Here is a 54,443-nt window from a genome sequence, read left to right as displayed (position 1 = left end):
GGCGACAAGATTGAATCCAAGAGGGCTGCGGCGAAGGCAAAAGTCTCGACCGTGCCCGGCTATCTCGGCGTCATCGAGGACGCCACGCACGCGGTCAAGATCGCCGACGAGATCGGCTATCCCGTGATGATCAAGGCCTCCGCCGGCGGCGGCGGCAAGGGCATGCGCATCGCGCATTCGACCTCCGAGGTCGCAGAGGGATTCAACCTCGCCAAGGCCGAGGCCAAGGCCTCGTTCGGCGACGACCGCGTCTTCATCGAGAAGTTCATCGTCGACCCCCGCCACATCGAGATCCAGCTGCTGGGCGACAAGCACGGCAACGTGATCTATCTCGGCGAGCGCGAATGCTCGATCCAGCGCCGCAACCAGAAGGTCATCGAGGAAGCGCCGTCGCCGCTGCTCGACGAAGCCACCCGCCGCAAGATGGGCGAGCAGGCCGTCGCACTCGCCAAGGCCGTGAATTACGACTCCGCCGGCACCGTTGAATTCGTCGCGGGGCAGGACAAGAGCTTCTACTTCCTGGAGATGAACACGCGCCTCCAGGTCGAGCATCCCGTCACCGAGCTCGTCACCGGCGTCGACCTCGTCGAGCAGATGCTCCGCGTCGCCGCCGGCGAGAAGCTCGCGATCACGCAGAAGGACGTCACGCTGACGGGCTGGGCCGTGGAATCGCGTCTCTATGCCGAGGACCCGTTCCGCAACTTCCTGCCCTCGATCGGTCGCCTGGTGAAATACCGTCCGCCGGCGGAAGCGAGCCAGGATGGCATCACGGTGCGCAACGACACCGGCGTGCAGGAGGGCGGCGAGATCTCGATCCATTACGACCCGATGATCGCCAAGCTCGTCACCCACGCGCCGTCGCGCGCGGCCGCGATCGAGGCGCAGGCCACCGCACTGGACTCGTTCTACGTGGACGGTATCCGCCACAACATTCCGTTCCTGTCGGCGCTGATGCATCATCCGCGCTGGCGTGAAGGCCGGCTCTCCACGGGCTTCATCGCGGAGGAATTCCCCAAGGGGTTTGCCGTTCGTGTGCCGGAAGGCGAGGTCGCACGGCGGCTTGCCGCGGTCGGCGCCGCCATCGATCACGTGCTCGGCGAGCGCAAGCGGCAGATCTCGGGTCAGATGGGCGGCCGCATCGTGCAGCGCGAGCGTCGCCGTGCGGTTTGGCTCGACCGTCAGGAGATCCTGCTGGAGATCGCGCGCGAGGGCGAGGCGGTCGCGGTGCGTTTCCTCGATGCCGACGGCAAGGCCGGCACTGCGCACCTGTTGCAATCGCCGTGGAAGCCGGGCGATCCGGTCTGGCAGGGCACCATCGACGGGCACATCGTGGCGGTTCAGGTGCGCCCGATCGCGAACGGCATTCGCCTCGCGCATCAGGGTGTCGAGGTGCCGGTCTATGTCTGGACCGAAGCGGAAGCAGCCTCGGCGCGGCTGATGCCGGTGACCACGGCTGCCGACACCGGCAAGAAGCTGCTTTGTCCAATGCCCGGCCTCGTAGTCTCGATCGCGGTGACCGAAGGGCAGGAGGTCAAGGCGGGCGAGACGCTCGCGGTGGTCGAAGCCATGAAGATGCAGAACGTGCTGCGCGCCGAGCAGGACGGCACCGTAAAGAAGATCCACGCCACCGCCGGCGCGACGCTCGCGGTGGATGCGCTGATTTTGGAGTTTGCGTAAGGGGCCTCAATGTCGTCCTGGCGAAAGCCAGGACCCATTACCCCAGGGAGTAGTTGTTGACGGCGATGGTGGCCGTCATTCTCTGTCGCCACCTCCAATTGTGGTAATGGTCCTGGCTTTCGCCAGGACGACGGCGGGACGCAATTCGAACTAACCGAGACATCACCATGGCCTTTCGTTCCCGCCGCGAAAAACTGCGATCGATCCTGTCGGGCGGGACTTGCGTCCATCCCGGCTCGGTCTACGACGCCATCTCGATCCGCATCGCCGAGGATCTCGGTTTCCCGCTCGGCATGTTCGGCGGCTCGGTGGCTTCGCTCGCGGTGCTCGGCGACCCCGACATCACGCTGATCACGCTCACCGAGCTTGCCGAGCAGATGCGGCGGATGTCGCGTGCGGCAGCACTTCCGGTGCTGGTCGATGCCGATCACGGCTATGGCAATGCGCTCAACGTGCGCCGCACGGTGCAGGAGCTGGAGACGGCGGGCGCCGCCGGCCTTACCATTGAGGACACGCTGCTGCCGGCTGGCTTCGGCGCAGCGAAGACGCAGCTGATCTCGCTGGAGGAGGGCGTCGGCAAGATGAAGGCGGCACTCGACGGCCGCGGCGACCCCTCGCTCGTCATCATGGGCCGCACCGGTGCGGCCTCGATCACCTCGATCGAGGATGCGATCCGCCGCGCCAGGGCCTATGAGGATGCCGGTGTCGATGCACTGTTCTTCACCGGCATCAAGTCGCGCGCCGAGCTCGAGGCGATCACATCCGCCACGCGCCTGCCGATCGTGCTCGGCGGCGCGCCGGAGGAGTTGAACGTGCTCGATGATCTCGCTGGCTGGCGCGTTCGCATCGCGCTTCAGGGCCATGCGCCGATCGCGGCCGCAACGCAGGCCGTCTACGAGACGCAGAAGGCGCTGCGCGACGGCACTGCGCCGAAGAATCTCAAAGGCCTTCCGTCATCGGACTTGATCAGCCGCGTCACGCGGGAGGCCGACGTCAAGGCGCGCAGCGCCGATGTCCTCGGACTGAAACAATGAGCCGGGCGATCCTCCAGGTGATGATCCGCGGGCGCGTGCAGGGCGTCGGCTATCGGGCCTGGCTCGAGCATCAGGCGACGACGTGCGGTCTCGAGGGCTGGGTCCGCAACCGCCGCGACGGCAGCGTCGAAGCGCTGTTCGCAGGGCCGCCAAAGCACGTCGCCGACATGGTTGCGCTGTGCCGCCACGGGCCGCCGTCCTCGCGCGTCGACAGCGTCACCAGCGAGACGGCCGACGTCGATGAGCTGAACTTGCGCCGGGCAGGCGAGGCGTTTTCGGTGTTGCCGACGGTGTAGCTAAAGAATCACCGCGGCAGCTTGGCGATCGCTTCGCTCAATTCGTGGATCTCGTAGGGCTTGCGCAGGATCGGGAAGTCGCCGCGCACGCCTGCGGCGACTTCGCTGTAGCCGGTGGCGAGCAGGATCGGCAGGCCGGGGCGGATCTGGCGGAGGTGATGGGCGAGGCTGAGCCCGTCCATCTTGCCCGGCATGACGATATCCGAGAACACGAAGTCGACGCCGTTCTTCTCGATCTCGCTCAAGGCGGCTTCGGCGTCCGCGACCCGGCGCACGTGATAGCCGAGCTGCTCCAGAAGACCGATGCTGACGGCGGCGACGTCCGGATTGTCCTCGACCAGCAGCACAGTGCCGCTGCCTTGAAACGCCGGTTCTGCCGCCGCATCGCGCGACGGTGCGTCTTCGCCGCGCGGCAGGAGGATGGTGAAGGTCGTGCCTTTGCCGAGCGCGCTCGCGACCCGGACCGTGCCGCCGGCCTGATGGGCGAAGCCGTGCACCTGGGAGAGACCGAGGCCGGTGCCTTTTCCGATCGGCTTGGTCGTGAAGAACGGCTCGAAGATCTTGTCGAGAACGTCGGAGGGAATGCCGAGGCCGGTATCGGTGACGTCGATCGCGATGAATTCGCCCACGAGGGGGTCCTCGTCGAGCACGAGATTGCGCGCTGCGATCGTCACCGTGCCTCCGTCGGGCATCGCGTCGCGGGCATTGATGACGAGGTTGAGCAGCGCGGTCTCGAGCTCGGAGACGTCGGTCCTGATCGGCCAGACGTCGCTGCTGACGTCGAAAGCCAGGCGCACGGAGCTGCCGACGCCGGCGTCGAGCACCTCGCGGATCGCCGCGATGCGGTCGGCGAAGTCGATCGCCTGCGGATTGACGCTCTGCCGCCGTGCGAAGGTGAGGAGCTGGTTGGTCAGCGCCGCGCCGCGCCTGGCGGCGGTCTCGATCGCCGAGATCGCGCGCTGAAGCTTGGCTTCGTCGTCGGCCCCTCGTTTCAGCATGTGGAGGCTGCCGCTGATGATCATCAGGAGGTTGTTGAAGTCGTGGGCGACCCCGCCGGTGAGCTGGCCGAGCGCATCGAATTTCTGGGATTCGGCGAGCTGCTTCTGCATCGCCTCGAGCTTGATCTGGGTATTGCGGCGCTCGGTGATGTCGCGCGTGATCTTGGCGAAGCCGACCAGCTTGCCGTCCTCGTAGATCGGATCGATCACGACGCTCGCCCAGAAGAAGGTGCCGTCCTTGCGGACGCGCCAGCCTTCCTCCTCGTAACGGCCCTTGTCCCGCGCGATCCCGAGCGCACGGGCGGGCTTACCGTTGGCGCGGTCGGTCTCGGTGTAGAAACGGGAAAAGTGCTGGCCGAGGATCTCCCCGGGCGAATAGCCCTTGATGCGCTCGCCGCCGATGTTCCAGCTGGTGATGATCCCGGTGGGGTCGAGCATGTAGAGCGCGTAGTCCGCGACCCCTTCAACCAACAGGCGGAAACTGCGTTCACTCTCGAACAAGTCTCTCTGCTGACTGAACTTCTCGACCATTCCCGGACCCTGCCTTAACGGGGGCAAACGCCGCAGGTGGCGGATTGTTCCCCGAGCTTGGAACCTTTTTAGGCAATATTGCGAGCCCGTATGCAGGGCGCAAGCCAGGGGATGCTCTTGACAGCCGATCCTATTCGTCAGATATTTCTGTTATGACAGAAATAACCGGAAGAAAGAAACTCCCAGCCGCCGTCGAGCGCTTCATCCTGCATTGGGGCGACATGGGGGACCAATGGGGCGTCAATCGCTCGGTGAGCCAGATCCACGGGCTGCTCTATCTGGCCGAGGCGCCGATGACGGCCGAGGACATCGCCGACACCCTCGGTATGGCCCGCTCCAACGTCTCCAACTCGCTCAAGGAACTGCTCGCCTGGAACTTGATCCGGCGCGTCCCGATTCTCGGTGATCGCCGTGACCATTACGAGGCCGAGACCGACATCTGGGAAGTCGCTGCCAGGATCGCGGCGCGGCGCAAGGAGCGGGAGCTTGATCCGGCGATCACAGCGCTCAGGGCCTGCGTGTCCGATGCCGCCGACGATCCGACCATCAATCCGGTCGCGAGCAAACGGCTGAAGGAGATGCTCGCCTTCACCGAGCTCGCCGACCACTGGTTCATGCAAATGCTGAAGGTGCCGCGGCCGCGGCTGGTCGCCTTGATGCGGCTTGGCGAGAAGATCGCCAATCTGCTGCCGCTGGGGAAGGCCAAATAGGTTTGAGGAGGGTGCGATGACGTCGGCAAGATTATCAGGCTCCAACGCATCGACCTTCGCTCACACGAAACTGCTCGACGATCGCCGCTTCCGCGCGCTGCTGTCGGACGAGGATTGGGGCCGGCTGCCGCTGGCGACCTGGCGACGCTTTTCGAAACGTGTCGCCGACGGCGACAGCATCGTCTATGTCGGCGTGGTCGATGAGATCGGCTTCAGCGGCATCGGCTGGTGGTTCGCCCAAGCCGCGCGCCTGATCGGCGGTCCGTTGCCGACCGGCCGCGACACCGGCGTCCCCATCGTCGTCACGGTGACCGAAGACGCCGGGGGCGGCGGCCAGACTTGGACCCGCATCTGCGCGCGCAAGCGCGGCTTTCCGCAAGTGATCCATTCCGCCAAACGCTTTGCCGGTCCGACCGGGCTCGAGGAATATGTCGGCTTCGGCGTTTCGATGGCGCTCCGCATCGCAGTCGAGGACCAGGCGCTGACGTTTCGCAGCGCCGGTTATGGGCTCCAGTTTGGACGTCTGTGGATTCCGCTGCCGCGATGGCTGACGCCGGGCGAACTCACGGTGACGCACAGCGATCTCGGCGAGGGCGCCTTCCGCTTCACCCTCGATGTCGTTCATCCGCGTTACGGCGCGCTGATCCACCAGTCCGCCATGTTTAGGGAGGCCGTGTCATGACACAGCTCATGTGGACGCTCATCGCCATCCAGATCGTGATGGGCGTGTTCGACACCTTCTATCACCACGAATTCACCGAACGGCTGGCCTGGCGTCCGTCACAGCGTTTTGAGCTGAAGCTGCACGGCATCCGCAACATGCTTTATGCGCTGCTGTTCCTCGTGCTCGGCTGGCTCGAAGTCTATGGCGTGCTGGCGCTGCTGGTCGTCGCGGTGCTGGTTGCCGAGATCGTCATCACGCTGATGGATTTCGTCGAGGAGGATCTCAGCCGAAAACTGCCGCCGAGCGAGCGGATCAATCACACGCTGCTCGCGATCAATTACGGCGCCATCCTGGTGCTGCTGCTGCCGGTGCTGATCGACTGGGCCATGCAGCCCGTCGGCGTGACGGTCGTGTATCAGGGCCTGCTCAGCATTGCCGCGATGGCCTGTGCGGTTGGTGCGGCGCTCTGCGGGCTCAGGGATTTCGCGGCGATGCGCCGGCTCGGCCGCATGCGAAGCGTTCCCGCGCATGGGCTCGTCGAAAAGCTCTCCGGCCGCAAGACCGTGCTGATATCAGGCGCCACCGGCTTCATCGGCAGCCGCCTCGCAGCGAGCCTCAGCGGAGCAGGGCATCAGGTGATTGCGCTGATCCGCAATCCCGCGAAGGCCGATATGCTGCCGCCGCCGGTCACGCTGATCACCAGCCTCGATCAGCTCGCCTCGGACACGCCTATCGATGCCATCGTCAATCTCGCCGGCGAGCCGATCGGCAACGGCCTGTGGACCGAGGCGAAGCGCGCGAAGATCCTCGGGTCGCGCATCGACATGACAGGCGAGATCGTAAGATTGATCGCGCGGCTGGAGCGCAAGCCCGAGGTGCTCGTCAGCGGCTCTGCGATCGGCTGGTATGGCCTGTGGGCCGACCAGGTGCTGACGGAATCGGCGAAGTCGCACGCCTGCTTCAGCCACGAGCTGTGCGCGGCCTGGGAGGCGGCGGCGCGACCGGCGGAGGAGCTCGGCGTCCGCGTGGTCAATTTGCGCATCGGCCTCGTGCTCGGCACCGAAGGCGGCTTCGTCACGCGCATGCTGACGCCGTTCGAGTTCGGGCTCGGCGGTCCCATCGGCACCGGGCGGCAGTGGATGTCCTGGATCGAGCGCGACGATCTGATCCGGCTGATCGCCTATGTGATGGCGACGCCTGATCTGACGGGTCCCGTCAATGCCACCGCGCCGATCCCCGTCACCAACGCAAAGTTCAGCGAGGAGCTAGGCCGCCGTCTGCATCGGACCGCCGTGTTTCGCATTCCCGGCGGGCTGCTGCGCCGGATCGGCGGCGGCTTCGCCGACGAACTCCTGCTCGGCGGCCAGCGCGTGCTGCCGAACAAGGCGTTAAGCCGCGGTTTTGTGTTTCGCCACGAGACGCTGCGAAGCGCGTTCGAGGCGATCTTGTAAGGCCGTGCGGCGTCAGACCGCCGCCACGCTCCGAAACGTCGCCGCCACCGCGCGCAATGCCGCCAGCTTGGCGGGATCGCTGACCTTCGAATGCAACATCACCTTCGAGCTGCCGAGTTTCGGCAGCTTGTGCGTCGGCCCAATGTCGACCAGCCCGGGAGGCGCGATCCGTCGCGCCAGCGGCGCGATTGCAAGTCCGGCGAGCGCGGCTGCCACCACGGCAGTGACGCCGCCGCCGACGAAGCGCTCACGCCATTTGAGGCCGGCCTTGTCGAGCGCGCGCACGGCGATGGCGCGAACGCCGCAGGGTGGGGCGAGCGTCGCGAGCGGCAACTGTTCGCCCTTCGGCACGGCAAAGCGTCGTGATGCGAACCAGCCGAACTCGTCCTCGGCCAGCGTCTCGCCGCCGCGGCGGCTGCCTTCCTGGCGCACGATCACCGCATCCAGTTGGCCCGAATCATAGGCCTCCTGCATCTCGCGCGAGAAACCGATGGCGACGGCGAGCGTGAAGTTCGACGACATCGCATGCAGGCGTTCGAGCAGGGGTACCAGTTCGGGGCCTGCGGCGTGATCGGAGATGCCAAGCGAGAGCGACTGCGCGACTGACGCCTCGCCCGACAGCGCGAGGTCATGTGCCGCGATCAGGGCGCGGGCGCGCTCGAGGAAAGTCGCGCCGTCTGCCGTGAGCCGGACTGCGCGCGGCGAGCGCTCGACGAGGCGCTTGCCGAGCAGCGTCTCCAGCCGTTGCAGCTTCAGACTGACCGCTGCCTGCGTCGTGCCGAGCGCTTCGGCGGTCCGCGTAAAGCTCTGGAGGTCGGCGACCAGCAGGAAGGCTTGGACCGTGGCGATGTCGAGCGTTGCTGTCATTATGATATCTTATCACTGGTATCAACAGAGATAAGATACCAAAATGTGGAGGGCGGGTCTAGCTTCTCCCCAACCCCGCGCAACACTTGCGCGACATCCGAGGAGAACGACCATGCCGCTGATCACCGTGTCCTACACCACCTCCCGCCAGTCGCCTTCGCTGAAAGCCGACATCGCGAGCGCCGTGTCCGAGCTTACCGCAAAAATCCTGCACAAGGATCCGGAGGTCACCGCCATCATCGTGAAGTCAGTGGAGGCGGGCGACTGGTTCGCCGGCGGCAAGTCGCTCGCGGAGCAAAAGCTGGCGAGCTACTGGATCGACATCCACGTCAGCGAAGGCACCAACACCAAGGACGAGAAGGCCACCTACCTCGCCGCGATGTTCCAGCGCATGGCCGGGATCCTGGGCCCGCTGCATCACGAGACCTATCTGCATGTCGACGAGGTCAAGGGCGACGCCTATGGCTTTGGCGGCATGACCCAGGAACGGCGCTACATCGCCGGCAAGCTCGAGGTTTCGCCGGAGAAGGCATGAGGAGCGAGGCCGCGGGTGAACAACCGCACCCGCGGCCTGAACCGGTTGGGCCTCCTGATCGTCAGCTCGCTATGCGAAACTGAACTTCGTCCTTGTTCAGGAAACAGGTCTTGTCGAACAGCTTCAGGTCGAGCGGGTTTGGCAGCCTGACATCGTCCAGGTCAGGGCAGGGCTTGAGCGAGGGATCATAGGAGCGGTCGATCTGCGAGATAAAGACGACGATCAATCCCTTGTCGCGCGCGAATGATTTCAACGCGCGCACCTGAACGGTGAGGTCGGGGTTTTCCCGCCGCTGGTCGAGCAGTTGCAGATAGTCGATCACCACGACCGTGCCGCGCGGTGCTGCGGCCATCTGCTTGACGACGTAGTCGGCACTGATGGCGTCGGAGCAGTCGACCTCGAAGAGTTTGTCGAATTGCGCGAGGTCCACGCGGATCGCCCGAAAGCGATCGAAGACGTCTTTCTCGGTGTACTCGAGCGAGAAGAACGCCGCGCGGTGGCCCGACCGCATCGCCTCCACGGCAAGCTCGAGGCTCATCAGCGTCTTGCCCTGGCCGGGGCGCGCGCCGACCAGCACCAGGTCGCCCGGTCGGAATTGCGGGAAGAGCCTGTTGGCCGGCGTCGCTGCGGCCGCTTTCGCCGCGAGCATGCTCCAGGCGGAAAAGCCTTCCGTCGCGGCGATGCGGTCGAGCGCATCGTGCAGCGGGATGCCTTCCTCGCGGGACAGGCGCTTCGCTCTTCGCTTCAGATGATAGATGGGTGCAGACAGTCTCATCGCAAAAACCTCCCATTGCGAGCTGAAACGCAACCCCTCCTAATGCCTGGCGCTCGAACAGTCGGTCCGATGATCAATTCGCCCGGCATGAATGTACTTTCCCGGCGGAGGGGGGAGGCGTGGGCGACACCGAAATCGAGCGTAGCTGATTCCGGGTTTGCGGAGAATGAGGGAGACCGGAAGTTAGGCCGCTGCTTCGGGCATCAGCACCCGGGTCGGCCCGAACAGCTCCTCGAAGGCTTGCCGGAGCGCGACGTCGACATCGGCCATCGTCGCGAGCTGGCCGAGATCGACCAGCGAGGTGACGCCGTAGCGGGGATCGGCGACGCCGCAGGGCACGATGCCGGCGAAATGCGACAGCTCTGGCTCGACATTGATGGCGATGCCGTGGAACGAGACCCAGCGCTTCAGCCGGACGCCGATCGCCGCGATCTTGTCCTCGTGCTCGGGTCCCTTGTCGGGCCGCTTGACCCAGACGCCGACCCGGTCCTCGCGCCGTTCGCCACGGATGTTGAAGGCAGCGAGTGTCCGCAGAATCAGCTCCTCCAGGCTCGCGACATAGGCCCGGACATCCGGCCGGCGGCGCTTGAGGTCGAGCATGACATAGGCCACGCGCTGGCCGGGCCCGTGATAGGTGAGCTGGCCGCCGCGCCCGGTGGCAAAGGTCGGGAATCGGGCATCGAGCAGGTCGGATTCCTTGCCGGAGGTACCGGACGTGTAGAGCGGGGGGTGCTCCAGCAGCCAGACCAGCTCCGGGGCTTCACCGGCGGCGATCGCCGCGACGCGCGCCTCCATTTCGGTCACGGCCTCCGGATAGGGCACGGGCGCGTCCGAAATCCGCCACTCCACGGGCTCGCCGGAGGAGGCGGAAAACGACGTCAAATCGAGCTCTTGGCGGGGGTTTTGGGGTGAATTAACCATTGGCTAACCATAACCGGGTGATGATCGCAGGCGCAAATACCAAGTCCCTAGTCCTAGTCCCAAGTTGCGGTGGTGCTGCAGTGCCTACTCTCGACAAAGTCACCGTGGATCTCATGGTCGTCCTCGGGACGACCACCATGCCGATCCATCAGGTATTACGTCTTTCCCGCGGCGCCATCATCGAGCTGGACGCAACCGAGGCCGACGAGGTCAAGGTTTTGGCCAATAATTTGCCGGTCGCCTCCGGCGTCGTGCTGGTCGACCGCAACCGGATCGCGGTCGAGGTCAAGCAGATGCTGCCACGCATCCCGGGCACGCGGTAGCGGCCTGGGCACGCGGTAGCGGCCCGGGCACGTGTAGCGGCCTAGGCAGGCGGAAAAGGCCGATCCCGGCGCGAAGAGCCGGAACTTTCCTGCCAAGCTTGTGGAATTCAGGGCTTTTGGAGGCTTGTACCCCTCTGATGGATTTGTTAGATCGGCGCCGTTGATCCGGTTGGCCTTCAAGCCTCAAGCCGGCATCCCCAAAAGCGCTCGTGGCGGAATTGGTAGACGCGCTGCCTTGAGGTGGCAGTGAGTAAAATCGTGGGGGTTCGAGTCCCTCCGAGCGCACCAAGCAAACAGACACGCGAAGGATCTTTTCGCGGTCCGCAGTGCCCTCAGTGTTCGCACTGCGAACCCTGGAATTGGGCCTCCACCAGTCTCCGATGTTCGATCTCGCGGCCGAGGGTTCACTCCGTCGGCGTGATCGGCCGCCGCCGCAATCACCGCGGCAAGGTCAGCAGGAGCCAGGCGCCAGTGGCCACATAGGCGATGCCGGCAGCCCGCGCGATCCAGCGTCCCACCGGTGTGACTTTCTCCAAAAGTACAAGCAGCGACAGAAGCGCGATCCAGAGCACGTTCATCACACCACCCACGAACAACAGCGCCATCAAAACCCAGCAGCAGCCGACACAATAGCCTCCGTGCCGAAAGCCCAGCAGGACGCAGCCTCGCACGTCGCTGCGAAAGCCGCCGTGGCGCATCAGGAATAGAAACGGCGACTGACATTGGGCAAGACAGACGTCTTTCAGCCGTGTCCATTGATAGACGCCCGCCGCGATCAGCACGATGGCGCCGAGCAGGTTGCTCGCGATCGCCATCCGGGAATTCAGCAGGGCGGCCCGCTCGATCGCCCATTGGAGCAAAGTGGCTGCCAGCGAAAAGCCGCACCAGGCGAAAAGATAACCGGCAGCAAACCAGCCGGTCGCGGCGAATGGCTTGCCTTGCGCTTTGCCCTGTCGGCCTACGCGGGCGTACATCAGGATCATCGGCGCGGCAGAGGGAGCCATCATTCCAACCATCATCACCGCCCACATCAGGAACACATAGGCGAACTCGATCGTTCGCCACGGCTCGTTGGCCGGCAGCATGATTCCGGTCCCGGCTGGGATCATGCGGAACTCGGTCATGTCCATGCCGCCCATGTCCATGTCGTTGGCAAGCCAGAGCACATAGCTCCATGCCAGCGCGACAATGAGGACGATCGCACCGCCGACGATGCAGCGATCGCGCCGCAGCACGGCTTCCAGGGGGCTGTCCGTCATTTGCGATCGATGTTGTACGATCGATGTTGCCAGCGCCGATACAGCCGGTATCGGGAGTTTACATCACGCCTGGTTCGACCAGCGGATCGGTGCATACAGGCCGTTCCTGCCGGAATTATCCCAGCGCATGCCATGATCGCTAAAGGTATTGCCGGCGGCGCCGACGGCCATCACCATGGCGTCGGGGCTGACCGGATGACCGATGTTCACCCACATCTCGCCGCTCGGATGCATGGTCGGTAGCGGATCGACGGACATGTGCAGGATGCCGGGTATTTCCGCGGAGCGCGTCTTGCCGTCGATCCGGAACGTGATCGGGACCTTGCGCACCCCAAGGTTCTTGCTGATCAGCGGCGCGAACGCGGCCATGGGACCGCCGGCACCGCCGGTGAAGATTGCAGCCAGGGCCTCGGTCTGGTCATCGTTGGCGCGCTGATCGATATAGACGGCCACCGACCAGTCTCCGTCTGCCATGACCCCAGGTGCGTGGAGGATGACGAGCACATTGAGCTCATCGAGCGCGATATCGCCGTAGCGGCCGGTCTCGATGTGGAAGATCAGCGGTACGTTGCAGAAGCCCTCGGTCGGTCGCGCGGTCAACGGGGGCGCCGCCGACACCAGGCAGGGACACACGATGCTGCAACTGCAATTCTCGAAATAGTCACCGGAAAGGTGCCATGGGACATCCGCCATTGCTGTCTCCCGCTTGGCCGAACCCGATAGATGCTTTCGAATGAGCTACGTAGAGTTGAAAATTACGCTTGGTTGGGAAGCTGCGCAAGCCGATTCCACCGACGCCGGGCTTCTCTTGATTGGTCTGCGTCGGCAAGCACTTCCTCCGGCGCGGATGACCGTGGAACGATGGCCGTCGGAATCGCATTGCACTCGGTGAGGTCGCTGCGGAAATGCCGGCTCCGGCGCATGGCCATGTTCCTGATGGTGGAGAACGATGAAAGACAGCGCGTCGGAAGTGACCGACATCAGCGACGCCGTTCACTTGTGCATCGACATGCAGAACATCTTCGCTCCTGGCAGTCTCTGGGAGACGCCATGGATGGCGCGAGTGTTGCCGACGATCGCCTCGATCGTTTCGCGCCATCAGGCCAGAACGATCTTCACGCGATTCATCACGCCGGAGAACCCGGAGGATCGGCCCGGACAGTGGCAGAGCTATTTTCGTCGCTGGCGACAGGCGACCCGCAAGCAGCTTCCGCCGTCCGGTCTTGAACTCGTGCCGGCCCTGAGCCGCTTCGTTCCGCCGGCTGCCATCATCGACAAGCCGGCCTATTCCGCGTTCAGCAATCCCGGCCTCGCCGGCCTGCTGATCGACAAGAACGTCGGCACGGTCGTCATCACCGGGGCGGAGACGGACGTCTGCGTGCTCTCGACGGTCCTGAGCGCTGTCGATCTCGGCTTTCGGGTCGTCATCATCGAGGATGCGCTGTGCAGCTCGTCCGACGTCGGCCATGATGCGCTCATGACGATGTACCGCACCCGCTTTCACGGCCAGGTCGATCTGATGACCGCCGAGGAATTGGCGCAGTTCTGGCGCGAGTAGGGGACGATCCGCTCAATTGAAATTGTCGCCGAGCATGTTGTGGAAGGCGGTGGCGACGGCGGCAATGCCGCTGGCGCCGTGCATCAGCGCGATCTCGCCCTGCTGCTCGTGGCGAATGGCGTGGGCCATCACACGCAGGCGCAGATCGCCGCCGCTATGCCACATCTGGTCAGCCATCTTGACGGCGCCGGCGTGATGCCTGCTCATCGTCTCGACGAACAGCGTGTCGAATTGATCCGCCGGCGCGGCTTTGACCTGTCGCATCTCGGCCTGTGTCAGGAAGCCCGGCATGGCGGCACGTTCGTCCGAGCTGCAATCGGGCATCTCGGTGTCGAACCAGCTCAACCACCACGTCTCGAAAATCCGGTTCTCGCCGGTCTGGCTTGCGACCATCAGCATCGCCAGCTTTCGCAGATGCGGGTCCTGCGCGCGCTCCGTTGCGGTCCGGGCCAGCTCGATGCCCTGGGCATGATGCGCGGTCATATGACGGATGTAACTCTGGTCCGCGTCCCTGTCGCGGCCCATCCATGGCGGCTCGTACCCATGGCTGCCGAACAACGCGGTCGCGCCGAGCAGCGCGATCAGAGCCAGCGCGCCGGTGATCCAGGCATTGGTGAAGCGAATATCGCGCGCGGGTGCCGCGCCTCGCCTCCAGCGCAACCGGGCGAACAGGGGATACATCACTGCCGAGGAGGCGTGAACGAGCAGGCCGATCCAGTAGGGCTGCTGCAGCGTGAACAGCGGCTGCCAGAACGGAAACAGCGGCACCAGCACGAACCATTCCATGCTCGACGAGAACACGGCCCAGGGCAGTGCGAGCAGCAGGATCGTGAGCGGCCGCAACTCGGCGGTCCAGCGCCCGAGCACGCCGAAGAACACCACCGCCCAGGAGAAGTCCGCCCATTGATGGAAGGCGATCCCGGCAAGGACCGCGCTCCACGACGGCTCTGCGCTGATCGCCCAATCGCGCGCGGGAATGGCGGCGACGGTCATCCAGTCGACGGCGGCATCGCGTCCGAGGCGCGCGGCGGAGAGCTGGCTGACGATGGTCGAGAAGGTGCTGCTGATCAGGCCGAGTTCGGCAGCGGCGATCCAGCGCGAGCGTCGCCGTGAGGCGCCTTCATCACCGGTGCGAATCGAATTGGAAATGGCTGACGGCGCGGCGGCGTTCACGTCAGCTGATTGAGTTTCTTCAACGGATTGAGCTCGCTCGGCTTGCTCTGTTCGTCCCGGCCGCGCTCCGCCTGCTCCTTGCCTTCCTCATGGAGATCCTGATCGCCGACGATCTCGCCGACGGCCTGTTTCGCCTTGCCAGCGATCCGCTGACCGAGGCCCTTGGTCTTGCTCATGGTCTGCCTCCACGCTCGCGCCGCTACCCCGGCGCTTGAAGGGGGATGAGCGCCGGGGCCGCGGTTTCGTCTATTCAGCCTCCGGCAGGGGGGACGTCGGAAGCGTTGAATGAGACTCGCTGCCGCGCGGATGGTTCCTCGGCGGTCATCTTGGCTCGAGTTCGATGATCACGCCTTCATTGCCGCGGAGCAGGATTGAGGCGCCCGGCAACGGCTCGGACGGCAGGTCGAGATGCGTCGACATCAGCAGGCGGCCGCGACCTTGCCAATGCCACTTCCGCGGCTCGGCGGCGATGTTGAGCACGACCAGAATTTCCTTGCCGCCGTCCGTCCGCCTGTAGGCAAGAACGTCGTTCTGCGAGCGTAGCGGCTCGTAGCCGCCGTGGCGCAGGCAGGCATGCTCACGCCGCAGCGTCATCAGCGCGCGAAACAGCGCCAGGATCGAACGCGCGTCGCGCTGCTGCGCGGCCACGTTGGCCGCGCCTTCGGGAGGCTCCAGCGGCAGCCATGGATCGCCCGTTGTAAAGCCGCCGTTGCTGCTGTCATCCCATCGCATCGGCGCGCGTTCGGGATCGCGACAAAGGCCGTACCCCGGCACGAGCTTCTCGAAGGGATCGTGGACGCGGTCGGGCGGAATGGGAACGCGCTTGCGGCCGATCTCGTCGCCCATGAAGAAGAACGGCGTTCCCCGCAACGTCATCAGCAGCATCGCCAGCACCCGCATCTGCGGCTCGCCAATCTTGCTCGCGATCCGCTGCTTGTCATGGCCACCGATCACCCAGACCGGCCAAGCATGATCCGGGATAGCGTTGAAATACGCGTCGATCGTCGCTTGCAGGGACAGCGCGTCCCATTGCGAGTCGAGCAGTGCGAAATTGAGCGGCAGATGCAGGCGCGGCCGGTCGTTGCCGTAGAAGTGGCCGATGCGGTCGGTCTTGCCCTGGACTTCGCCGCACAACATCCGCCCGGGATAACCGTCGATCACTTCGCGGATGAATTCGATGCAATCCATCGTCTCCGGCCGGTCGTCGGTAAAGACGGGCGTCTGGCGCTGCGGCGGCGGCTTGCCTTCCGCTTGCGGGTTATGCGGATTGTCGCGCAGCAGCGCGTCCTTGATCAGCACCGCGCTGGCGTCGACGCGGAAGCCGTCGACGCCGCGATCGAGCCAGAAGCGCATGACATCGGCGATCGCAGCGCGCAGCTGCGGGTTTCTCCAGTTCAGATCGGGCTGCTCGACCAAGAAGGAATGGTAGTAATATTGCCGCCGCGCCTCGCACCATTCCCAGCCGCTGCCGCCAAACCGGCTCAGCCAGTTGTTGGGCGGGCCGCCATTCTCGGCCGCGTCGGCCCAGAAGTACCAATCGGCCTTCGCGCTGTTCCGTGAACTGCTGCTCTCGACGAACCATGCGTGGTCGTTCGCGGTATGATTGGGCACGAGATCGAGGATCACGCGGATCCCCGCCGTGTGCAGGGCCTTGAGCAGGCGGTCGAACGCGTCGAGGTTGCCGAACGCAGGGTCAATGGAGCAGTAGTCGGAGATGTCGTAGCCGAGGTCGCGGAACGGGCTCTTGTGGATCGGCGTCAGCCACACCGCGTCGACGCCGAGCCATTTCGGATAGTCGATCCGCGAGGTCAGGCCGGCGAGGTCGCCCTTGCCGTCGCCGTCCGAGTCCTGGAACGAGATCAGTGCGATTTCGTAGATGACGGCGGATTCCCACCACGCACCTTCGTTACGGGACGCCTCGCTCATTGCCTTGCATCACCTCGTCTTGCATCACCTCGTCGTGTGGCCTTCAGGTACGTCCCGCCGTAGCGTTCGCTGCGATCTGCTTGGCCGCGGTTCGGGCGCTCTCGATGCCCTTGGGATAGCCGCTACGGTTCGGATACAGCTTGCGCCGTGCGTCGCGCGGCGGCCGCTGCGGCTTGGTATCCTGCGCGGCGCGGTAGTCGAGCATCGCGATGCCGCCGACCATCAGCAGCGCCAGCGCGATATTGCCCTTTTTGGGATTGTCCGCGGTCAGCCCCGAGAGCAGCGCGGCGGCATCGAGGCCGTCGCCGCCGACGCGGGCCCACAGGCCGGCGTTCTTCTCGACCGAGAGCGTCATGATCCCGGCCAGAATCTCGCGCACGCCGAAGGTGCGAACCAACGTCTCATGGCCTTCCATGCCCAGCGTCTCCGTGACGCGCCGCGGGGCGAAGAATTCCACGACGCCGAGACCGATGCTGAACCAGCCGAGCGCACGGGCGAGCTGGTCTTCGGGCCGCTTCAGGCTCGGGCCGCCCTCGACGATTTTCGGGTCGCCCTTGGTGCGAACGATGTTGGAAAAATGAAACATGGACTTACTCCTCATGGCTTCAGCACGACCTTGACGCAGGAGTCGCGCTTGTCGCGAAACACCTGATACATCTCGGGGCCTTGGCTGAGCGGGACGGTGTGGGTGATGACGAAGGACGGATCGATCTCGCCTTCCTCGATGCGGCGGAGCAGGTCGTCGGTCCAGCGGTTGACGTGGGTCTGGCCGGTGCGCATCTGCAGGCCCTTGTTCATGAAGGCGCCCATCGGAAGCATGTCGGAGAATCCGCTGTACACGCCGGGCACCGAGATGATGCCGCCGGGACGGCAAACATAGATCATCTCGCGCAGCACATGCGGCCGGTCGCTCTCCACCATCACCATCTGCTTGGCGCGATCGAGCAGCGTGTCGGGCAGGGAGGCCATCACATGCGACTCCATGCCGACGCAATCGATACATTTCTCGGGGCCTCTGCCGTCGGTGAGCTCCTCGAGCCGCTCCAGGACGCTTTCGTTTTCGAAATTAATGGTGGTGGCGCCGCCGGCTTCGGCCATGCTGAGCCGTTCGGGAAGGCAGTCGATCGCGATCACCTGGTTGGCGCCGAGCAGGATGGCGCTGCGGATCGCCATCTGCCCCACGGGCCCGCAGCCCCAGATCGCGACCGTATCGGTCGGCTCGATGTCGCATTGCGCGGCGGCCTGCCAGCCGGTCGGGAAGATGTCGCTGAGAAACAGCAGCTTCTCGTCGGGAATGCCGTCGGGCACCTTGATGTGGGTGGCATCGGCGAACGGCACCCGTAGATATTCGGCCTGGCCGCCGGGATAGCCGCCGGTCAGATGGGTGTAGCCGAACAGGCCGGCCGTCGTGTGTCCGAACGCCTTGTCTGCCAGATGTCGTTTGCGATTGGTGGTTTCGCACACTGAGAAATTGCCGCGCTTGCACTGGTCGCATTCGCCGCAAATGATCGTGAAGGGCACGACGACGCGGTCGCCCTTCTTCAGCTTGCGGTCGACGCCGGAGCCGACCTCGACCACTTCGCCCATGGTCTCGTGGCCCATGATGTCGCCGGGCAGCATGCCCGGAATGTAGTTGTGAAAGAGGTGGAGGTCCGAGCCGCAGATGGCGCAGCTCGTGACCTTGATGATCGCGTCGCGCGGATCCTGAATCTCCGGATCGGTGACGGTATCGCAGCGTATGTCTTCCTTGCCGTGCCAGACCAGCGCCTTCATCTCTGTTCTCCCGCGAGCTACGAGGCATCCAAGTCGAACAACGAACGATGGTTGCTATCGCACGGTGCAAAATCTTTGCGCCGCACCAGCCTGTGTCCCGATAGGAACGAGCGGCCATTGCGGTGATTGGAGCGTCATCAATCCCACTCAAGGACAAGCGAAGGATACGCTCATGGCCGCCAATCAACTCGCCGTCGTCACCGGCGCCTCCACCGGCATCGGCCTGGAACTCGCCAGATGTTGTGCCCAAGGAGGCTTCAACCTTGTCATCGCGGCGGACGAGCCCGAGATCGAGAGGGTGGCCGTCGATCTCCGCAGGCTCGGCACCAGCGTCGAGGCGGTGCAGGCTGATCTCGCCACCACCCAAGGCGTCGACAAGCTCTGCGCCGCGGTCGGCGACCGGCCGATGGACGCGCTGCTGGCCAATGCCGGTGTCGGCCTCGGCAAGGCCTTCCTCGATCAGGATTTTGCCAGGATCAAGCACCTCGTCGATACCAACATCACCGGCACGCTGTATCTGATCCATCGCGCCGGCAACGAGATGCTTCGCCGCAATTCGGGCCGTATCCTGATCACGGGCTCGATCGCCGGATTCACGCCGGGCAGTTTTCAGGCGGTCTACAACGCCAGCAAGGCGTTTCTCGATTCATTCTCGTTTGCACTGCGCGAGGAGCTGCGCGACAGCGGCGTCACCGTCACTTGCCTGATGCCGGGCGCCACGGAAACCGAGTTCTTCCGCCGCGCCGACATGATGGACACCAAGGTCGGCACGGAGCCGAAGGACAGTGCCTACGACGTCGCGAAGGCCGGCTTCGACGCCATGTTGCGCGGCGAGTCCGACATCGTGACCGGAATGAAGAACAAGCTTCAGACCACAATCGCCAACGTCACGCCGAACGAGATGTTGGCAAAACAGCATCGCAAGATGGCGGAGCCGGGCACGGCGAAGTCGTAGAACGATGCTCCCGCAATCTCTGCTGGGCGGTGCGGTCGTTCCCGCGGACCAACAAAGGAGCACGCCGATTCACATAGCCTAATGCGCAAAGCTCCCCGAGCCTTCAAATTGGTTGGGCTGGAAAAAAGGGGGCTGCGATGCCGATGGATCGCGTCGAACAGGCGTTTGTCGCAACGGCGATCACGGGCTTTCTGGTGATGATGGCGGCGATCGTCTGGATGATGATGGGCTGACGGCCGGGAGGGCTGCTGATTGCGGATCGCATTGCCCTATGCTGCGGTGCTCCTGTGCCTGGCGGTGACCGCCTGGCTCGCTTTCGCGCATCTATTCTGATCGCTATCAGGCTCAACCGTGCGGATCGGCGATTAGCGCGGCCAGCCTCTGAGCCATCGCCGGCAGATCGATCGGTTTCTCCAGGATCGGCACGTCGTGGAATTCCGGACTGATCGTGACCTTGTCGTAGCCGGTCGTGAACAGGAACGGTATGTTCCGTGCCTTAAGTTCGCGTGCGACAGGAAAGATCATCTCGCTTCGGATGTTCACGTCGAGCACGGCGGCATCCAGGATGCCGCCATCTCGCAGGATCCTGAGCGCGTCGTCGAGATCACCGGCCGGCCCCGCGACCTCTGCACCGAGCGCCTGACATGCCTTGCCAATGTCATCGGCGAGAAAATATTCGTCCTCGACAATGAAGATGCGCCGCCCGCTGAGCGGCGACTGTGGACCTGACGATCCAGGCGAAATCGCCATGGTGCCTCGTGCCTTCCTTTGCGGTCGGTAGGAACATAGGGCGGTGACCCGCCTTGGTACAAACGAATACAACCGATAGTGGGTTCCATGAGCAACCGCGACATCATCGTCATAGGTGGCTCGGCCGGCGCGACCGCGCCGCTGAAGCAGATCCTCGGCCGCCTTCCGCCCGATCTGCCCGCGGCGGTGTTCATCGTGCTGCACATCCCGGCGCAAGGGATCGGCATTCTCTCAACGGTCGCCAGCAGTGCCGGCCCGCTGCCGGTCCGGCAGGCCGAAAACGGCATGAAGATCGAGCCCGGCCGGGTTTATCTGGCCGCACCGGACCATCATCTGCTGCTGTCCGAGGATCGCGTGTTCCTCGGGCGCGGTCCGCGCGAGAACATGGTCCGGCCGGCCATCGACGCCTTGTTCCGCTCGGCCGCCATCAATTACGGCCCGCGCGTGATCGGTGTGCTCCTTAGCGGCCTGTTGTCCGACGGTTCGGCCGGTCTCAACGCCATCAAGCATTGCGGCGGAATTTCGGTGGTACAGGACCCCTCGGACGCCATTGCCGATGAAATGCCAAGAAGCGCCCTTGAGGCGACCATCATCGATCTTTGCGTCCCCGGCGCCGGAATGGGCGATGTGCTGTCCGATCTCGCCAGGGAGGCTGCCGGCGCCGCGCTGCCGATCCCACCGGAGATCCGGCTCGAGGTCGAGATCGCGGCCGGCGAACGGATCGGCAGTGACAAGCTGCTCTCGGTGGCTGATCCGGTTGCGCTGACCTGTCCGGCCTGCGGGGGCGTGCTGTCCGAGATGAAGGACTCGCACCCGATGCGCTTCCGCTGTCAGGTCGGTCACGCCTTCGCCGCCGACATCCTCGCAAAAGAGCAGGAGGGGCAAGTGGATGAAGCCCTGCGGGTCGCACTGCGCATTATCGAGGAGCGGGCTGAGCTGGTGCAGCGAATGGCCGCCGACGGCCGGCGCAACGGCCGGCCTGCGGTTGCCGAGATGTACCAGGCGCGGGCTGCCGAATATCGCGAATATGCCGACATGATCCGGCGCGTCGTGCTAAAGTCCCTCGATCCTCCGGCTCGCAAGCGGGAGGCTTGAGGGTCGCCATGACCATTTCCCTCGCCGATTGGACCGAGCAGCTCGACACCGAGCGCCGCCACCTGATCAAGGCCGATCGGGATATCGAGGAGGGTTGCCAGCGCATCCGCGATCAGGAGGAGCGGATCCGTGAACTCAGTGCCGGTGGCCACGACGCCGGCCAGGCGGAGCAGCTGGTCGAGGTGCTGAAGCAGACCCTGACGGAATGGCTCCGCCACCGCATCCTGATCGAGCAGCGGATTAGCTATCTCCGGCAGCAAGTCGGTCCGGAGTGATCCAGGGGGCGTTGGCAGGCCGCCTGGCTCCATGCCGGGCGCGTACATCTCTGGTCGGCAATTGACACCGATGTTCGCCGTATGGAACGCAGCGCGACGTTTCCGCCTTCCACCTGTTGGGATAACATCATTTCTGATATTGCCGCGAGCGGGCGTCCCGCTTCACGCCAATGAATGAGAGCTACCGAGACCATGCATGAAATCGGCGACCAATCGGTCGAAACAGAGCGCCAGACCAGGTCCCCGCTGGTCATCGGGGTGGGCGCCGCGCCGACAGCACTGGATAGCGTCGAGCGGTTCTTTTCCAAGCTGACCGTGGGCGCCGATCAGGCCGTCGTGCTGGCGCTGCAACATCACGAGGCGCTCGACGAGCCGCGGCTGCGCCGGATCGTGCAAAACTCCAACGGCGGCAAGATCGCCGACATCAGCGACGGGCAAACCATCGAGGGCGGCACGATCTATCTGTGCCCGCCGGCGCAGATCACGACGATCCAGGGCGGTCGCTTCGCCGTCCGCGCGGCCGAGCAGGCGCCCGGCGAGCGGGCAACAATCGACAGCTTCCTGGTCTCGCTGGCGGAAGAACGCGCCGAGCAATCGATCGGCGTGATCCTGTCCGGCATCGGTGGCCACGGCACGCTGGGCACCGCGACGCTGAAGGATCATGGTGGTCTCGCTATCGCCGAAAAGGGCGCGAGCGACGAGGCTGAGCATCTCGAGGACTCCAACACGCCGGCGGCGATCGCCGATTATGTGCTCTCTCCGGAAGAGATCGCCGAGCACATCCAGGTCTATGCCCGTCATCTGCGGCGGCTGGAAGAGAAGCAGGGGTTCGACGAGGTGCTGGCCGCTGCCGCGACCTCGCTGTCGCGCATCGCCGACATCCTGCGCAGCAAGACCGGCAATGATTTCCACGGCTACAAGCAAAACACCTTCCTGCGTCGCGTGCAGCGGCGGATGCAGGTGGTTCAGATCGCCGAGATTTCCGCCTATGTCGATTTCCTGCGCAACGACGACGATGAGGCCCAGCACCTTTTCAACGACCTCTTGATCGGCGTCACCGAATTCTTCCGCGATAAGCGCGAATTCGAGGTGCTGGAGAGCCAGATCGTCCCGAAGATGTTCGAAGGCAAGAGCGCGGGCCAGCAGGTTCGCGTCTGGGTGCTCGGCTGCGCCACCGGAGAGGAGGCCTATTCGATCGGTATCCTCCTGCGCGAGCACATGGCCAAAATGGACTCCGTGCCGCAGGTTCAGATCTTCGCGACCGACATCGACGGACGGGCGCTGGCGGCCGCGCGCGTCGGCCGCTATCGCACCAAGATCGAGACGGACATGACCAGCGAGCGCCTGGCGCGCTGGTTCGTGCGCGAGGGCGATACCTATTGCGTGGTCAAGGAGCTGCGCGAGATGTGCATCTTCTCGCAGCACAACGTGACCAAGGACGCACCGTTCTCGAAGCTCGATCTCGTCTCCTGCCGCAATCTGCTGATCTACCTCAATGCCGAATTGCAGAACCGGGTGATCCCGCTCTTCCACTTCGCGCTTCTGCCGGATCGTTACCTGTTCCTCGGCAATTCCGAGAACGTGACGCGGCATCCAAAACTGTTTGCGCCGATCGATCGCCGCGCCCGCATCTTCAAGAAGCTCGAGACCGGAACGCGGCTGCCGCCGGAATTTCCGATCACGACCGTCGCGGGCAGGGCGCCCGCCGAGGTGCCGCCGTTGCGCTCGTTCCGCCCCGACGTCGGGCTGGAGCGCCGCGCGCAACGGGTCGCGGAGCGCTACGCGCCCGCTTATGTCATCACTGACGGCAACTTTCAGGTCCTGCACTTCTCCGGGCGCACCGGCCGCTACATCGAGCCGACGGCAGGCGCCGCCACGCTCGATCTGCTTCAACTCGTCCACCGCGATCTCCGCCTGGACCTGCGTACGGTGCTCAGCCGCGCAGCGGAGACCAACGAGCCCGCCCATACCGAGCAGGTGCAGCTCGGCGCCAACGGCCATCGTGTTCTCGTCGACATCATGGTTGAGCCGATCCAGGATGGCGGCAGCGACCACCGCAATTTCGTCGTTCTGTTCAAGGATGGGCCGGTGCGCAACACCGATGCCGGCGAGAGCAGGCCCAGCGCGCTGGTGCAGACCGAGCATGTCGAACGTATCGAAGGCGAGCTGCGGGCGACGCGGGAGCGCCTTCAGGCAACCATCGAAGAGCTCGAAAGCACCAACGAGGAGCTGAAGTCCTCCAACGAGGAATACCAGTCGCTCAATGAAGAGCTTCAGTCGGCAAACGAGGAGCTCGAAACTTCACGCGAGGAATTGCAGTCAGTCAATGAGGAACTGACCACCGTGAACGGCGAGCTGGCCCACCGCGTCCAGGAATTGACGCGCGCCACCAGCGACCTCGAGAATTTCCTGGAGAGCACCCAAATCGCGACCGTGTTCCTCGATAACGATTTGCGCGTGATGAACTTCACGCCGGCGATCACGCAGGTTCTGCATCTCGTCGAGACCGACACGGGCCGCCCCATCGCGCACATCAAGGCGCGCATCCCGATCGAGGAGCTCTATGACGACATTCGCGGCGTGCTGCGGACGCTTGCCATCGCCGAGCGCGAGCTCAGGGATCCAGACAGTGGCACGCGCTATATCGTCCGCATCCTGCCCTATCGCAGCATCGACAATTTTATCGCCGGGGTCGTGATCACGTTCGTCGATGTCACCGCGATTACCCGCGCCGAGGAGCGGCAGCGCCTGCTGCTGGCCGAGCTCCAGCATCGGGTCCGCAACACGCTGGGCGTGGTGCGCTCGATCGCCCGTCGCACGGCCGATAGCAGTTCGACGGTCGAGGAGTTTGCTTCCCATCTCGATGGCCGGCTCAACGCATTCGCCCGAACCCAGGCGCTGGTGACCCGCGATCCCGAGGGCGGCGTAGACCTCGAATACCTCGCCGTCGAGGAACTGCTGGCCTATAATGCCAGGGAAGGAGAGCAGGTACGTGTCAGCGGCCCTACCGTGCGTTTTCAGTCGAAGGCCGCGGAAACCTTTGCCCTTGCCATTCACGAGCTCGCAACCAACGCGCTGAAATACGGCGCCCTGAGCCGGCCGACAGGTCGCATCGAGATTTCCTGGCGCCTTGAGCAGGGCACCAACCCGGCGGAGCTGGTGTTCGAGTGGCGGGAGCGCGGTGGGCCGCCGGTTGCGCCGCCGCCGCATAAAGGATTTGGGACCGAGCTTCTTGAGCGCACACTCGCGTTCGAGTTCAAGGGGCAGACCACGATGGCGTTCAATCCCAGGGGATTGGAATGCACGATCGCCATTCCTCTCAGCAAGCGGGCGTTCCATACACCGGCGGTGGCCAACTGATGCCCTTGTCGACGATAGATCGCAGCCAGGTGGACCCGGTCATTCGCCGGCTGAACGCGCTGAGAACCTTGTCGACGGAGGCCCGCACCTCGCTCGAATACGCAATGCTCGAGGGAATCCAGCGCGCAGGGGCGGGCGAGGATCTGATCTCGGAGGGCGATCCGGTCGACAGCATCCGCCTCGTGCTGTCGGGCTGGCTCTGCCGCTACAAGACGCTGGAGGACGGCCGGCGGCAGATCGTCAATTTTCTTTTTCCCGGCGAGAGTTGCGATGCGCACGCCTTCCTGCTGCCCGTGATGGATCATTCCATCGCGGCGATGACGCCGGTCGTCTACACCGAAATCAAGCGCGCCCGGTTCGAGAGTCTGGTGGCTACCGACCGCTCGCTGGCAGAAGCTTTCTTGTGCGAGACTCTCGTCAACAGCGCCATCCAGCGCGAATGGGCTATCAATCTCGGTCGCCGGGTAGCCTTCGAGCGCGTGGCCCATTTGTTCTGCGAGATCATCGAGCGGCTGCGTCCCGTCGGCATGGTCGAGGGCAATTCCTGCGTGATGCCGGTGACGCAAATGGATCTTGCGGACGCCACTGGCCTGTCGGTGGTCCATCTCAACCGCACGGTTCAGGAGCTGCGTGCCTCCGGCCTGATCGTGCTGCGCGATCGCACGCTGACCATCACCGATCTCGATGCGCTCAAGGACGCGGCGCTGTTCTCGCCGAGCTATTTGCAACTCTATCGACGCGGCTAAGCGATTTCTCTGCGGTTCCGGGAGACTTGATCCAGGTTAGCGTTCGCGAATGTTTTTTGAGCGGATGGCTGGTTTTGAGTAATTGACGTAACTTACGTAAAGGCAGTTTCGTCCCGAATCTTCTATCGTCGTTCCATGAACGACGTCCTGCTTGCCCGCGCTGAGCGCGCGATCGAAGCAAGCCGCGCCCTCAGGGCGCAGCGCAGAGCGGTCGCGGATCAGCTTGATGACGCCACGCGCGAGGTGCGCCGAGTGGTGATGGAAAGCGCGATGTTGCGCTCGGAGCTCAAGGCCCTCCGCGACAACCGGGAAGAGCAGGATCTCCGACACCGCGTGCCGCCGGAATAGGAGCCGACGACACCAAACGTGCAGCACGCGCCGGGATGGGCGCCCCACTCAACGCCGCTTCGCTGCTGCTTTCGATCGCCTGTTGTAAGGCGAGCGGTTGACCGGCTTCAGCGAAATGCCTTCGCGCTGCGCCTTGCTGCGAATGGCCGCGACCGGGCGCTGCAGCATTTCGGTTCCGGCGCAGTCGAAGCGGCGTGGGCGCGCGAAGGGAATGCGCGCATCCGTCGCTGCTCGGCCGTTTTGTTTCGCACCGGCAAAATCACGCACCGTTAACTTATTGAAATGCCGGAACCTGCGGTTGCGGCCGAAGCTGCCAACACTGCCGGGCTGGGCCGCCCCAACCGGCACGAAACTCTGGCCCCGGCGCCGACCTCCCGCCGGGGCCAATTCCTCCCATTCCAATTCCTTCCATCTGAAGGGCTTTGTGAAGGTACAATGACCGCGAAACGCAACCGCAGGAAACAGACCCAATCGCTCCAGGAGCGGTTGGCAGCATTTGCCCAAACCGCTCGCGAGCGCGCGCGCAGCCTGCCGCCCGGCAAGGAGCGCGACATGCTGCTTCAGCGCGCCAAGCAGAACGAGGTGACCTCGAACCTGACGGACTGGCTGAGCGAACCGGTGTACCCGAGACGGGGAGGATGACGATGCGGAGCATCAAGCACTACCGCGCGTTCCAGATCGATCCGGACGGGCATGTGTTTGGATGCATCAACCTGGTCTGCGACAATGATGAGCAGGCCAAGCGCGAGGCCGCCTCGCTCGTGCTGGTGCACCGCATCGAACTGTGGCGGCTGGACCAGCGCATTGCGCAATTCGATGTGCCGCCGGACGTTGTTCGCCAGTAGAGCCACGAGAGGAGAGCGAGGAGGAACCGCGCGCTGCGCCCCGGGTTGGTCGGACTGTACCGACCTTGCGAGGAGCCAGCATGACGGAAGCCGACGTTCGCAAGGGGATGCCGCCCGTCAAGCTCTCGCGCGAGGCCTTCGAGCACCGCTACAGGAGCCGGTTCGTCGATCCCGCCTTTGCACCGCTCCAGCGCGAGCTCGATGCCATCGTTGGTGCTGCCTGGGATGCCTACAGCAATTCACGCAAGGCCCCGCTCACGCGAAAGGCGGGTGCAGGATTCTCCAATCCCGATTACGACATCGCCATCGACTGGCTCGATGCGCGCGCGAAGATCCTGGCGGCGCAGCGGCGCCATGACGATGCGGACGAGACGCCGCGCATCCTCATCATCAACGGCTCGGCGCGCAGCGAGCACACCTGTCCCGGCGAGATGTCCAAGACCTGGCGTCTGGTCGAGCTCGCCGAGCCGGTCTTTGCCGAGCTTGGGTTTGCCGTCGACATCCTCGACCTGTCGCGCCTGGCTTCGGAGTTCGGCAAGACGATCCATCCCTGCAAGTCCTGCGTCGGAACCGCGATGCCGCTCTGCCACTGGCCGTGCAGCTGCTATCCGAACTATTCGCTGGGGCAGACCGACGACTGGATGAACGATATCTATCCGCTGTGGGTCGCGGCCCACGGCATCCTGATCGTGGCGCCGGTAAACTGGTATCACGTGCCCGCCGGACTCAAGGCGATGATGGACCGCATGGTTTGCGCCGACGGCGGCAATCCCGATCCGACCTCGACCCACGGCAAGAAGGCTGCCGAGGCCAAGGCGCTGGAGCTGAAGGGCTGGTCTTATCCGCGCCATCTCGCGGGCCGTCATTTCGGCCTTGTCGTTCATGGCGATGCGGTCGGTGCCGAGGGCGTGCGCCGGGCCTTGTCGGATTGGTTGACCGACATGCAGCTGATCTCGGCGGGCCGCTTCGCCGAGCTCGATGGCTATGTCGGCTACATGGAGCCCTACGCCACCTCGCACCGCGACCTCGATGACGACAGGGTATTCCAGACAGAGGTGCAGAACGCCGCACGCGCGCTGGGCAATGCGGTCCGGCTGGCGCGGAGCGGAAAGCTTCGCGAGCCCGGTGCGGGCCTGTCCGATCCAAATCCCAAATGACGGCGGATGATCAGTCCTATGATTGCCTGATCGTCGGCGGCGGCCCCGCCGGGCTGATGGCCGCGATCTACCTCGCGCGATTTCGGCGCCGCGTCTGTGTCGTGGACGCAGGTGCGAGCCGGGCGGCGCTGATCCCGCGCAGTCACAATGTGCCGGGCTTCGTCCACGGCCTGTCCGGTACCGACCTGCTTGCGCGCATGTCCGCGCAACTGGGCGAGCTCGCGGTCACGCGAGTGGCCGTCGAAGTCACCGCCTTGCGGCGACACGAGCGAGGGTTTCAGGCGATCTGGAACGGCGGCGCGCATACCGCCGCCACCGTCATCCTTGCCTGCGGCATCGTCGATACCCATCCGCCATTCGACGAATGGCGCGCGGCAGTCGCGGACGGGCTGTTGCGCTACTGTCCCATCTGCGACGCCTTCGAGGCGATCGGCCGCCGCATCGGCATCGTCGGTCCGCTTCACCGTGCCGCCGGCAAGGCGCTGTTCATGCGCGGCTACTCGCGCGACGTGACGCTGCTCGCAACAGGCGAGGAGGACGGGAAGGCCGCGGCACCGGAGCTGATTGGAGCGGGCGTCGAGATCGTCGTCGCCCCCGGCCTGCGCCTGAGACGGGGAGACGACGGCGTTGAAGCCGTCTTCGCCGATGACCGGACGGCGCAATTCGAGATGGTCTACCCGGTGATGGGTGCGGAAGTGCGCTCGCATCTCGCGATGACGCTTGGGGCCGAACACACCGCAGACGGCCATCTGAAAGTCGACGACCATCAGCGCAGCTCGGTCGACGGGCTCTACGGGATCGGCGACATCGTCACCGACCTGCACCAGATCTCGGTCGCGTTCGGCCACGCCGCGCTCGCCGCCTGCACGATCCACAACAGCCTGCCGCGGCGGCTGGCATGAGGAGCGGGGTATCGGACATTGGTCACAGAATCATCCTCGAAGACCGCGGTCTATGCGGCGCTCTTCGGCAATGTCCTGGTCGCGGTCACGAAGATCGGCGCCGCTGCGTGGACGGGAAGTTCGGCCATGACGAGCGAAGCGGTGCATTCGCTCGTCGACACGACCAACGAGATCCTGCTGCTCTACGGCTACCGGCGCGCGAGCCGTTCGCCCGACGAATCCCATCCGCTCGGCTACGGGCGCGAGCTGTATTTCTGGAGCTTCATCGTTGCGCTGCTGATCTTCGCGCTGGGCGCCGGTGTCTCGCTGTATCAGGGCATTCTGCATGTCGCCGCACCCGAGCCGATCGAGAGTCCGATCGTCAGCTTCGTGGTGCTCGGGCTGTCATTCCTGTTTGAAGGCGGCTCCTGGCTGGTTGCCCTGCGGCGCTTCAGCTCCGACGGCCAGCGGTTCGGATATTATCAGGCTTTCGTTCGCAGCAAGGATCCTCCGGCATTCATGGTGCTGCTCGAGGACAGCGCGGCGCTGGTCGGCATCGCCATTGCCGCGGCGGCCACTGCGGCCGCCGTATGGCTGCGCCAGCCGGTCTGGGACGGGATCGGTTCGATCCTGATCGGGATATTGCTGGCGATCGTGTCGATCGGTCTCGCGCGCGAGAGCAAGAGCCTGCTGATCGGCGAGCCCGCCGATCCGGAGCTTGCGCGATCGATCCTCGACATCGCAAGGCGCTCGCCCGGCGTGCTCAGGGCCAACGGCCTTCTGACGGTGCAGCTGTCGCCGATCGAGGTCGTTGCGGCCCTCAGCATCGAATTTGCGGATGACAAGCGCGCCGACGACATCGAGCGATGCGTCATTTCGATCGAGACGGAGATACGCAAACGCCATCCAAGCGTGGCGGCGCTATTCATCAAGCCGCAGACCGATGCCCGCTACCGCGCGGTGCGCGCGAGGCGTTACGGCTAGCTTTGCGAGGTTCCCTGGACGTCACAATCGGCACGACGGCAGGAACGATCGCAACATCCCCTTGGTTGACGCGTGCAGGAAGCCAGCATTGGAGAAACCGGATGGCTCAATCCGAAGACATGACGCGCTGCATCGCGCTCTGCATGAGCTGCTACCAGACCTGCCTCGGCACGGCGATGAACCATTGCCTCGAGACCGGCGGCAAGCACGTCGAGCCCAAGCATTTCCGCCTGATGATGGCGTGCGCCGAAATGTGCCGGACGGCGGCGCATTTCATGCTGATCAATACGCCGCATCACCGGCATACGTGCGGCGAATGCGCCGAAATCTGCAGCGAATGCGCCGAGGATTGCGAGCGGATCGGCGGCATGGACGAGTGCGTCGCCATGTGCCGCTCCTGCGCACAATCCTGCCGAGCGATGGCGGCCTGAGGATAAGCCCATGCTGGAAGAGAAACTCACGGACGCCATCGTCGAGGAGCTGAAGCGGCAGGCGGCCAACCAGCCGCACTTGCTGAAGGTCGAACGCGCGGACGATGCGAAAGCCTCGCAGGAGCTGATCGTCAACGGCAAGATCGACTTGGCCGCGCTGGTCATGGTGATCGCCGGATCGGTCGCCGGCGGACCTTGAGTCCGGCCGGTCAACGGCGCCCTCAGCCATATTCCTCGCCGATGCCGTATTCCCGGTAGATCTCCAGCGGATCGAGGTCGGGAAACAGCCGGCATTTGGCCTGGGCGAGGTGCAGGCTCACCGCCGCCGGCTCCTTGCCGTTCGAGAGCATCTTGCGGATGTCGTCCATATGTGCGTTCGGCTGATGCTTGGTGTCGAGCTGCTCCAGCGCGACCAGCGCAGTCGCCAGCGCCTCGGTCAGAACCCAGTCGTCGTGGCCGGTAATTCCCTTCTTCGGCATCGGCAGACCCCACATGTGGTAACCCAGTCTATCGGGACTTCGGCCAAATCTCCAAGGAGCCCTTGCAGCCAACAGGCGCGCGGAAGGGACCGGCGGCCCTGCTCCAGCTTGCATTATGGCCGGGCGTGGCTAAAAGGCGGCATTGCCGGGGCAATAGTATCTTTGTTGAAACAAAATCGGCTTAGACCGGCCTGCAGTGCATTCAGGCCGGCTGTTCCGGTCTGGCCCCAGATCCCCGCATTCGCAACACGGTCCGGTTGCACCACCTTCAAGGCTTGAGCCCGCATGGTCTTTCTAAGCTTCGTCTATCGCTTCGTGACCAATTTCGCATTCATGGCGATGGTCTATTTCAGCCTGAATTTCATGGAGAAGTACCAGAACCGGGCGATCATCGCGATCCTCGTGCTGATCTATAGCGGCATGCGCGCAGCCTCGACGCTGCGGGCGTTTTACTTCTACCAGAAGATCGAGCGGCTGGAGGCCGAGACCAAGCGGCTGCAAGGCCCGATCAATGACGGCGCGGGCGGAACGAACACGCGCAGGCAGGTCGTGGTCGACGTCGCGCGGCTGCGGCGCGACGGCGAGGTCAAGTCCTATATGGACCTGTTCTTTCTGGCGTTGATCGTGTTGCTCTGCGTCGCCAACATCATGCGACAATAGGCTCTACTGCGCGCGCTTCTTCAGGCTCGCCACACGGGTCGGGCGCGGCGCGGTGCTCTTGGGCGCGGCGCTCTTGGGGGCAGTGCCGTCGGCCTCTGCGGCATGCTTCGGTGTGCCATGAACAGCATGTGCGGTGCGGGCAGCGCGCGGCTTGCCGGCTTTGCCCTTGGCCGCACGGGGCGTCTCGGCCGCCATGGCCAGGCGCGTCGCGGCGCGCCGCGACAAGGTGGTCGACAGCAGCACCTCGACCGAGCCCTCGGGGATCGCAAAGAGATCGCGGCCGGGCACGGGCAGGGTGGCCGCGACATTGGCGAGCGCCATGGTCTTGCGCGGCAGCAGCGGCTGATGCGCGGTCTGCGCGTTGAGGTCGGCCAGCGAGGGCGCCGGAAGCGTCTTGGTCTGCGCGAACACAAAGTTCGGCACGGCCGGCCAGCGCGCGATCGGTGTGGTCTCGGTCGGCGGATGCAGCAGCCATTCCACCGGCGTTGTCGGCGTCGCCGGCTGCTCGGCGGTCGCGGGCACCACGTGCACGATGCGATAGCCGCGCGCCTTGAGGTCGCGGATGATCTTCGGCAGCGCCGCCACCGTGCGGGCCTGGATATCGTGCAGCAGCAGGATGCCTTTGCCCTTGGCCTCGAGCCGCTGGATCGCGAGCTGATAGACGCGATCGGACGACACATGGCGCCAGTCGTCGGCCGGGAAATCGGCGCTCCAGACCTGGATGCCGCGCGAGATCAGAAGGTTCTCGACACCTTCGGCGCGCATCAGGCCGGGAATGCGGAAGAACGGCGCCAGCTTGGACGGATCGGTCATCGCGGCCGATGTCCACTCGATGCCGCCATTGATTTGCGCCTCGGCCTTGTCGAGCGGCATCCGGTCCATTGTGAGCGGATGGTTCATGCTGTGCGTGCCGACTGTGTGGCCCGCCGCGACCAGCTTGCGCACGCCTTCCGGATTCGCCTTGGCCTGTTCGCCGATGATGAAGAAGGTCGCCTTGATGCACTCGTCGGCGAGGATCTGCAGCACCTGGTTGGAATATTTCGGCAACGGGCCGTCGTCGAAGGTCAGGACGACTTCATGGTCCTTCAGCGGCAGCGTCTCGCGGTATTGCATGGTGCCGATGAGGGGATGCGCGTGCGGATCGACCACGAGCGTGCGGGAGGTCCCGAGCGCGTCCGGATGGCCGGGGCAGTCGGCCGCAATGGCCGCCGGCGAGCCGATGGTCAGGACACCAAGAAATCCGCCAAAGCAAAGGACGATCCACGATCGCGTCCGAGCAACAACGCTACTTCCGATCATCAACCCCGTCTGCCCTCTTGCGCGATTGCCGCCATAGTAGGTCGGAGACATCGGCAAACGGTTCAGGCGCAAGAACCCCGACCCCGAACCGTGCCGCGACAAGTCCCCTTGATACTTGCATGGCGTAGCATGAACAGACTGTTAATAGGGCCCAAATCACCCCATTTTGCGCCGGCGTGACATTCCGGCATCAATGTGCGTCGGCACTCTTCTGTGATGTGCCCGCGGGCACGACGTGAACCACCCGATAGCCGTTCTCCCTCAGATACCGCAGGAAGGCCGGCATGATCGCAGCCGTGCGCGCCTTGGGATCGTGGAAGAGGATGATCCCCTTGCCGGCGGCGGCGAGGCGCTCGGTGACGAGCTTCAATTCCTGCTCCGGCGTCATCTCGTTCCAGTCGCTGGCCCACAGGTCAGCCCCGAACACCACGATGCCGCGGGACTGCAGCAGGTCGAGCTCGGCTTGCGTGGCTTCGAAATAGGGAAACCGGAAGAACTGCGTCGAGGGTGTCGTAGTCGGTGTGCCGTGCAGCGCCATCTCGTCGGCGGCGATACCGCGATCGATCTCGCTCTTCGCCTTGTCGAGCGGGATCCGCGCCATGAACGGATGCGAGAAGGTGTGGTGGCCGATGCTGTGGCCCTCGCGGGCGATGCGCTTGACCATGTCGGGGTGTTCGGAGGCGTGCAGGCCGATCAGGAAGAAGGTCGCGCGCACGCATTCCTGCGCCAGCGCCGCCAATACCTTCGACGTCGTCGGCGGATGCGGTCCGTCGTCGAAGGTCAGCACGACCTCGTGGTCGGCGAGTGGCAACGTCTGCGGAAAGCTCTTCAGGCCCACGCGCGGCGTGGTCTTGGCGTCGACGCTCAGAATGCGCGAGGTGCCGAGCGCGTCCTTGCGCGGGCACTCGACGGCTTCAGTCGAGGCGATGCCGGTGACGGCGGCGAGGGCTGCGCCCGCCGCCATCGAGGGCCACCTCAGTCGAAGCATCTTTGTCATTGCGCTCAGAGTTGCCTTGTGGGTATTGCCTGAACCATCAGCTCAGACCACTCGTTCCAACCTGTCGAACGGCGAGGCGCGCCATGGATGAACATCTGGACGGTGCCGCGTCTGCCGCGGAATCGGTACTCGACCACGTGCCGATGCGCAATGAAGACGGCGAGATTCGTCACGAATTCGTCGCGGAAATTGCCCATGCGATCGAGGCCGGCGACAGCGCCGCGCTGCGCGCCTGCGTTGCCGAGCTCCACGAGGCCGATCTCGGCGATCTCATCGGGGCTCTCGAGCCCGACAATCGGGTCCGCCTGGTCGAACTGACGGGGCGCGATTTCGACTTCTCCGCGCTAAACGAGCTCGACGAGGGCGTGCGCGAGGAGATCCTCGAGGAACTGCCGCCGCAGACAGTCGCCGAAGGTGTGCTCGAACTCGAATCCGATGATGCGGTCGAGCTGCTGGAAACGCTCGATCAGGCCGATCAGGAGGAGATCCTCGAGAAGCTGCCGCTCAAGGAGCGCGTCGTGCTCGAGCGCAGCCTGCTTTATCCGGAAAATTCTGCCGGCCGCCGGATGCAGACCGAGTTCATCGCGGTGCCGCAGGATTTCACCGTGGGACAGGCGATCGACTACATGCGCGAGACGCCGGATCTGCCCGACCGCTTCTACGAGATCTACGTCGTCGACAAGGAGCAGCACTGGCAGGGCGCGGTCTCGCTCGACGTGCTGCTGCGTGCCCGCCGCCCGGTGGCGCTTGCCGAGCTGACCGACGAGGATCGCCGCCGCGTCTCCGTCCTGGAGGACCAGGAGGAGGTGGCGCGCATGTTCGGCAAGTACAATCTCGTCGCAGCCCCGGTGCTCGACACCCAGGACCGGCTCGTCGGCGTCATCACCGTCGACGACGTCGTCGACGTCATCGAGGAAGAGGCGGACGAGGACCTCAAGGCACTCGGCGGCGTCAACAGCGACGAAGAGCTCTCCGACACCGTGTTCACCATTGCGCGCGCGCGGTTTAACTGGCTGCTGGTCAATCTCGCCACCGCATTTCTGGCGTCCTCCGTGCTTGGCCTGTTCGAGGGCCAGCTCGAGAAGATGGTGGCGCTTGCCGTGCTGGCGCCGATCGTCGCAAGCCAGGGCGGCAATGCCGCGACCCAGACCATGACGGTCGCGGTGCGGGCGCTGGCGACGCGCGAGCTCGGCTCCTCCAATGCCTGGCGCGTGGTGATGCGCGAGGGCCTGGTCGGCCTCGTCAACGGTCTCGCCTTTGCCGTGATCACGGGCGTGGCCGCGGTGGCCTGGTTCAGGATCCCGGGCCTCGGCGTCGTCATCGGGCTCGCCATCATCGTGAACCTCTTCGCCGGCGCGCTCGGCGGCATCCTGATCCCGATGGCGCTCGAACGTGTCAGGGCCGATCCGGCCGTGGCCTCCGGCACGTTCGTGACAACGGTCACCGACGTCGTCGGCTTCTTCTCCTTCCTCGGCATCGCGACATTGTGGTTCGGGTTGAGGTAGGAGCTGTTGAAATTCGTAGCCCGGATGGAGCGAAGCGTAATCCGGTGCCGCTGCGTCGGCTCGAGAGACGCCCCGGATTGCGCTGCGCTCCATCCGTTCTACTGGCCATCATCTTTAATCCGAACTTAAGCGGCCTGCCGCATCATCGCCTTGCTTGGGGGAATGAGCATGCGTGTGCGGCTGAAGGCGGACGGACGGATCGTCGAGTTGCGGGACGGGCAGGAGTTTCCTGTCCAGCCGCTTCCGATCCAGCCCTTTCCAATCCAGCCCTTGCCAATCCAGCCTGCGGCCAGCGCAGCGCCGGCCGAAGCCAGCTCGCTCGCCGTGCGCGATTTGCGCCGACGCGCCTGCCTGACCCAGATGGAGTTCGCGGCCAAACTCGGCGTTCCCGTCGAGACCATCCGCAACTGGGAGCAGGGCAAGCGCGCCCCGCGGGGACCCGCCCGCGCGCTGCTCGCCGTGATCGCGCATGCCCCCGACACCGTGTTCCAGGCGCTCGCCAAAGCCTGAGCTCAAAACCTGACGTCAAGGCTTGGCGTCAAGATCTGGCGCGAACCTCCCGTTAGCATTGCGCGCAAGATCCGGCTCGGCGGCCGGCGTCGTCCGTTGGCAGTGTCGCCAGCCGGGTTCATAATGACGCCTGGACGATGATTTGGGGCGACCGCGACAGAGAGGATTCCTCATGCTGTTCGTCGAGACCAATGGCGCAAGAATACCGGCGATCGGGCTCGGAACCTGGGAGCTGAGCGGGCGCATGTGCGCACGTGTGGTCGAGCAGGCGCTACGGCTCGGCTATCGCCACATCGATACCGCACAGGTCTACGAGAATGAGCGCGAGGTCGGCGACGGCTTGCGTGCCTCCGGCGTGCGCCGCGACGACATCTTCCTGACGACAAAAGTCTGGACCAACCATTTTGCGCCCCATGATCTCGAGCGCTCGGTCAAGGAGAGTCTGGCGCGCATGCGGCTTCCCTCGGTCGATCTCCTGCTGCTGCACTGGCCCAATTCGCACGTGCCGCTGGAGGAGACGCTGGGCGCACTGTCGCATGCCAAGCGCATGGGCCTGACCCGCCACATCGGCGTCTCCAATTTCACCGTCGCGCTGATCGAGCAGGCGGTGGCGTTGTCACCGGAGCCGCTGGCCTGCAATCAGGTCGAATACCATCCTTATCTGGACCAGGCGAAGGTGAGGGCGGCCTGCGATCAGCACCGGCTCGCGCTGGTCGCCTACAGCCCGATCGCCAAGGGGCGGATCAAGACCGACCAGACGCTCGCCGAGATCGGGCGTCTTCATCGCAAGACGCCGGCGCAGGTCTGCCTGCGTTGGCTGGTGCAACAGAATGTCGCTGCGATCCCGCGCACCTCGCGCGTCGAACACCTGTCGGAAAACATCGAGATCTTCGATTTCGAGCTTTCGGACGACGAGATGGCCCAAATCGCCGCGCTGGCCAGTCCCAGGGGCCGCCTGACCGATTTCGGCTTCGCGCCAAAATGGGATTGAGAGGGGGCTGCCGTATGCTAGGACCAGCTTGGCAACCTGAAGTCAGGCGATGGAACTGCGGAAGATCATACGGACGGACATTGCAGCGTCGGCGATCGCCCATCTGACGCTGGTCGCGCTGATCATCGTGATCAGCAAAGTCCATCCGTTTCACGCCAGCCCGCCCGAATCGGTTTCCGTCAGCATCGTGACGCCGGAGCAGGTGAAGCAGGAAGAGGCCAAGGCCGAGGAGAAGGCCGAGGAAAAACTCAAGAAGCCGCCGGAGCCGACCCCTGACCTGAAACTGCCGAAGTTGGATTTCACCGACAAGGACAAGGCGGCGGCCGCGCCGAAGCCCGAGGCGAAGCAGCAGGCCGCGGCACCGTCCTCGAAGCAGCAGGCCTCGCCTGAACAGCCGCAGCAGAAACAGCCGCAGCCACAGCCTTCACAGACGTCGCAGCAGCAGCGCGAGGCAAATGCGCAGACGCAACCGCAGCCTCAACAGCCACAGCCACAGCCTCAGCCATCGCAGTCGCCGCCGCCTCAGGCGACGCCGCAGCCCCCGACACCGCAGCCCCCGGCGCCGCAGCTACTGCCACAAGCGATGCAGCAGCCAGCCGCGCCGCCCCCGGCCTTTCAGGCGCCGGAGCCTGACGTCACTGTCAAGTACGGCGTCATGCTGGGCCTGCCGCCGGAATTGCCGGCGGAGCTGCCGAAGGACGCCCCCAAGGACGATGGCGGCGATGCCAAGGATTCAATCGCGGCCAAGTTGCCGGCCGAAGTGATCGCCGAGCTGCGTCGTCACTTGCGTAGCTGCGCCAAACTGCCGGCCGGGGTTGCGCCGACCGACAACGTCAACATCAAGCTGCGCACGGTGCTCGCGACCGACGGCACGCTGGCGCGGGAGCCGATCCTGATCGAAGCCCCGCCGTCGGCAAAGGGCGTTGCGCTCGTGAAGTCGGCCATGAGCGCGCTTCAGGCCTGCCAGCCCTACAAGATGCTGCCGGCCGATAAATACGGGGAATGGAAGGTGATGGACCTGCCGTTCACACCACGGGATTTCGGCGGCTAGCACGTAGTCATCTAGCCCGGATGGAGCGCAGCGCAATCGGGGCCGCTCGCGTTGCGTCTGGCACCTTCCCGGATTGCGCCGCTGCGCTCTATCCGGGCTACACGACCGCCTCTGTGTCCCCTCCGTCAATCCGCTCGCGCCAATATATTCCGCTTTGTGCTTGAAGCGAGACCACCCAGGTCGGTCGCGGCGACGGGCACGTCAAGTTGCCAGACCTGATCGGAATGGCCTCCTAGCGTACGGGCCCCACTTGCTGCTCAGCGCATAGAATGACCGGGCGTCCAACTTTGCGTCTGGCGACGGACAAGCCGAGATCGCCGCTATCCTTACAAGCCAGCCGGAGCACACGCTGGGGACACCACGATCTCAACCCAACACCTTGTGCACCGCGCGCTAGTGCCCACGATCTCGCAAGCTGGGTCAGCCGATACAATGCCGCGGCAGCACTTCGGGCACGTATATCCCGCGATGCTTGGTGCGAAGTCATACTCCGGACCAACGTAGGCGCAGATCATGTGGTGGAATACCGGAAACGAGATCAGAGCGGATGAGCCGCAAGCCGGGCAATTCGTTTGAGTCCCTTCGATCTGCATGCTGCACCTCGCTCCCTCTCACAGCTCGTCGAGCCCGAATAGTCCCACCAGCATGGAAGCGATCCGCGCGCTGAGTTGTGTGTAGTGCATGTGAACGTCGACGGCCGAGTTCAGCGCCGGGGGATGTGCGCCTGGGCTGAACCGAATTCGCGCGATTTGCGAGGCGGTACGCTCGCGCGCCGCCGATGAGCCCGCTGCGGGGTACACGTCGGACACGGGCAAAATTTCCGCGATTTTGCCCAGAATTCGTCGGTTGCCGAACAGCACAAAGACTTCGTTGCCGACTTTTGGATCGGACAGGCGTTCGTTGGGAACGTACCAATCGACGAAGACATCCGTGGGGTCGAGAATTTCTGCAATCGGAGTGCCCGCCACCAGTGACTGGCCGGCACGCGCAGGATTGTTCGCGACGATGCCAGCTATGGGCGCAAAGACTCTCCCATCGGCAAATCTGCTTTCAACTTTTTCGAGGCGGTCACCGAGTTGCCGGCTGAATTCGTCGAGAGCAGCCAATTGAGTGCTGGCTTCGGCGGCTTCCGCCTCCTGCGAGACCACGGCTTTGTTCGCCAGGGCGCGCTCCCGGGACATGTCTATGCGGTAATTCAGGCTCGCAGCCGATGAGGTTGCGATAAGCTCGACAGCTTCCTCAGCAAGGCGCAAATGTGAGCGCGTCGCGTCGAGAGATTCGCGCGCAACCCGGGCTTTGACACGCAGTTCCGCCTTGCGGCCAGCGATGTCCGCGAGCGAGCGCATATAAGTCGCGACGATTTCATCGTGCTGCGGAGACCGAACCCTTCCGATTTCTTCGCCGGCCCTGACCGATGCACCTCTCAGCACGGTGATGCTGTTAATCTGCACGATGTAAGGCAGTGAAACCAAATATCTCGGCGAGGACACGCTACCTGGGCCGCCGAGATAGAGGAGTGGCCTCCCGAAATAGACGACAAAGAATGCGAGTATGCCGAATACGATTGTCGCATAGGCGGCGCGGACGGCCCGTCCGGCCGCACGCCGACGGCTCTCGATAGGATCGGGAATATGCGGATCGAGTCGCGTCAGGGTGACTGTCATTTGGCCACCTCTTCTGTCCGATCTCCGAATAATGCACGGCGAACGCGCGGCGGTACGAAATCATCGTTCCGCGACGAGGCAAAGATAATTTCTGAAGAATAGGAAAAGAACCGCGCGCACTTCAGATAGACGCCTTGGTAAAGCGGAAAGATCAGCGCCATCTTCCAGCCGAAGGTTCCGACGGATCGATGGAATAGGGCGAACACAAGTGCCATATTGAATACCGAGATCCAGAGCAACAATAGGTAGATCGCCGACAGAAACAACACGGCATTCGAGCCGAACAGCAGCACGATGTAGGCCAAGTAGAATGGCAGGCTGAGCGTCGGAACGAGATCGAAGACGATGAAGTCCAGCCGTTGGATTGTGTCCGGTAAACGCTCCAGCGGGTGGCGAAAACTCAGCTCGCCATACATCATGAAACGGATGCGCAGAGCATCGCGATCCCAGCGCGCCCGCTGGCGCAACAGACTTATGCCGCTTGCGGGGCCGGCTGTTTCCGCCCAGGCGTCGGACACGAAGCGAATGACATAGCCGAGCCTGCGGAGCCGCAAGGTGTACTCCATATCCTCTCCCGGGCCGACGTCGAGCCCGCCCTGCTGCGCGAAAATATCCCGGCGATACATGGAACAGGCGCCGGACAGACACGCGATCGCATCCACCACGTCGAGGATCGACCGCCCCGCGGTGATCGACATCAGGTATTCGACGCTTTGAAGTCCTGTCCATATCGAGTCGCGCTCGTTGCTGACCGCGATGCTGCAACTTGCGCCGGCGACGAGCGGATCGCCGAACGCAGCAGCGAGGCGCTCAACCGCGTTCGGTTCGAAGACAGTGTCGGCATCCACGGTCAAAAGCAGAGCGCCGCGGGCAAACCGTGCGGCAGCGTTGATGGCAGCGCTGCGGCCGCAGCGGGTCCCATGGCAGATGACCATGTCAACCAGGCCCTGCGCTCTCGCCCGCTCCGCTACCGCGCGTGTTTCGTCGGTGGAGCCGTCGTCGACGACGATGATTTCGACAGGTCGCAGGGTTTGCCGGCGCAGCGAGTTGATCGAAGGACCAAGCCCGGAGCCGCCGTTGAATGTCGGGATAATCACGCTTACTGTCGCCTGGCTAACCGTCGCGCTGGCGCTTCGCCGCTTCGAGCTGAACAGAGCAAGAGACACCAGCGATAAGGTGTAGCGGGGGATGTCGAATATCAGCAGCGAGAAGGCGAGTAGAAATAAACTCGTTCCGGCGAGCACTTCCACCATTTCGGACATGCCGCCACCTCCACTACGACAGGACCACTCCGAGCATCCGACCAAACAAGGTGCGCAAGGCAATTATCAGACGAGAAAATGAAGACCATCGCGTTGATGGTCGAGTGGCAAATTGCGTAAACATTTGCTTTTTGTGTTTGCGCTATTCACCTGCAGCGTCAGCTTTGTCAGTTGACGATGACCGGCTCTCGAAGACTGATTGTTGGCGTGCCGGCATCAGCGTTGCGGTTGGAGTTGTTCCCCGCGTCGATAAATCCCACAAGGTGACCGGTCCGTCCAACCTTTCAGGCGCAAGACGGCCTCAGTCTGGAAAGACTGAGGCCGGTGGGGGCGTCGATGTACCGTTGGGGTCGGTACTCCAGAATTCTAATCGCGACGCACCAATTTGCGTATTGTCCTTGAGGACAACCGGTCAGCACGTCGTCCCTCTCACACATCTGCGAACCGCCCGACGGGTATGCCGGACGGTCGTCCGTGCCACGCACACGCCGTTGATACGCGTCCTGCCGATGCCGCAGGCAGCAGCGACTTCCGTAATCAGGCTTTCGGGCTGTGCAATCGGGGCAGGTGTCATCGCCTGAGCCGATACTGCGAAGAAGAAGGCGAACGTGGCAATTCCGAGCGACTTGATCATATCGAGCTCCCTGGAAGCGCCCAACCGCCCGGCCGGCGCGGCGAAGCGATGGACGCGACTCTCTCAAACTGATGCCCGCTCCTGTCAGAGAATTGAGATAGATCAAAGCGGCTTTACGGACTTCCCGTGCGGCAATCGCTACACATAGCAGGCCGAGACCGCCGGCTTAGGACTTTGATCGCAGGCTTCCCTGTGCCCTCTTGGATAAGAGGGTGAAGTGACCAGGCAAAGATACGGGCGAAATGCGCCGCGAGAGTGCGAAGCTATGTCTGCAATTCAAAATGCGAGCCGGAAAAGTGGCGCTGCCGCCTCATACTGCGTCAATGCGAGCGCAGCGACTTGTCCGCCACACTCCGCTCTCGTGCCCCGGACGCAGCGCAAGAGCGCTGCAGCGCGTCCCGGACACGAGCGCGTCAACGACCGCGCTTCCGCATCTCCTCGCCATCCACCACCTCCGGCGCCATGGCCTCCCACGCGCTCGAGGCGAATTGCCGTCGCCAGGTCACGATTACCACGGCTGCCGTGGTCACGAACAATACCCAGGGGCTGACGAACCAGCCGAGATAGCCGAGTGCGAAGAAGAAGGCGCGCTGGCCGCGGTTGAAATGGCGGCCGGCGGATTCGAACAGGCGCGAGGTGCGGATCACATGAGCTTCGGCCTCCGGCGTGTCACGCTGCGAGGCCGCCGGCATGCCACCGAACAGGATCGCGACATAGTTGAACAGGCGGTACGACCAGGCGAATTTGAAGAAGGCGTAGACGCAGATCAGGACAAGGCCGACGCATTTCAGCTCCCACATGGCGGGCGAAGTGCTGAGATCGATCGGCAGCTTGCTCAAGATCGTGATCGCATCGTTGGTCGCGTGCAGCAGCGCCAGCGCGCCGCCGAGCGCGATCAGGCTGGTGGAGGCGAAGAAGGCGGTGCCGTTCTGCAGCGAGGCCATGATCTGCATGTCGACCATGCGCGCGTCGCGGTCGAGCAGCCGGCGCACCCACACCTCGCGGTAGCGGTTCATGCGCGCCGACAGGCTGTCGCGGCCATAGGCCGAATGCTCCAGCGTCAGCGCGTAGACCAGCCATTCGATGATGAAGAAGCCGACGGCGGTGATGTCGACCCAATGCCTGCTCATGTCTGTCTCCTGGCGAGGATCGCAACGCTTGCCACGCATGGCGAGGTGCAGCAACGATTGATTGGCGGCAGGCGATGGCGTTAAAAGCGGCTCGCTTCAAGGCGTATCGGGAAGGATGGATGACATGGCTGCGCTGAAACTCGCAATCGGCAACAAGAATTACTCGTCATGGTCGATGCGGCCCTGGCTCGCGCTCCGCGCCAACGACATCCCGTTCGTGGAGACCCTCATCCCGCTCTACACCGACAATCCCGCGGACAAGGAGCAGATCATCTCGTTCAGCCGCGCCGGCAAGGTGCCGGTGCTGGTCGACGGCGACATCACGGTGTGGGATTCGCTCAGCATCATCGAATACGTCGCCGAGCGCTATTCGGAAGTGAAACTGTGGCCGCACGATGCCGCCGCCCGCGCCCATGCCCGTTCGGTGTGCGCCGAGATGCATTCCGGCTTCATGGCCCTTCGCAACGAATGCGGCATGAACCTGCATCGCCCGGTGCGCGCCGTGACGCTGTCGGCGGACGCAGAGGCCAACATCGCGCGCGTGCAGGAGATCTGGCGCGAGTGCCGGACCCGGTATGGCGCCGATGGACCGTTCCTGTTCGGGCGCTTCGGCGCGGCGGATGCGATGTATGCCCCGGTGGTGCACCGCTTCCGCACCTACGCAATCGAGGTCACGCCGGAGACCAAGGCCTACATGGACACGATGCTGGCGCTGCCGGCGCTCCAGGAATGGACTCGGGACGGGCTCGCCGAAACGCTGGTCATCGAAAAGTTCGAGAACGTGTAATCCGTGGTTGCGATCGGGCCTCGCTCGATCGCCCGAGTGGTCGGCGAGGAGAGGGACCTCACGGGAATCCTGGGCTTGCTCGGCCGACCAGTTCCGCAGCGACAATGTCGACCCATTGGCTGCGCGCCACGACATCCCGATCGACCGGCTGGGCCAGATTCTGGCCCAGGAACCGCGCAAGGCGGTGGATCACGCCAGCCCCGACGGCCGTTGGCTTCATACCGCCTGAAGGACCGGTTCCAGCGGTATCATCGGCTGGCGGCATCACGCTGAAATAACTGCAAAATTCGCACGTTTGCCATGTTGCATACTGCTGGCCAAAAACGCCCGCTGCATGCTATACAGCGGCCGGGTTTCCGGCCGGCCGACGCAGTGGGACCATGGGCGTGGCAGGCGTTGTTTGAGTGATGGAGAGGGTGTTGAAGCACAAATTCCCTATTGGCGCGCGCGTATTGTTCACCGCGAGCAATGTCGCACGCCCCGCTGCCAGCGGCTCGTATGAGGTCATCCGCCTCCTGCCGACCGATGGTGACGACTGTCAGTACCGGATCAAGAGCTCGACCGAAGCCTTCGAACGCGTCGCCAAGGAAAGCCAACTCGCGCTGTCCTGAAGGCCGACGCTATCCGCGCATTGGCGCGTCCTCGGGGAATTGTATTCTGCCGCCGTCAAAAGGCCCGCTTCACCTTCAAAAGGTGGGCCGGGGGCAGTTGCCGACTCTCGGTGCTCGCTTTGACCATTCGCTCTCTGCTCGCGTGAGGGGACGTCGCGCATGAACTGGGCATGGGCCTCGTCGCTCGACCAAATCTGGCGCTCGCCGGCCCTTCCAATGTGGATGATGCTGGCGGCTGCCGGCTTCTTCGGACTGATCCTCCTGGTCACGCTGCTGCGCGCCGAGAGGTCGGTCGCCAACGGTGCGCTGAGCGTCATTACGCTGTTCGCCATTGCCATCGCGCTGGCTGCCGTCGTGCGCGTCGATGGACCGGCGGGGCAGACCACGCCGACCGAGGCGCGCGCACAGGCCGCGATGATCGCGAGCCTGCCGGCGCTGTCCTGCCTTGACGAACTCGCTGGCGATGCCGTGGCCATTGGCTGCGAGAAGGCGCTGTTCGGCGCGCCTGACGCGGCGGCGGCGGCCGTCTCCACCACCGCGGCCAGGATCGACCGGCTGACGGCGCTCGGCGATGCCGCGACCGCCGAGAACAGCCTGACGCCCGACATCAAGGTGCTGCGCAAGTCGCTGGAGCGTGATCGCTACGGCCTGGTCGCGCAGGTGCTGGTCGTGCGCGACGGCTGCACGCAGTTCGACTGCGCGGCCTTCCGCTCGCTGACCGATCAGCAGCAGGTCGCCGCCAACATGGATTCCCATCTCTACGACACGCTGGTCGCGCGCTACGCCCCGACCTGGAATGCGCCTGCAGCGGCGCAATCGTTGCCGGCCACGGCCGCGCTCGCCGGACTGCCGCCGTCGATGCCGACGGGCAAGCCGACCAATGCGGAATTCCCGAGCGCCTCGTCGACGCCGCCGGTCAGCATCATGAATCCGGAGCCGACGCGCCACACGGCGCCCGCCGCGAACGCAGCGGCCGCGCCGGCTCCGCGCGCCCCGGCAGCCGCTTCGGCACAGGCCGCAGCTCCCGCCGCGAAGAGGCCGCCTGCGCCGAAGGCTGCGCGGGCGCCGGCGGCAGCACCGGTTCCGCTCACGCCGCCGCCTGGGGCTCCCCCGGCTGCGGATAACGAGTAGATCGGCATTCCAAATGGGTGGCTGCCCGGCTAATGCTGGGGCATGCCACTACATCTGATCAAGCTCGCCGTCGGCTGCGAATCCGTCAAGGAATTGAAGGAGTGGACCGCCGAACGGATGCAGACCGCCAAGAAGAAGGGTCTGCCGCAACATCACATCCACATCACCCGCATGATGCCCAAGCGCGACGCCGAGATCCTGTCGGGCGGGTCGCTCTATTGGGTGATCAAGGGCGAGGTCGCCGCGCGCGAAAAGATCATCGGCATCGAGCCGTTCCGCGACAAGGACGGCATCGGGCGCTGCCGGATCGTGATGCAGCCGAAGGTGATCCCCGTGTCGCCGCGGCCGATGCGCCCGTTCCAGGGCTGGCGCTACCTTGCCGACGATTCGGTGCCGCCCGATCTCGGCAAGTCCGCCGCCGGCTCGATCGCGGCGATGCCGGAGCCGATGCGGCGCGAGCTGCGCGATCTCGGGCTGCTCTAAACCGCGATATTGTCGATCAGCCGGGTCGTGCCGAGCTTGGCCGCGACTAAGATGCGCAAGGGGCCGTCCTTGCGCGAGGTGACAGGCGCCAGGGTCGCTGCATGGCGGACCTCGAAATAGTCGAGCTCAAAGCCGGCCGCCATGATCATCGCGGCTGCGCGCGCCATTGCGGCCGCGATCGCTTCGCCGGCGCGGATGCGCCCGGCGCTCTCCTTCATGGCGCGGTACAGCGTGGTTGCGGTCTGCCGCTCCTGTGGCGACAAATAGACGTTGCGCGAGGACATCGCGAGCCCGTCGCGCTCGCGCACGGTGCGGGAACCGATCACCTTGACGCCGAGGTCGAGGTCGCGGGCCATCTGCGCCACCACTCGCAACTGCTGAAAATCCTTCTCGCCGAAGATCGCGACATCCGGCCGGCACTGCGTGAACAGCTTGCCGACGACGGTGGCGACGCCGCCGAAGAAATGCGGGCGGAAGCGGTCCTCGAGGCCGGCCAGCGCCGGTCCCTCCGGCACGATGCGGGTCGCAAAGCCCTCCGGATACATGGCCTCGGCGCCGGGATGCCAGACGATATCGACGTCCTCGGCGGCGAGCCTGGCGAGATCGGCCTTCCAGGTTCGCGGATAGGCGCCAAAATCCTCGGTCGGAGCGAACTGGGTCGGATTGACGAAGATCGACACCACGACGCGGCTCGCGCGCCGTCGGGCCAGGCGCACCAGCGACACATGGCCGTCATGGAGCGCTCCCATGGTCGGGACCAGCGCGATCGTGGCCTTTCGCTTGCGAAGATTGTCGATGGCGCGTCGCAAGTTGGGGACCGTGCGGGCGATCAAGGGGCTGCGTGACATCAGAACTCGACGCGGTTGGGAATCGACGGGCGCGTCCCGGCGCCCGGCAGGCTAACCTTAACAAGCGGCGACCATGGACGCCACGCATCCGGATGCGGCACAGCATCCCGCGCGCAAGAGGTCGCGACATTGTGGGCTGGATCACAGACGCGAAGCGGCGCGGCGATTCATGATGAAGGACGGCGCGCCGCGAATTGTATTGCCTGTCACGCATTTCACTTGACCGCAGACGCGGCCAACTTGAAGATATTCGTTAGGGGTGTTGAGGATCGCGATGCTTGTGCAAGCTAGCCAAGGCCAGTCCGGCTCGGCGCATGTTGTCGTGCTCGGCAACGAGAAGGGCGGCTCCGGCAAGTCGACGACCGCCCTGCACATCGCAGTCGCGCTTCTGAAAGCCGGCCAGCGCGTCGCCACCATCGACCTCGACTGCCGTCAGCAGAGCTTTACTCACTACATCAACAACCGTTCCGCCTGGGCGCGCCGCACCAAGCTCGACCTCGAACTGCCGCTGCATCGCTGCATCAAGCTCGGTGAGACCATGCAGGTCGCCGAGAACGAGAATTCGGAGTTCCTTCAGTTCATGGAAGCGGTCTCGGCGGTCGAGAGCAGTTTCGACTTCATCGTCATCGATACCCCCGGCACCGACAGCTACCTGATGCGGCTTGCGCATTCGATGGCCGACACGCTGGTGACCCCGATCAACGACAGCTTTCTCGATTTCGATGTGCTCGGCACCGTCGATCCCGCCAATTACGCGGTGACGGGCGAGAGCCACTACGCCGAGATGGTGCGGGATGTCAGGCGCAAGCGTCGCCAGCTCGACGGCGCGACCACCGACTGGATCGTCGTGCGCAACCGCCTGTCGATGCTCGGCTCGCGCAACAAGCAGCTGGTTGCCGAGGGGTTGAAGGATTTGTCGTTGCGGCTCGGCTTCCGCTACGTCGACGGCTTCGCCGAACGCGTTGTCTATCGCGAGTTCTTCCCGCGCGGCCTGACCGCGCTGGACGAGATCGACGAGGCCACCCTCGGCATGCGGCCCAATCTCGGCCATCTCACCGCGCGGGAGGAGGTGACGAGCCTGCTCCGCCAGCTCAAGCTTCCGCTCGACGAGCGCGGACGTCGCCGCGCGGCCAACCGGGCCGAGTGGTTCAATCAGGTCGACAAGCCGCTCGAGGTCCACGACATCCTCGGCGCCTGAGGCGGCGGTATATCGCTACTTCCAGTCGATCAAAGCGGCCGGTCTCCCGCGGGAACCGAGCCTGCGCTCAGCCGTTTTCACCCAGCGTTTACTGCAAAATTGAACCCGATCGAGACAGGTTGCGTCGGAAGGTGAGGTGCACCCTGGCGTAGCCGCGTGAGAGCGGGGTGCCCAAGAAACGTGTGCGCCGCACAATGAAAGGGCTGATGGTTCACAATATTTAGCCTTCCTGTCACGCGCCTGTGACATATATTAGGGAATAGGCGACCAGGGGCCGAAGAGCTCCGGAAGAACACGATTTTCAACAGGGATTCAGGCCGCAAGAGCCTGAGGCTGAGGACGAAAATGAAGCGTGGAATTGCCGTTCTGGTTTCGGTCAGTGCCCTCTGTGGCGTCGCCTATTTCACGGCGAGCAAGTGGGCAATCAGGCACGAGACCATCACCTTCTACGATGCCTCGCGCGACAACCGTGCGGTGCCCGTCGATATCGCGATCCGTCGTGACAAGGAAATGCAGGCCAATGCCGGCATGATCACGATGCCGGTCGCCGTGATCAACCACGGCAACACCGTCAAGAACACCGAGTACGGCTTCCTCGCCAACATTTTCGCGGCGCGCGGCTACCTCGTCGTCAGCCCGCAGCATGATTTGCCGACCGATCCTCCGATGGTGACCAAGCCCGGCGAGATCTATGTCGGCCGGCTGCCGCAGATCCTGCGCGGCGTCGCCAACATCCATCTCGCCATGCAGGAGATGAAGAAGGTTCAGCCCAACGCCGACTACGACAGGGTGACAATGGTCGGCCACTCCATGGGCGGCGACATCACGATGTATTTCGCCAAGCAGTATCCGGATGAGGTCAAGAAGGTCGTCACGCTCGACAATCTTCGCGTGCCCTTCGTCACCGCCGGCAAGTTCAAGATCCTGTCGTTCCGCTCCACCGACCCGCAGTTCAAGGCCGATGCGGGCGTGATCCCGACCGACGAGGAATGCGAGAAGGCCGGCATCCAGGTCGTGAAGACTGAATTCCAGCACAACGACATGCGCGACACCGGTCCGGACGCGGCCAAGAACTCGATCCAGGGCATGCTCGACAAGTTCCTGAGCGCGACCGACAGCGAAGTGGCGCCGGTCGACACGCAATCGTCCCCGCCCAAGATTCTCGAGCCCGGGCCAGTCGCCTTGATGGCGCCTGCCAAGAGCTGACGCCTTCCTCGTCGTGGATCGCGTTTCAAAGCCCCCGCCGGCTGCCGCCTGCGGGGGCTTTGCACATTGACCGGGCTGCATGCGCTGACCACATTAGCCGCTCACGCAAGGGTCAAGGGAAATGTCCGGCGAACCCATCAAACCGCGCGGCCGCGATGCCGTCTCGGCGCAACCAGGCGGCGCTGTGCCGCAGGCGGGGACCTCGACCTCGGAGGACATTGCCGCCTTCGTCGCCAACGCGCGCGCGCTGTCACCGCATGCGCCCGGTGCGAAGGGACGGCTGATCTTCGCGCTGGATGCGACGATGAGTCGGCAGCCGACCTGGGACATGGCCTGCGCGCTTCAAGCCGACATGTTCCGTGAGAGCGCCGCGCTCGGCAGTCTCGACATCCGGCTCGTCTACTATCGCGGCTTCAACGAGTGCCGCGCCACGGGATGGATCTCCGACAGCGCCAGGCTTGCGGCGCTGATGAGCAAGATCGATTGCCGTGGCGGCGACACCCAGATCGGCAAGGTGCTGAGCGAGGCGCGGCGCGAGGCGGTCGCATCCGGCGTGCGCGCCGTTGTCTTCGTCGGCGACGCCATGGAGGAGAACGTCGACGAGCTCTGCGCCAAGGCCGGCGAGCTAGGCATGCTCAAAGTGCCTGTGTTCGTATTTCAGGAAGGTCATGACGCGGTTGCCGAGCAGACCTTTCGCGAGATCGCGCGCCTGACCGGCGGCGCCTGGTGCCGGTTTGATCCGGGCGCGGCGGCGCAATTGCGCGAGCTGTTGCGCGCAGCCGCCGCCTACGCGGCCGGCGGACGCGAGGCGCTGTTGCAATTGGCGAAGACCGCCAGTGGCGCGGCCAGGTTGATCGGCCAGATGAAGTAGCGCTGGCGCGCGGCCCGCGGCGGCACAAGGACACGATGCTTTTTGGCGGTAGGCCGACTATATTCCGGCCATGACCCTGATCGCCGGCGCTATCGCTGTTATCACCCTTTATCTGCTGCTCCAGATGTTCCGTTCGGCCAATCCGGCCGTGCTGGCACGCGCGATCAGGTTCGGCGGCGGCGTGGTGGCGCTGGCTGTCGCAGCGTTCACGGGCTTGAAGGGCGAACTGGTGGTGGCGATCCCGCTCGGGATATTCGGTGCCGGGCTCCTGGGCTGGACACCGATGGCAAACGCCGGCTTCGGCAATATCGGCGGGCTGTTCGGCGGGGGCGCGACGCGCCCGGCCGGTCAGGCCTCGCGCGTGCGCTCGCAATTCCTGGATATGCGGCTCGATCACGATTCCGGCCAGCTCGGAGGCCGGATCGTCGCCGGGCCTCACGCCGGGCGCGATCTCGATGAGTTCGATCTCGCGGCCCTGCTGGCAATGGTCCCGGCGTTCGACGCCGAGAGCGTGGCCCTACTTGAAAGCTATCTGGACCGCCGGTTTCCCGCTTGGCGTCAGAACGCGCAGGGCGACGCGGCAGGGGGGCAGCGCCGCACGGTGGCGACCGGCAAAATGACGACGGAGGAGGCCTATCAGATCCTTGGCCTGCAGCCGGGGGCGGGGCGTGACGACATCAGCCGGGCTCACAAGTCCCTGATGAAGAAACTGCATCCCGACCAGGGGGGCTCGACGTATCTCGCTGCCCGTGTAAACGAGGCCAAGGATACTCTGCTTCGCACGCATAACGGCTAACTCCGGCACCACGCTACAAACGCTCGTCCCGTGTGAGCTCCGTTTGCTCTGTTTGCCGTCGCCCCGATGCCCGCCGTTGTCGGCGTGGTCGATCCCTTGCGTAAAGTTTTAACCGTAAATCCTTGACGAGAGGTTGTCGTGGAACAGCCTCGTCGGTCACCGCATCCCAAAAATGAAAATGCCCGCGCGAGGCGCGGGCATTTTCATTGGAGCGGTGCGAAAGATCAGTTGCGGACGGTCATGCAGGAGATATCGGCGCGCTTCAGGGTGCGGCAGACGGCTTCGGCCTGGTCTCGGTCGAGCCCGGCGAAGCGGGCGCGGTAGAGCTTGCGATTGTCTTTCGCGACGACCGGCTCGGTGAACGGGTCGGCCTTGCTGAGCAGGCCGCGGGCCGAGCTGCGTGCGGCGTCGATGCGCTGCTGGGCTTCGTTCTCGCTCTCGAGCGCGCCGACCTGGACGATCCAGCCGCTGTGGGTGACGACCGGCTTCGTGGTGGCGCTCATCTGGATCGGCTGCAGCGCCGGGTCGGCTGACGCGAGCTTCGGAGCAGCCGGGGCGGGCGCAGCGGCGGTTGCGGCCGGCAATACGCCGAGGATGCCGTTGCCGGTGCCGAAGCCCGCCGGCTGCCGCGGCAGCTCGGCACGGGCGATCTCGGCCTTCGGCGCTTCCGGTTGGCTGACGATCTCGTGCTTGTTGATGAGGTCTGCCCGGGCGACGACGGCGCCGGAGGTTTCGGCGATGTCGGAGCGAGCCGCAATCGTGCTCGTGACCTGCGGTGCGATCTGAGCCGGGGCGGCCGAGGCGACCTTCACGGCGCCGGCCTTGACCTGGACGGTCTTGACCCGGACCGGCTTCATCGGCTCGGACGAGCCGGGGATGATCGAGAGCGGCTGGCTCGAGATCACGCCATTGGTGAGCGGCGCAGGCTCGATCTTGGATTCAGTCGGCCGAACTTCAGGCTTGTTGGCTTCAGATCTGGGCTGAGCCGGCGGCACCGCGGCGGTCGCAGCCGCAAGCGTCGCCAGGCGCGCGGCGAGACGCGACGGGGCTGCTTCGGGAGCAGGGGCAGCCTGGACCTGCGGAGCGGAGCGGGCCGGGGTGTCCGACGCATCGGCAACCTCGGCAGCGGCGTCGGAGCCGTTGCGCTCGGTGACCGCCGCGACGGTGTGGGTGGTCGCGGCCTTATCGAGGTTCTCCGCGAGCAGGTTGCGCATGATGGCGTCGCGCGAGCCGCCGCTGCGGCCGCCCAGCACCACGCCGATCAGGTGGCGGTTGCCGCGGCGCATCGAGGTCACGAGATTGAAGCCGGAGGCGCGGGTGTAGCCGGTCTTGATGCCGTCCACGCCCTCGACATTACCGAGCAGATGATTGTGGTTCCGGATCGACTGTCCGCGCCAGTTGAACGTCGAGGTCGCGAAATAGCGATAGTAGCGCGGGAAGCGCTCCTGGATGGCGCGGCCGAGCGTGGCCTGGTCGCGCGCGGTCGTGACCTGCTCGTCGTTGGGAAGGCCGTTGGCGTTGCGGTAAACCGTCCTCGACATGCCGAGCGAACGCGCCTTGCGCGTCATCATCTGGGCGAAGTCGTCCTCGTCGCCGCCAATGGCTTCCGCGATCACAACGGCTGCGTCGTTGGCGGAGCGGGTGACGAGACCCTTGATCGCGTCCTCGACGCGAATGGTCTGGCCGGCACGCAGGTTCAGCTTGGTCGGATCCTGATCGGCGGCGTGCTGCGACACCGGCATCTCGGTGTCGAGCTTCATCTTCCCTGACTCGAGGCGCTCGAACAGCAGATAGAGCGTCATGATCTTGGTCAGCGAGGCCGGATGGCGGATCCCGTCGGGACTCGTCGCCTGAAGCACGGAGCCGGAATTGCCGTCGACGATGATCGACGCGAATTTCGGGCTGGAACTCTCGGACACATCGCGCTGCACGCGGTGGTGCGCAGTGTGACGCCGGTGGCGCCGCGCCTCGGCAGCATCTGTGGTGAAGATGACTGCAGTGGTGACCGCAAGAAGCCCAAAAACGCCAACCCGCGCCAAGCGCGAGGAAGACAAGTTTTTACGAAGCATGAAACCCCGTCCCCGTTTCTGACTTGATCACCGGCTCGTGAGGCGAAATTGTGCCCAATGGACCCGGGATCATTACCTGCTCAGGCCGGCCCTCCGCAGGTGTTCGCCGCGGGGGACGTTGGGCCTGAGCCGCTGTTCTGGCTAAGGTGATGTTCTCCAACGGCTTTTGGCCGCTTGTAGAAGTTGAACATGTCCAGGGAATCAAGGTAGGGCGCCGCGGTTTCCAAAAGCTTAAGGAACCATTGCGGGAAACCCCGGGAATCGTGGCGAATTTTGCACGTAATTTGTGCGACGCACAAAATTCTTGACTTTTTTGTGCGTTGCACTAATTGTGAGCAGAGTCAGGGAGCCGGGGCTTCCCGACAAGAGCTAGGGAAAAGGATTCCGAATGTTCAAGGTTGAAGACTTTCAAGGCTACGGGAAAGAGCACTTCGAGCAGTACGTCGCCTCCGCGACCTCGATGCAGCACGGCCTTCAGGCGATCGCCAGCGCCTACGGCGACTACACCAAGAAGTCGTTCGAAGACACCAAGTCCTTCGTCGAGAAGCTTTCCGGCGTGAAGTCGCTGGACAAGGCGATGGAAGCGCAGACCGATTTCGCCCGTTCCGCCTACGAGACCTTCGTCGCGGAATCGCAGAAGATCGCCGGCCTCTACAGCGACCTCGCCAAGCAGGCGTTCAAGCCGGTCGAGACCATCGTGTCGAAGTTCACTCCGGCCACGAACTAACGTTTCCCGGACGTCCTGGAATCAAAGGCCCGGCTGAAGCAGCCGGGCTTTTTTTTGTTTGTCTCGAAGTGCTAGGTCTCAGCGCGCCACGCGCAGCTTCGACAGCGTGCCGGTGTCCTTGAACACCGAGACGTCTGATCTGCCTTCGTTACTCGATAGAACTTGTCGGTGCCGCTCGCGCAATATTGCAGCGCGCTGGAGGTCGGGTCGCTGTCGGTGTTCACCTGCACCGTATGGATCGTGATGTTCGCCGCCTTGGCGTTATCGCACAGCTTCTTCTGCCGCGCGTCGATCTGCGAGGCGTGACGATCCCCGGAAATCTGTGCCTTTGCCCCTTTTCGCGTCACGCCATTGAGGGTCAATGGGTCCGTAGAAAACCGGAGATATCCCGCGCGAAACCGCCGCAGCCGCGTGACCGGCCGGGTTCCTGGTCAACATCTTCTAAACGGGCGGGGCGGAAGGTTTTGTCAAATCAGTCCGGATTGACTAACCTTGGCGAGGATCGCCCGACCCGGGAATCGGGACCGCCATGGCCGCCTCGGCCGAGCTGTCGCACGCTTGCGGCGAGCCGGGGTCAGGCCCATATTCGGTGAAGCCGATCTGGCTTGGACCGGACCGGTTGGAAGCGGCGATCCAACAAGGCGGTGCGCCTGTGCGAACTCCGAAGGCCGGGGCTGCGCGGCGAACCGCCATACGCTTCCGTGGGGAATTTGAACGCCTGAGCCATGCCGCAACTGTCTTCCAGACCAGACCTGTCCGCGGCCGCCGCCGCCCACGCTCCCCTGATGAGCAACGACGAGAACCGTTCCGGCGGTCCCTCTGCGCCAAACACGTCCGTCATCACCAAGGTCAAGCCGAAGACCAAGCGGCCGAACCTGTACCGTGTGCTGATCCTGAACGACGATTACACGCCGATGGAATTCGTCGTTCATGTGCTGGAGAAATTCTTCCAGAAGGACGCCGAGGCCGCAACCAAGATCATGCTGCACGTTCATCATCACGGGATCGGGGAGTGCGGCGTGTTCACCTACGAGATCGCCGAGACCAAGGTGACGCAGGTGATGGATTTCGCTCGCAAGCACCAGCATCCCCTGCAATGCGTGATGGAAAAGAAGTAAAACACCACACGTTACGGCACGTTTGAAGCCGGTGCTTGGGCATGTCGCAGTGATTGCCGCGTGATGTCTGCGCGTGATGTTCGTTGCAGACGGCAAAACTACGGAATTTCGGACCGGT

General features: G+C 64.4%; 59 protein-coding genes and 1 tRNA gene (1 of these 60 running past the window's edge). 39 read left to right on the top strand and 21 right to left on the bottom strand.

The window, feature by feature from the left end:
• The 3 genes from GWG67_RS04880 to GWG67_RS04870 all read left to right on the top strand — a co-directional run.
• On the top strand, positions 1–1,677 hold the 3' portion of the coding sequence (locus tag GWG67_RS04880; protein WP_275168009.1) for an acetyl/propionyl/methylcrotonyl-CoA carboxylase subunit alpha. Its footprint begins 339 nt before the window's first position; 1,677 of the gene's 2,016 nt are visible here — the last part of the coding sequence; its start codon lies beyond the left edge, outside the window; the stop codon is at positions 1,675–1,677.
• A 167-nt stretch (positions 1,678–1,844) separates the two neighbouring features.
• Entirely contained in the window at positions 1,845–2,711 is an 867-nt protein-coding gene (locus GWG67_RS04875) for an oxaloacetate decarboxylase (RefSeq protein WP_275168008.1), read from the top strand.
• Positions 2,708–3,007, top strand: a complete 300-nt coding sequence (locus GWG67_RS04870) for an acylphosphatase (protein ID WP_027518495.1) — start codon at positions 2,708–2,710, stop codon at positions 3,005–3,007. Before GWG67_RS04875 ends, GWG67_RS04870 begins: the two co-directional genes overlap by 4 nt.
• Before the next feature lie 8 nt (positions 3,008–3,015).
• Here the strand turns inward: GWG67_RS04870 and GWG67_RS04865 are convergent, their stop codons facing one another.
• Positions 3,016–4,536, bottom strand: a complete 1,521-nt coding sequence (locus tag GWG67_RS04865; protein ID WP_275168007.1) for a PAS domain-containing sensor histidine kinase — start codon at positions 4,534–4,536, stop codon at positions 3,016–3,018.
• A 152-nt stretch (positions 4,537–4,688) separates the two neighbouring features.
• On the opposite strand from GWG67_RS04865, the gene GWG67_RS04860 reads away from it, so the two are divergent.
• Genes GWG67_RS04860 through GWG67_RS04850 form a run of 3 tightly spaced genes read left to right on the top strand, consistent with a single transcriptional unit; the run spans position 4,689 to position 7,361 of the window.
• On the top strand, positions 4,689–5,246 hold the full coding sequence (locus GWG67_RS04860; protein ID WP_275168401.1) for a GbsR/MarR family transcriptional regulator: 558 nt from the start codon (positions 4,689–4,691) through the stop codon (positions 5,244–5,246).
• A gap of 16 nt (positions 5,247–5,262) precedes the next feature.
• The gene (locus tag GWG67_RS04855; RefSeq protein ID WP_275168006.1) at positions 5,263–5,928 is read left to right on the top strand and encodes a DUF4166 domain-containing protein; all 666 of its coding nucleotides are present in this window, start codon (positions 5,263–5,265) and stop codon (positions 5,926–5,928) included.
• The gene (locus GWG67_RS04850; protein ID WP_275168005.1) at positions 5,925–7,361 is read left to right on the top strand and encodes a TIGR01777 family oxidoreductase; all 1,437 of its coding nucleotides are present in this window, start codon (positions 5,925–5,927) and stop codon (positions 7,359–7,361) included. The genes GWG67_RS04855 and GWG67_RS04850 overlap by 4 nt, the downstream gene beginning before the upstream one ends.
• Positions 7,362–7,373: 12 nt before the next feature.
• Here GWG67_RS04850 and GWG67_RS04845 read toward each other — a convergent pair whose 3' ends face one another.
• Complete coding sequence (locus GWG67_RS04845) at positions 7,374–8,228, bottom strand: LysR family transcriptional regulator (RefSeq protein ID WP_275168004.1); 855 nt, start codon at positions 8,226–8,228, stop codon at positions 7,374–7,376.
• Positions 8,229–8,340: 112 nt separating this feature from the next.
• On the opposite strand from GWG67_RS04845, the gene GWG67_RS04840 reads away from it, so the two are divergent.
• Positions 8,341–8,763 (top strand): 4-oxalocrotonate tautomerase family protein, encoded by a 423-nt coding sequence (locus tag GWG67_RS04840; RefSeq protein WP_275168003.1) that lies wholly within the window; start codon positions 8,341–8,343, stop codon positions 8,761–8,763.
• Between the two features lie 61 nt (positions 8,764–8,824).
• Here the strand turns inward: GWG67_RS04840 and GWG67_RS04835 are convergent, their stop codons facing one another.
• Positions 8,825–9,538, bottom strand: a complete 714-nt coding sequence (locus tag GWG67_RS04835) for a DNA helicase (protein ID WP_275168002.1) — start codon at positions 9,536–9,538, stop codon at positions 8,825–8,827.
• 183 nt (positions 9,539–9,721) lie between these two features.
• Positions 9,722–10,459, bottom strand: a complete 738-nt coding sequence (lipB, locus tag GWG67_RS04830; RefSeq protein ID WP_275168001.1) for a lipoyl(octanoyl) transferase LipB — start codon at positions 10,457–10,459, stop codon at positions 9,722–9,724.
• 80 nt (positions 10,460–10,539) lie between these two features.
• Between lipB and GWG67_RS04825 the strand changes: the two genes are divergently transcribed.
• Complete coding sequence (locus tag GWG67_RS04825) at positions 10,540–10,782, top strand: FliM/FliN family flagellar motor switch protein (protein WP_007603171.1); 243 nt, start codon at positions 10,540–10,542, stop codon at positions 10,780–10,782.
• Positions 10,783–10,985: 203 nt separating this feature from the next.
• Positions 10,986–11,070, top strand: a tRNA-Leu gene (locus GWG67_RS04820).
• A 149-nt stretch (positions 11,071–11,219) separates the two neighbouring features.
• Here GWG67_RS04820 and GWG67_RS04815 read toward each other — a convergent pair.
• Both GWG67_RS04815 and GWG67_RS04810 read right to left on the bottom strand, forming a co-directional pair.
• Positions 11,220–12,041, bottom strand: coding sequence for a DUF2182 domain-containing protein (locus GWG67_RS04815; RefSeq protein ID WP_275168000.1), 822 nt, complete (start codon positions 12,039–12,041; stop codon positions 11,220–11,222).
• Positions 12,042–12,104: 63 nt separating this feature from the next.
• On the bottom strand, positions 12,105–12,734 hold the full coding sequence (locus GWG67_RS04810) for a DUF1326 domain-containing protein (RefSeq protein ID WP_275167999.1): 630 nt from the start codon (positions 12,732–12,734) through the stop codon (positions 12,105–12,107).
• Between the two features lie 256 nt (positions 12,735–12,990).
• Here GWG67_RS04810 and GWG67_RS04805 point away from each other — a divergent pair, with 256 nt between their 5' ends.
• Positions 12,991–13,599 (top strand): cysteine hydrolase family protein, encoded by a 609-nt coding sequence (locus tag GWG67_RS04805; RefSeq protein ID WP_275167998.1) that lies wholly within the window; start codon positions 12,991–12,993, stop codon positions 13,597–13,599.
• A gap of 12 nt (positions 13,600–13,611) precedes the next feature.
• Here the strand turns inward: GWG67_RS04805 and GWG67_RS04800 are convergent, their stop codons facing one another.
• From GWG67_RS04800 to GWG67_RS04780, 5 genes are all read right to left on the bottom strand, one after another.
• Positions 13,612–14,772, bottom strand: coding sequence for a DUF305 domain-containing protein (locus GWG67_RS04800; RefSeq protein ID WP_275167997.1), 1,161 nt, complete (start codon positions 14,770–14,772; stop codon positions 13,612–13,614).
• On the bottom strand, positions 14,769–14,948 hold the full coding sequence (locus GWG67_RS04795) for a CsbD family protein (protein WP_007603181.1): 180 nt from the start codon (positions 14,946–14,948) through the stop codon (positions 14,769–14,771). Before GWG67_RS04795 ends, GWG67_RS04800 begins: the two co-directional genes overlap by 4 nt.
• A 145-nt stretch (positions 14,949–15,093) precedes the next feature.
• Positions 15,094–16,698, bottom strand: a complete 1,605-nt coding sequence (locus tag GWG67_RS04790; protein WP_275167996.1) for an alpha-amylase family glycosyl hydrolase — start codon at positions 16,696–16,698, stop codon at positions 15,094–15,096.
• 43 nt (positions 16,699–16,741) lie between these two features.
• Positions 16,742–17,284 (bottom strand): hypothetical protein, encoded by a 543-nt coding sequence (locus tag GWG67_RS04785; RefSeq protein ID WP_275167995.1) that lies wholly within the window; start codon positions 17,282–17,284, stop codon positions 16,742–16,744.
• 11 nt (positions 17,285–17,295) lie between these two features.
• Positions 17,296–18,471 (bottom strand): zinc-dependent alcohol dehydrogenase, encoded by a 1,176-nt coding sequence (locus GWG67_RS04780; protein WP_275167994.1) that lies wholly within the window; start codon positions 18,469–18,471, stop codon positions 17,296–17,298.
• Between the two features lie 172 nt (positions 18,472–18,643).
• Here GWG67_RS04780 and GWG67_RS04775 point away from each other — a divergent pair, with 172 nt between their 5' ends.
• Entirely contained in the window at positions 18,644–19,426 is a 783-nt protein-coding gene (locus GWG67_RS04775) for an SDR family oxidoreductase (protein WP_275167993.1), read from the top strand.
• A 345-nt stretch (positions 19,427–19,771) separates the two neighbouring features.
• On the opposite strand, the gene GWG67_RS04770 is transcribed toward GWG67_RS04775, so the two are convergent.
• Positions 19,772–20,176, bottom strand: a complete 405-nt coding sequence (locus GWG67_RS04770; protein ID WP_275167992.1) for a response regulator — start codon at positions 20,174–20,176, stop codon at positions 19,772–19,774.
• 87 nt (positions 20,177–20,263) lie between these two features.
• Here GWG67_RS04770 and GWG67_RS04765 point away from each other — a divergent pair, with 87 nt between their 5' ends.
• From GWG67_RS04765 to GWG67_RS04745, 5 genes are all read left to right on the top strand, one after another.
• Positions 20,264–21,271 (top strand): chemotaxis protein CheB, encoded by a 1,008-nt coding sequence (locus GWG67_RS04765; RefSeq protein WP_275167991.1) that lies wholly within the window; start codon positions 20,264–20,266, stop codon positions 21,269–21,271.
• 8 nt (positions 21,272–21,279) lie between these two features.
• Positions 21,280–21,546, top strand: coding sequence for a hypothetical protein (locus GWG67_RS04760; RefSeq protein ID WP_275167990.1), 267 nt, complete (start codon positions 21,280–21,282; stop codon positions 21,544–21,546).
• A gap of 192 nt (positions 21,547–21,738) precedes the next feature.
• Positions 21,739–24,906, top strand: coding sequence for a CheR family methyltransferase (locus GWG67_RS04755; RefSeq protein WP_275167989.1), 3,168 nt, complete (start codon positions 21,739–21,741; stop codon positions 24,904–24,906).
• The gene (locus GWG67_RS04750) at positions 24,906–25,652 is read left to right on the top strand and encodes a Crp/Fnr family transcriptional regulator (RefSeq protein ID WP_275167988.1); all 747 of its coding nucleotides are present in this window, start codon (positions 24,906–24,908) and stop codon (positions 25,650–25,652) included. The genes GWG67_RS04755 and GWG67_RS04750 overlap by 1 nt, the downstream gene beginning before the upstream one ends.
• Positions 25,653–25,787: 135 nt before the next feature.
• A complete protein-coding gene (locus GWG67_RS04745; RefSeq protein ID WP_275167987.1) occupies positions 25,788–26,000 on the top strand; it encodes a hypothetical protein in 213 nt (70 codons plus the stop codon).
• A gap of 48 nt (positions 26,001–26,048) precedes the next feature.
• Here GWG67_RS04745 and GWG67_RS04740 read toward each other — a convergent pair whose 3' ends face one another.
• Complete coding sequence (locus GWG67_RS04740; RefSeq protein ID WP_275167986.1) at positions 26,049–26,267, bottom strand: hypothetical protein; 219 nt, start codon at positions 26,265–26,267, stop codon at positions 26,049–26,051.
• A gap of 168 nt (positions 26,268–26,435) precedes the next feature.
• On the opposite strand from GWG67_RS04740, the gene GWG67_RS04735 reads away from it, so the two are divergent.
• The 7 genes from GWG67_RS04735 (at position 26,436) to GWG67_RS04705 (ending at position 30,497) form a co-directional block, all read left to right on the top strand.
• Positions 26,436–26,642, top strand: a complete 207-nt coding sequence (locus tag GWG67_RS04735) for a hypothetical protein (protein ID WP_018455208.1) — start codon at positions 26,436–26,438, stop codon at positions 26,640–26,642.
• A gap of 2 nt (positions 26,643–26,644) precedes the next feature.
• Positions 26,645–26,845, top strand: a complete 201-nt coding sequence (locus tag GWG67_RS04730; protein WP_275167985.1) for a hypothetical protein — start codon at positions 26,645–26,647, stop codon at positions 26,843–26,845.
• An 80-nt stretch (positions 26,846–26,925) separates the two neighbouring features.
• Positions 26,926–28,002: a flavodoxin family protein gene (locus GWG67_RS04725; RefSeq protein WP_275167984.1), complete on the top strand. Its 1,077-nt coding sequence runs from the start codon at positions 26,926–26,928 to the stop codon at positions 28,000–28,002.
• A complete protein-coding gene (locus GWG67_RS04720; RefSeq protein WP_275167983.1) occupies positions 27,999–28,904 on the top strand; it encodes an NAD(P)/FAD-dependent oxidoreductase in 906 nt (301 codons plus the stop codon). The genes GWG67_RS04725 and GWG67_RS04720 overlap by 4 nt, the downstream gene beginning before the upstream one ends.
• A gap of 18 nt (positions 28,905–28,922) precedes the next feature.
• Positions 28,923–29,867 carry a cation diffusion facilitator family transporter gene (locus GWG67_RS04715; protein WP_275167982.1) on the top strand — a complete coding sequence of 315 codons (945 nt, stop codon included), beginning with the start codon at positions 28,923–28,925 and terminating at the stop codon, positions 29,865–29,867.
• Positions 29,868–29,968: 101 nt separating this feature from the next.
• Entirely contained in the window at positions 29,969–30,298 is a 330-nt protein-coding gene (locus GWG67_RS04710) for a four-helix bundle copper-binding protein (protein ID WP_275167981.1), read from the top strand.
• Positions 30,299–30,308: 10 nt separating this feature from the next.
• Positions 30,309–30,497 carry a hypothetical protein gene (locus tag GWG67_RS04705; RefSeq protein ID WP_275167980.1) on the top strand — a complete coding sequence of 63 codons (189 nt, stop codon included), beginning with the start codon at positions 30,309–30,311 and terminating at the stop codon, positions 30,495–30,497.
• 22 nt (positions 30,498–30,519) lie between these two features.
• Here GWG67_RS04705 and GWG67_RS04700 read toward each other — a convergent pair whose 3' ends face one another.
• The gene (locus GWG67_RS04700; protein WP_275167979.1) at positions 30,520–30,777 is read right to left on the bottom strand and encodes a hypothetical protein; all 258 of its coding nucleotides are present in this window, start codon (positions 30,775–30,777) and stop codon (positions 30,520–30,522) included.
• Positions 30,778–31,062: 285 nt separating this feature from the next.
• On the opposite strand from GWG67_RS04700, the gene GWG67_RS04695 reads away from it, so the two are divergent.
• Entirely contained in the window at positions 31,063–31,437 is a 375-nt protein-coding gene (locus GWG67_RS04695; RefSeq protein ID WP_275167978.1) for a hypothetical protein, read from the top strand.
• Positions 31,438–31,440: 3 nt separating this feature from the next.
• Here GWG67_RS04695 and GWG67_RS04690 read toward each other — a convergent pair whose 3' ends face one another.
• Together GWG67_RS04690 and GWG67_RS04685 are read right to left on the bottom strand one after the other, a co-directional pair.
• The gene (locus GWG67_RS04690) at positions 31,441–32,736 is read right to left on the bottom strand and encodes a polysaccharide deacetylase family protein (protein WP_275167977.1); all 1,296 of its coding nucleotides are present in this window, start codon (positions 32,734–32,736) and stop codon (positions 31,441–31,443) included.
• A 190-nt stretch (positions 32,737–32,926) separates the two neighbouring features.
• Complete coding sequence (locus GWG67_RS04685; protein WP_275167976.1) at positions 32,927–33,700, bottom strand: polysaccharide deacetylase family protein; 774 nt, start codon at positions 33,698–33,700, stop codon at positions 32,927–32,929.
• A gap of 116 nt (positions 33,701–33,816) precedes the next feature.
• On the opposite strand from GWG67_RS04685, the gene mgtE reads away from it, so the two are divergent.
• The 4 genes from mgtE to GWG67_RS04665 all read left to right on the top strand — a co-directional run bounded on the left by mgtE (position 33,817) and on the right by GWG67_RS04665 (position 37,790).
• The gene (mgtE, locus tag GWG67_RS04680; RefSeq protein WP_275167975.1) at positions 33,817–35,238 is read left to right on the top strand and encodes a magnesium transporter; all 1,422 of its coding nucleotides are present in this window, start codon (positions 33,817–33,819) and stop codon (positions 35,236–35,238) included.
• Positions 35,239–35,400: 162 nt separating this feature from the next.
• Positions 35,401–35,748, top strand: a complete 348-nt coding sequence (locus tag GWG67_RS04675; protein ID WP_275167974.1) for a DNA-binding transcriptional regulator — start codon at positions 35,401–35,403, stop codon at positions 35,746–35,748.
• Positions 35,749–35,920: 172 nt separating this feature from the next.
• On the top strand, positions 35,921–36,739 hold the full coding sequence (locus GWG67_RS04670; protein ID WP_275167973.1) for an aldo/keto reductase: 819 nt from the start codon (positions 35,921–35,923) through the stop codon (positions 36,737–36,739).
• Between the two features lie 49 nt (positions 36,740–36,788).
• Positions 36,789–37,790, top strand: coding sequence for a hypothetical protein (locus tag GWG67_RS04665; RefSeq protein WP_275167972.1), 1,002 nt, complete (start codon positions 36,789–36,791; stop codon positions 37,788–37,790).
• 611 nt (positions 37,791–38,401) lie between these two features.
• Here the strand turns inward: GWG67_RS04665 and GWG67_RS04660 are convergent.
• The 3 genes from GWG67_RS04660 to GWG67_RS04650 form a co-directional block, all read right to left on the bottom strand.
• Positions 38,402–39,454, bottom strand: coding sequence for an HlyD family secretion protein (locus GWG67_RS04660; protein WP_275167971.1), 1,053 nt, complete (start codon positions 39,452–39,454; stop codon positions 38,402–38,404).
• Complete coding sequence (locus GWG67_RS04655) at positions 39,451–40,716, bottom strand: glycosyltransferase (protein WP_275167970.1); 1,266 nt, start codon at positions 40,714–40,716, stop codon at positions 39,451–39,453. Before GWG67_RS04655 ends, GWG67_RS04660 begins: the two co-directional genes overlap by 4 nt.
• Positions 40,717–41,763: 1,047 nt before the next feature.
• Complete coding sequence (locus tag GWG67_RS04650; RefSeq protein WP_275167969.1) at positions 41,764–42,480, bottom strand: DUF599 domain-containing protein; 717 nt, start codon at positions 42,478–42,480, stop codon at positions 41,764–41,766.
• A gap of 124 nt (positions 42,481–42,604) precedes the next feature.
• Between GWG67_RS04650 and GWG67_RS04645 the strand changes: the two genes are divergently transcribed.
• The 4 genes from GWG67_RS04645 (at position 42,605) to GWG67_RS04630 (ending at position 45,492) form a co-directional block, all read left to right on the top strand.
• Positions 42,605–43,267: a glutathione S-transferase family protein gene (locus tag GWG67_RS04645; RefSeq protein WP_275167968.1), complete on the top strand. Its 663-nt coding sequence runs from the start codon at positions 42,605–42,607 to the stop codon at positions 43,265–43,267.
• Between the two features lie 407 nt (positions 43,268–43,674).
• Entirely contained in the window at positions 43,675–43,878 is a 204-nt protein-coding gene (locus GWG67_RS04640; protein WP_007611353.1) for a hypothetical protein, read from the top strand.
• 159 nt (positions 43,879–44,037) lie between these two features.
• Positions 44,038–45,009, top strand: a complete 972-nt coding sequence (locus GWG67_RS04635) for a hypothetical protein (RefSeq protein ID WP_275167967.1) — start codon at positions 44,038–44,040, stop codon at positions 45,007–45,009.
• A gap of 42 nt (positions 45,010–45,051) precedes the next feature.
• Positions 45,052–45,492: a DUF1489 family protein gene (locus GWG67_RS04630; protein ID WP_275167966.1), complete on the top strand. Its 441-nt coding sequence runs from the start codon at positions 45,052–45,054 to the stop codon at positions 45,490–45,492.
• On the opposite strand, the gene panC is transcribed toward GWG67_RS04630, so the two are convergent.
• A complete protein-coding gene (panC, locus tag GWG67_RS04625; RefSeq protein WP_275167965.1) occupies positions 45,489–46,340 on the bottom strand; it encodes a pantoate--beta-alanine ligase in 852 nt (283 codons plus the stop codon). The two genes, GWG67_RS04630 and panC, sit on opposite strands and share 4 nt — an antisense overlap.
• A 274-nt stretch (positions 46,341–46,614) precedes the next feature.
• On the opposite strand from panC, the gene GWG67_RS04620 reads away from it, so the two are divergent.
• The 4 genes from GWG67_RS04620 to GWG67_RS04605 all read left to right on the top strand — a co-directional run bounded on the left by GWG67_RS04620 (position 46,615) and on the right by GWG67_RS04605 (position 50,411).
• Positions 46,615–47,538 carry a division plane positioning ATPase MipZ gene (locus tag GWG67_RS04620; protein ID WP_007603231.1) on the top strand — a complete coding sequence of 308 codons (924 nt, stop codon included), beginning with the start codon at positions 46,615–46,617 and terminating at the stop codon, positions 47,536–47,538.
• 345 nt (positions 47,539–47,883) lie between these two features.
• Complete coding sequence (locus GWG67_RS04615; protein WP_275167964.1) at positions 47,884–48,744, top strand: alpha/beta fold hydrolase; 861 nt, start codon at positions 47,884–47,886, stop codon at positions 48,742–48,744.
• Positions 48,745–48,865: 121 nt separating this feature from the next.
• The gene (locus GWG67_RS04610; protein WP_275167963.1) at positions 48,866–49,615 is read left to right on the top strand and encodes a VWA domain-containing protein; all 750 of its coding nucleotides are present in this window, start codon (positions 48,866–48,868) and stop codon (positions 49,613–49,615) included.
• Between the two features lie 70 nt (positions 49,616–49,685).
• Entirely contained in the window at positions 49,686–50,411 is a 726-nt protein-coding gene (locus GWG67_RS04605) for a DnaJ domain-containing protein (protein ID WP_007603236.1), read from the top strand.
• A 224-nt stretch (positions 50,412–50,635) separates the two neighbouring features.
• Here GWG67_RS04605 and GWG67_RS04600 read toward each other — a convergent pair whose 3' ends face one another.
• Positions 50,636–52,480: a D-alanyl-D-alanine carboxypeptidase gene (locus GWG67_RS04600; RefSeq protein WP_275167962.1), complete on the bottom strand. Its 1,845-nt coding sequence runs from the start codon at positions 52,478–52,480 to the stop codon at positions 50,636–50,638.
• Between the two features lie 388 nt (positions 52,481–52,868).
• On the opposite strand from GWG67_RS04600, the gene GWG67_RS04595 reads away from it, so the two are divergent.
• The 3 genes from GWG67_RS04595 (at position 52,869) to clpS (ending at position 54,325) form a co-directional block, all read left to right on the top strand.
• A complete protein-coding gene (locus GWG67_RS04595; protein WP_275167961.1) occupies positions 52,869–53,207 on the top strand; it encodes a phasin family protein in 339 nt (112 codons plus the stop codon).
• A gap of 162 nt (positions 53,208–53,369) precedes the next feature.
• A complete protein-coding gene (locus GWG67_RS04590; protein WP_275167960.1) occupies positions 53,370–53,513 on the top strand; it encodes a hypothetical protein in 144 nt (47 codons plus the stop codon).
• A gap of 479 nt (positions 53,514–53,992) precedes the next feature.
• Entirely contained in the window at positions 53,993–54,325 is a 333-nt protein-coding gene (clpS, locus tag GWG67_RS04585) for an ATP-dependent Clp protease adapter ClpS (protein ID WP_018455182.1), read from the top strand.
• The last annotated feature ends 118 nt before the right edge of the window (positions 54,326–54,443 follow it).

Source organism: Bradyrhizobium sp. CSS354 (genome assembly GCF_029051725.1).
Taxonomy (GTDB): domain Bacteria; phylum Pseudomonadota; class Alphaproteobacteria; order Rhizobiales; family Xanthobacteraceae; genus Bradyrhizobium.
This window is presented reverse-complemented; position numbering and strand designations above follow the sequence as displayed.

What these genes read in the sequence shown, in the direction of transcription:
- clpS (WP_018455182.1), top strand. Translation starts at nt 53,993, where the DNA reads ATGAGCAACGACGAGAACCGTTCCGGCGGTCCCTCTGCGCCAAACACG.
- GWG67_RS04790 (WP_275167996.1), bottom strand. Translation starts at nt 16,698, where the DNA reads ATGAGCGAGGCGTCCCGTAACGAAGGTGCGTGGTGGGAATCCGCCGTC.
- GWG67_RS04605 (WP_007603236.1), top strand. Translation starts at nt 49,686, where the DNA reads ATGACCCTGATCGCCGGCGCTATCGCTGTTATCACCCTTTATCTGCTG.
- GWG67_RS04780 (WP_275167994.1), bottom strand. Translation starts at nt 18,471, where the DNA reads ATGAAGGCGCTGGTCTGGCACGGCAAGGAAGACATACGCTGCGATACC.
- GWG67_RS04785 (WP_275167995.1), bottom strand. Translation starts at nt 17,284, where the DNA reads ATGTTTCATTTTTCCAACATCGTTCGCACCAAGGGCGACCCGAAAATC.
- GWG67_RS04770 (WP_275167992.1), bottom strand. Translation starts at nt 20,176, where the DNA reads ATGGCGATTTCGCCTGGATCGTCAGGTCCACAGTCGCCGCTCAGCGGG.
- GWG67_RS04775 (WP_275167993.1), top strand. Translation starts at nt 18,644, where the DNA reads ATGGCCGCCAATCAACTCGCCGTCGTCACCGGCGCCTCCACCGGCATC.
- GWG67_RS04645 (WP_275167968.1), top strand. Translation starts at nt 42,605, where the DNA reads ATGGCTGCGCTGAAACTCGCAATCGGCAACAAGAATTACTCGTCATGG.
- GWG67_RS04720 (WP_275167983.1), top strand. Translation starts at nt 27,999, where the DNA reads ATGACGGCGGATGATCAGTCCTATGATTGCCTGATCGTCGGCGGCGGC.
- GWG67_RS04690 (WP_275167977.1), bottom strand. Translation starts at nt 32,736, where the DNA reads ATGATCGGAAGTAGCGTTGTTGCTCGGACGCGATCGTGGATCGTCCTT.
- GWG67_RS04630 (WP_275167966.1), top strand. Translation starts at nt 45,052, where the DNA reads ATGCCACTACATCTGATCAAGCTCGCCGTCGGCTGCGAATCCGTCAAG.
- GWG67_RS04755 (WP_275167989.1), top strand. Translation starts at nt 21,739, where the DNA reads ATGCATGAAATCGGCGACCAATCGGTCGAAACAGAGCGCCAGACCAGG.
- GWG67_RS04875 (WP_275168008.1), top strand. Translation starts at nt 1,845, where the DNA reads ATGGCCTTTCGTTCCCGCCGCGAAAAACTGCGATCGATCCTGTCGGGC.
- GWG67_RS04725 (WP_275167984.1), top strand. Translation starts at nt 26,926, where the DNA reads ATGACGGAAGCCGACGTTCGCAAGGGGATGCCGCCCGTCAAGCTCTCG.
- GWG67_RS04735 (WP_018455208.1), top strand. Translation starts at nt 26,436, where the DNA reads ATGACCGCGAAACGCAACCGCAGGAAACAGACCCAATCGCTCCAGGAG.
- GWG67_RS04660 (WP_275167971.1), bottom strand. Translation starts at nt 39,454, where the DNA reads ATGACAGTCACCCTGACGCGACTCGATCCGCATATTCCCGATCCTATC.
- GWG67_RS04750 (WP_275167988.1), top strand. Translation starts at nt 24,906, where the DNA reads ATGCCCTTGTCGACGATAGATCGCAGCCAGGTGGACCCGGTCATTCGC.
- GWG67_RS04865 (WP_275168007.1), bottom strand. Translation starts at nt 4,536, where the DNA reads ATGGTCGAGAAGTTCAGTCAGCAGAGAGACTTGTTCGAGAGTGAACGC.
- GWG67_RS04610 (WP_275167963.1), top strand. Translation starts at nt 48,866, where the DNA reads ATGTCCGGCGAACCCATCAAACCGCGCGGCCGCGATGCCGTCTCGGCG.
- GWG67_RS04840 (WP_275168003.1), top strand. Translation starts at nt 8,341, where the DNA reads ATGCCGCTGATCACCGTGTCCTACACCACCTCCCGCCAGTCGCCTTCG.
- GWG67_RS04670 (WP_275167973.1), top strand. Translation starts at nt 35,921, where the DNA reads ATGCTGTTCGTCGAGACCAATGGCGCAAGAATACCGGCGATCGGGCTC.
- GWG67_RS04695 (WP_275167978.1), top strand. Translation starts at nt 31,063, where the DNA reads ATGGTCTTTCTAAGCTTCGTCTATCGCTTCGTGACCAATTTCGCATTC.
- GWG67_RS04675 (WP_275167974.1), top strand. Translation starts at nt 35,401, where the DNA reads ATGAGCATGCGTGTGCGGCTGAAGGCGGACGGACGGATCGTCGAGTTG.
- panC (WP_275167965.1), bottom strand. Translation starts at nt 46,340, where the DNA reads ATGTCACGCAGCCCCTTGATCGCCCGCACGGTCCCCAACTTGCGACGC.
- GWG67_RS04795 (WP_007603181.1), bottom strand. Translation starts at nt 14,948, where the DNA reads ATGAGCAAGACCAAGGGCCTCGGTCAGCGGATCGCTGGCAAGGCGAAA.
- GWG67_RS04600 (WP_275167962.1), bottom strand. Translation starts at nt 52,480, where the DNA reads ATGCTTCGTAAAAACTTGTCTTCCTCGCGCTTGGCGCGGGTTGGCGTT.
- mgtE (WP_275167975.1), top strand. Translation starts at nt 33,817, where the DNA reads ATGGATGAACATCTGGACGGTGCCGCGTCTGCCGCGGAATCGGTACTC.
- GWG67_RS04665 (WP_275167972.1), top strand. Translation starts at nt 36,789, where the DNA reads ATGGAACTGCGGAAGATCATACGGACGGACATTGCAGCGTCGGCGATC.
- GWG67_RS04655 (WP_275167970.1), bottom strand. Translation starts at nt 40,716, where the DNA reads ATGTCCGAAATGGTGGAAGTGCTCGCCGGAACGAGTTTATTTCTACTC.
- GWG67_RS04805 (WP_275167998.1), top strand. Translation starts at nt 12,991, where the DNA reads ATGAAAGACAGCGCGTCGGAAGTGACCGACATCAGCGACGCCGTTCAC.
- GWG67_RS04710 (WP_275167981.1), top strand. Translation starts at nt 29,969, where the DNA reads ATGGCTCAATCCGAAGACATGACGCGCTGCATCGCGCTCTGCATGAGC.
- GWG67_RS04845 (WP_275168004.1), bottom strand. Translation starts at nt 8,228, where the DNA reads ATGACAGCAACGCTCGACATCGCCACGGTCCAAGCCTTCCTGCTGGTC.
- GWG67_RS04700 (WP_275167979.1), bottom strand. Translation starts at nt 30,777, where the DNA reads ATGCCGAAGAAGGGAATTACCGGCCACGACGACTGGGTTCTGACCGAG.
- GWG67_RS04765 (WP_275167991.1), top strand. Translation starts at nt 20,264, where the DNA reads ATGAGCAACCGCGACATCATCGTCATAGGTGGCTCGGCCGGCGCGACC.
- GWG67_RS04815 (WP_275168000.1), bottom strand. Translation starts at nt 12,041, where the DNA reads ATGACGGACAGCCCCCTGGAAGCCGTGCTGCGGCGCGATCGCTGCATC.
- GWG67_RS04635 (WP_275167967.1), top strand. Translation starts at nt 44,038, where the DNA reads ATGAACTGGGCATGGGCCTCGTCGCTCGACCAAATCTGGCGCTCGCCG.
- GWG67_RS04595 (WP_275167961.1), top strand. Translation starts at nt 52,869, where the DNA reads ATGTTCAAGGTTGAAGACTTTCAAGGCTACGGGAAAGAGCACTTCGAG.
- GWG67_RS04730 (WP_275167985.1), top strand. Translation starts at nt 26,645, where the DNA reads ATGCGGAGCATCAAGCACTACCGCGCGTTCCAGATCGATCCGGACGGG.
- GWG67_RS04810 (WP_275167999.1), bottom strand. Translation starts at nt 12,734, where the DNA reads ATGGCGGATGTCCCATGGCACCTTTCCGGTGACTATTTCGAGAATTGC.
- GWG67_RS04855 (WP_275168006.1), top strand. Translation starts at nt 5,263, where the DNA reads ATGACGTCGGCAAGATTATCAGGCTCCAACGCATCGACCTTCGCTCAC.
- GWG67_RS04835 (WP_275168002.1), bottom strand. Translation starts at nt 9,538, where the DNA reads ATGAGACTGTCTGCACCCATCTATCATCTGAAGCGAAGAGCGAAGCGC.
- lipB (WP_275168001.1), bottom strand. Translation starts at nt 10,459, where the DNA reads ATGGTTAATTCACCCCAAAACCCCCGCCAAGAGCTCGATTTGACGTCG.
- GWG67_RS04685 (WP_275167976.1), bottom strand. Translation starts at nt 33,700, where the DNA reads ATGGCGGCGGGCGCAGCCCTCGCCGCCGTCACCGGCATCGCCTCGACT.
- GWG67_RS04850 (WP_275168005.1), top strand. Translation starts at nt 5,925, where the DNA reads ATGACACAGCTCATGTGGACGCTCATCGCCATCCAGATCGTGATGGGC.
- GWG67_RS04615 (WP_275167964.1), top strand. Translation starts at nt 47,884, where the DNA reads ATGAAGCGTGGAATTGCCGTTCTGGTTTCGGTCAGTGCCCTCTGTGGC.
- GWG67_RS04620 (WP_007603231.1), top strand. Translation starts at nt 46,615, where the DNA reads ATGCTTGTGCAAGCTAGCCAAGGCCAGTCCGGCTCGGCGCATGTTGTC.
- GWG67_RS04640 (WP_007611353.1), top strand. Translation starts at nt 43,675, where the DNA reads ATGGAGAGGGTGTTGAAGCACAAATTCCCTATTGGCGCGCGCGTATTG.
- GWG67_RS04870 (WP_027518495.1), top strand. Translation starts at nt 2,708, where the DNA reads ATGAGCCGGGCGATCCTCCAGGTGATGATCCGCGGGCGCGTGCAGGGC.
- GWG67_RS04705 (WP_275167980.1), top strand. Translation starts at nt 30,309, where the DNA reads ATGCTGGAAGAGAAACTCACGGACGCCATCGTCGAGGAGCTGAAGCGG.
- GWG67_RS04860 (WP_275168401.1), top strand. Translation starts at nt 4,689, where the DNA reads ATGACAGAAATAACCGGAAGAAAGAAACTCCCAGCCGCCGTCGAGCGC.
- GWG67_RS04760 (WP_275167990.1), top strand. Translation starts at nt 21,280, where the DNA reads ATGACCATTTCCCTCGCCGATTGGACCGAGCAGCTCGACACCGAGCGC.
- GWG67_RS04650 (WP_275167969.1), bottom strand. Translation starts at nt 42,480, where the DNA reads ATGAGCAGGCATTGGGTCGACATCACCGCCGTCGGCTTCTTCATCATC.
- GWG67_RS04745 (WP_275167987.1), top strand. Translation starts at nt 25,788, where the DNA reads ATGAACGACGTCCTGCTTGCCCGCGCTGAGCGCGCGATCGAAGCAAGC.